The organism is Rhizobium ecuadorense (genome assembly GCF_001187535.1).
In the GTDB taxonomy this organism is placed as follows: Bacteria; Pseudomonadota; Alphaproteobacteria; order Rhizobiales; family Rhizobiaceae; genus Rhizobium; species Rhizobium ecuadorense.
This window is the reverse complement of the sequence record NZ_LFIO01000886.1, coordinates 1-41,924: the sequence shown is the minus strand read 5'-3', so window position 1 is coordinate 41,924 and position 41,924 is coordinate 1. Positions and strand designations below refer to the sequence as shown.

The window sequence follows — 41,924 nt, the reverse complement described above, 5'->3', positions numbered from 1 at the left end:
TCCTCAGCCTGGGCATTTTCGCGGTATCACCGCATCTCGCCCGCATGCCCTCGGATGACCAAATGCGGGGTATCTTCATCCACAAGAACAGTCTCGGTTGGTATGCCAGCCTCATGGTACTGCTGGCCACTGCGGTGCTGTTTGACAGCACCTTAGGCCTACGCCGAACCGCTTTCGCTTTGCTGTCAGCGGGTGTGGTCTGTCTTGTCGCTTCCGGATCGATGACCGCGATCATTGCGACGATATCGGCATATTGCTTGATCGGGTTCTATTCCATCTTGCAGAGAACCCCCGGCATGAGCCGCATCGTCATCGTCCTGCTGTTCGTTCAAATGTCGGTCGGCCTGCTTATTTTGCTCCACGAATTTCTGGTGCCCTTTCTGGAGGCGCTTGGCAAGGATGCCACTTTGACGGGCCGAGTGCCGTTGTGGGAGCTGGTCGATCGTCAGATAGCCGATCATCTGGTGCTCGGCTTCGGCTACCAGGCGTTTTGGACAGAAGCGAATCCCGAAGCGTGGGTTATCTGGTCAAAAATCCAATGGATGGCCCCCCACGCCCATAATGGATTTCGCGACACTATGTTGAGCTTCGGAATAATTGGAATGAGCCTGTTCGTCCTGATACTTCTCCGCGCAGTGCGCCAAGGCGCGGTTCTTCAATGCCGTGATCCGCAATATGGCTGGCTCTGGTTAAATGTCTTCACGATCATGATTTTGGTGATGAACCTGACCGAAAGCATATTTTTCGTCCAGAACGATGCCATCTTCATCCTGTTCACCACGGCCATCATCATGTTCTCGCTTTACGCGCCCGTGGTGTCTACCCGCCCCGGCCCTCCGTCCCGGAGGTCTTTATGCAGCACAGCAGCGGAGTTGCAGATACGATGAAGCCGCGCTTCGCACTGATCTCGAGCATTTTGCTTGCCGTGTTTTTTCCGCAGCCAGGCGCATCGGCATCCGTGGGGTTGGACGCCGATGCGCCCGACCTGATGTATCGAACGATCCGGGAAGCGACTTGCGTGGAAGCTTCGGGGGCGACGACCTTGCCCGCCAAGCTGAGTGGGACTTCCTTGAGCGACCTGGTGCCCAGCCCATCCTCGTCTCAAGCAATCTTCTACGTTTCTCCTGACGGTAAAGACAGCTGGAGCGGCCGTCTCTCCAACCCAAATCCCCGGCACACGGACGGTCCTTTTGCCAGCATCGAAAGGGCGCGTGATGCTGCGCGCGCCAAGCGTGGCCAAAGCACAATTGCGATGGGCAATGGGGACTACTATCTCGCTCACCCAATCGTCTTCGACACTCGCGATGCAGGCCTGATCATCACAGCGCGGTGTAACGAGACGCCGGTTTTGCACGGTGGCCCGCTTGTGCGGAACTGGGCGCCTCAGGCCGACGGCCGCTGGACGGCACCGCTGAGGTTGCTGCCTGAGGCGGCGGTGGGCGATCTTTTCGTCAATGGGATCCTCCAGCCTCGGGCCCGCTTTCCCAACGCACCCCTTGACGGAGATCCGCGTAAGGGATGGTTGTTCGCGGCCAAGTGCGGGCAGGACAAGGATGTTTGGCAAGGCAACACACGTTTTTGCTTCCGTGCTGGCGATCTTCCGACGCTGGGAGATCCAAAGGGGCTTGTCGTCCACATAGTCGGCGGCTTCCAGCCGGGAAGCCAATGGGGTAGTGACACGCTCCCGGTGGTTTCGGTCGATGCGGCGACCCGGACTGTTCATACCAAAGGTACCAGCTATTTTTTCACCGCGGAAGGCAGCCGCTATTTCTTGACCGGGGGAGCGGCCTTGCTCGATGCCCCTGGGGAATGGTGGTATGACGCCGTTGCGGGGCAACTCGTCTACATTCCTGCCGACCGACTGTCCCCGAATTCCGCGGTTGTCGCCGCCGTCCTGCCGACATTCTTCAAGCTGGAGGGGGCCGATGGCATGGTTGTGTCGGGACTCCAGTTTCGTGATGGAGCTCCGCTGGGGAGCAGTAAGTTTTATAACGACACCAGAGGGTTTGGCGCCATACGGCTCGAGCACGCGGACCGCGTCAGGCTGCTCGGCAACGTCGTGGAAAATGTCGGTGTCGGCATCCACGTGAGTGAAAGCGAGGATGTTGTCATTGCCGGCAATGTGATCGGAGACGTGGCTGGCAACGGGATTTACATCGGCACAACCTATGGCACCTTCGGCAAATCCAACGGTGCCAGGATCCTGTCGAACCATATCCATGACATCGGAAGGGTCTACTTTGAAACCGCCGGAATATGGTTCCAGGCGACTGACGGTATCAGGATCGCCGATAACCTGGTCGAAAATACTGCGCAGTTCGGTATCGCTGGCGGCTCGCTATGGGGCGCGCAAGACGCAGTCCACGACGCCGTCATCGAACATAACGAGATCCGCAATGCCAATCAGCAGACGGCAGATGGCGGTGCCATCAAGCTGATGGGCGAGCAGGCGGACCTGATGAACAGCAGCATCCGCTACAATCTGGTCACCGGGACAGTTCAACTGATGAACCGGGTCGATGGGACGTTTTGGCCTTCCGGATATGAAAATACCAATGAATGGCCAACACCCATCAGTTGGGCGATCTACACCGATGGCAAGGCCAGTGGTGTGCGCATCGAAGGAAATACGCTCTCGGACAACGTATCGGCGATCGGCATCAACGGTGGCTGGAGCAACCTGGTGACGGGAAACGTCATCACACACGGATCGGGCGCCGCTTTTCGCGTTGACGACGCGACCGGCAGAGGTTGGCGTCCGCCATGGGCACGCCCCAATCGTATCGAGAGCAATATCGTGTCGATCGACAGTAGCAACGGGCTCGCAGCCTACGTCTACGCTCCTGACCACGGGCCTGGATACGTGCAATTCGCCGGTAATCGCTACATCGGCAATTTGAACGGAGAGAGTTTCCGAATACATCCGAAGATCATGGGTTCGGGAGAATTTGGCAGTCTGGGGGATCTTCAGAAGGCTGGGGCGGACACCGGAAGCGTAGTCGCGCCGCCCGAGTAACTCGATCTTGTCTTCGGCGTCATCCTGGAGATCTTGTGGAGCGAGCCAGACTCCCCGATAATGGTCGGGGCGATTATTGGCCGCGAGTTGTCTCAGCACCTCTGCACTGAGCGTTCCCCGAACTTCAGGATGGCGATTGCAGCCTTCCTCGGCATAGGAATGGGTCCACGGCTCAGACGGACCAAAGGTCATGAAAACCGCGACGCGGTCGGGCCCCCTGCTGGTCCGTCGGATGATCGATCGCGTCAAAGTGAAGGCCTTTTGAGCGTCCAGGTGAAGCCGCGGCCAAGACCCGATCGAAGATCCTGCGCAGACTCCTGTCGACCAACGTCGGCATCTGCCCGGCATGTTCGATCCGCACATCGAAGATGATGGCATCGCCCGCCCGTACGCCCAGGCTCTTCTCCGGCATACTCTTTACCAGGCCTTTGAGATGAGATTTCGGTAGCACCTTCAACGCCGCCGGCGCGTCTTCATTCTGATCCTGGAGATAGTCTCTCTCCCGGCTTATTCACGGTTAAACTACCAGCTTTGGTTGCGCGACAGCGAATATCCTCTCCGGCGCTGCGAGGGTCAAACCGCTATTTCGGGACAACGGTCATCAAAAAGAGCAACGTTGCAAGTCGTGGGGGTATGTAGACTTACTTCGAATATTGTACGTCATCGCGGCATAAGACGTAAATGTGAAGGCTCTTCTACGTCCAATAGCTGGATCCGCAAGTATGGAGACAATCGGTCTGCCGGGATATTCTGATGACAGTTTCGGTCGCGAAAGCAGGTCATGAGAAAGCAACCAGCAGCCATCAGCCAAACTTCGGTCTTTCATCCCAAGGGCTCCTTAGGATGGACGAATGTCCTTGGTGTTCGTGTTTCGGCAGTCAATCTCAAGAGCGCGACTGGATATATTCAAGAAGCGATTGAAGACGGCAGGAAGGAATATGTCTGCGTTCGCGACGCACACGGCATCGTCCGATGTCAAGATGATCCCGAGCTGCGGTCGATACATAACAGGGCGTTCCTCGTGACCCCCGATGGAATGCCGTTGGTATGGGCATTGAAGCGTGCCGGTCATTCGGAGAGCGACAGGGTCTATGGACCGGATCTGATGTTATCCGTTTTCGACGCCGGCAGTTCCAAGGGCTTGCGCCACTTCCTTTATGGCGCAACGGCTGAAACGCTCGAACAACTGCAGGCGCGCCTTCTCGCAAAATTTCCGCAAGCGCGGATCGTCGGTTCCTATGCGCCGCCGTTTCGCAAGCTGTCGATGCAGGAGGAAGCGGATATTGCCGACCGGCTCAATCGGTCGGGCGCCGATATCATCTGGGTCGGGTTGAGCAGTCCCAAGCAGGAACTCTGGATGGCGCGCATGCGCGATCGTCTGGAAGCATCGATGCTCATCGGTGTCGGAGCTGCGTTCGATTTCCACGCAGGCCTCAAGCGGCAGGCTCCAAGGTTCATTCAAAGAAGCGGCTTCGAATGGGTGTTTCGTCTGCTGTGCGAGCCGCGACGGCTGTGGCGGCGCTATGCGCTCGTCGTGCCGACCTTCATCTCACTGACAGCATTCCAGAGACTGGGCCTTCGGACGTTTCCGATCGAAGACGGCGTTTCTGGATCGAGTGCATCGGGACAAATGCAGTAGAGGGGTAAAGCGTCATGTTCTCATTTGCGCCGTCAGCGACGACACCGGGTCGATCGAAGGCACCCACACCAAATGACATGACATCGCGGGCGATTCCGACAGGGTCCGTGCCGCCCATCGCAGCCAAGACCGCCGATGCCTTTGTACGGGCAGGGCTGAATATTCCCGTCGCACTGCAGCGCCGGCTTCCTCGGCTTGCAACGTCGTCCTTCCTGGTCGCCGGCGACATTGCAAGCTATTTGATTGTCTATTTCGTTCTCCTGTCCATTCTTCCCAGTGGTTCAGAGGGTACGATAGCGGAGCGTGCGTTCACGGTCGCCGCACTGGCTGCGATTGTTCTTTACGCATCGGCCGGCCTCTATCCTGGATATCGGCTGCATGACCACGAACATCTGCGGCGGCGCACGATGGCTGCCGTCAAAGTGGCTGTCCTGGCGGCATTCGGAGCAATTATCTTGCCGGAGGGGACACGACTGCTGGTTGCCATTGTTGTGTTCCTCGGTCTCGGGCTGATTGTTCAGCCATTTGTGCATTGGATTGCACGGGGCCTTTGCTGGAGACTTGGAATTTGGGGGGAGCGCGCGGTTGTCATCGGGGGATGCAACCTTGTTCCCGCGCTCGTCGCACATTTCAACGACCACTGGCAGTATGGCGTCAGGCCGGAGCCCTTTTCCCCTGATACTGCGGAGGCATTGCCGGGTGGCGGGCCATGCATTGCCGTGATTGCGGGCGACACGGACTCGCTGGTGTCCGGCTTGGCGACGCTACGTCGGAAGTTCGCCGAAGTCATATTGCTGTCCGACACGCCGAGCCTCAAGGTAAGCGGATTGCGACCTGCGGATATCGGCGGAGAGATCGGTATTCGCCTCACCACCGGGGGGCGTTCGCTCAATTCGGATCCGGTTCGTCGGTTCCTCGATCTCGCAATCGCCATCCCTGCAACGATCGTGGTCGCGCCATTCATCGCGATTGCCGCGGCCGCAGTCTATGCCATCGATCCAGGTCCTGTCTTCTTTCGGCATGCCAGGGAAGGGCGGTCCGGCAAGCCGGTGCACGTCCTGAAATTGAGGACAATGTACCAGGATGCAGAACAGCGCCTTGAAGCACTATTCCGAGACAACCCTGCCATGCGCGCCGAGTGGCTGAGCCACTTCAAGCTCAAGGACGATCCGCGGGTCCTGCCGATTGTAGGACATATGCTGCGCTCTTCGAGCATCGACGAGCTCCCGCAGTTGGCGAACATCATTGCGGGCGAGATGGCCTTTGTGGGACCACGCCCGTTCCCGGAATATCACCTTTCGGCGATGGACGGCGAATTTCGGAACAAGCGCCGTTCCGTCACGCCGGGGCTCACGGGCCTTTGGCAGATATCCGAACGAAGCGATGCGGATATCGAGCTGCAGCAGCAACTCGACGAGTTCTACATCGACAACCGGTCCCTGTGGTTCGACTGCCAAATTCTTCTCGGCACGATCCCGGCGGTCTTCAAGCGCAGGGGAGCCTGCTGACCATCCTCGCTTCCACGAGACAACCATCAACAACGGAGCACACCAATGCACGGACACAAGCGAATTATGGTTACCGGCGGCACCGGGTTTCTGGGATCGTTCCTGTGCGAAAGGCTTTTGCGAGAGGGCAACGACGTCCTTTGCGTGGACAATTACTACACCGGTTCGCGCGACAATGTGCTGCACCTTCTCGATGACCCGCGCTTTGAGATTCTTCGCCACGACATTACCTTCCCGCTTTATGTGGAGGTCGACGAGATCTACAACCTCGCCTGCCCGGCATCTCCGGTTCACTATCAGCACGACCCCGTGCAGACCGTGAAGACCAATGTGCACGGGGCCATCAACATGCTCGGCTTGGCAAAGCGCACCAAGGCGAAGATCTTCCAGGCCTCCACCAGCGAAGTTTATGGTGATCCGGCAGTCCACCCTCAACCCGAGGAGTATCGAGGCAGCGTCAATACCATAGGCCCGCGGGCATGTTATGACGAAGGCAAGCGGTGTGCCGAAACATTGTTCTTCGACTATCATCGTCAATATGGTGTGGAAATCCGGGTGGCGCGGATCTTCAATACTTATGGGCCGCGCATGCAGACCAATGACGGTCGCGTCGTCTCGAACTTCATCGTTCAGGCGCTTCAAAACGAACCGATCACCATCTTCGGCAACGGCACGCAGACGCGCTCCTTCTGCTATGTCGACGATCTGATCGAGGGCTTCATCCGCCTGATGGGGGCGCCGGCCGGCGTTACGGGTCCGATCAATCTCGGTAACCCGGGAGAATTCCAGGTTCGGGAACTGGCCGAAATGGTCATCGAGATGACGGGATCGAAATCAAGCATCGTTTACAATCCTCTGCCGATTGACGATCCGACACAGCGCAAGCCCGACATCCGCCGCGCACAGCAGGACCTGGGCTGGCAGCCGACGGTGAATCTGCGAGAAGGGCTCGAGAAAACCATCGCGTATTTCGAGTGGAAGCTTTCGGGCGGAGCCAAGAGCACGTCTGGCGCCCGGTCCTGGCGGACGGCTTACACGCATTTGCCTACCCCGGCCGTCAGCCTTCCTGTTCAGGAAACCACACGATAGAGACATGAACAGCAACGTCGATCATCGCAAGCCGAAGCTCGTCTTCTTTCAGTGGGACCACAGCCCGTATTCTCGATACGCAAAATACATGATGCAGCACACGCTGGATCATGTACGCTGCCTAGAGCAGCATTTCGAGGTCGTAGTCGTCAACGAGGATTGCGACTATGGCCGGATCTGCGACCGTCACGAGCCGGACCTCACGCTGTTCGAGCTCGGTTACCAGTTGAATGTCTCGCATCGGATCGACATTCGGAATGCATCGGCCCATCCGCAAGTTCCGAAGGCCGGCCTCCTCAACGCCGATTCTTGGTCGTGGACGCGCGCGGGCATCCTGTCGGACCTGGATCGATGGGGGATCGGCGTGTGCTTCTCTATCTGTACGACGGTCCACGACTACCTACCACCTAATCTGGACGGGCTTTACGTATGGCCGAACTTCATCGACCCGGTCGTGTTCCGCGATTATGGGGCGGAAAAGTCCGTCCCGATCATGCTGACCGGCGCACAGGTCGCGCTCTATCCCTGGCGCCGGCGCGTCTTCCCGCTGCTTTCACAAAGTTATCCCTGCCTCATCTGCCCGCCGCACACCTACGCTGATGCCAGAGCCGCGCTGGCCCTCACCGGCGAACGCTACGCTCGGACGCTGAACGCCAGCCTCTTCGTTCCCTCGTGTGGGACGATGGCAGGGGAGGTCGTGCGCAAGCATCTCGAGATCCCCGGCGCCGGATCCTGCCTGATCGCCGAACGCACACCGATGGCCGAGGCGGCCGGCTTCGTGCATATGGAGAATTGCATTTTCGCCGACAGTGGCGACGTGCTGGATCTTGTCGACAGCCTCATCCAGGATCGCGACCGGCTCCGGCGTATAACCGCCGCCGGGCACGATCTCGTCCATTCCCGCCACACGATCGCACATCGCCCGCAGATCCATCAGTGGTTTCAACTGCACAAGGCTTTGCCGCCAGGCCGCCGGATCGAGCAGGAGGGCCCGTTCGGCAATGTTGTGGCGGTCGAACGGGCCGCGGCGCGCTTTCCGGTGCGGAGCGGCCGCGGCGCCGACCGCGCACTGCTCGCGAACGGATATGCCAGCCTCCTGCGCGGAGAGCTTGAAGCCGCGCGTAAGGGGTTTTCCGACTGCCTCGCCTATGTCGGCGATCTCCCGGAAGGCCTGTTTGGCCTGGCGCTCTGCGATCTGGCGGGCGGCGACCCGGCCGAGGCCGCCATCCGGCTTGGGCGCCTGATCGAAACGATCACCGTCGTCCACGGCGCGCAGGATCCCGACCCGGCCGAATGGGCCGTTTATCTCTTTGCGCTTTCCCGTCTCGGACGGGACGGCGAGGCCCGACGCCTCGCGGACTGGTATCCGCGACTGTCCCATCCCGCGCTTGATTACATTCGTGGCCTCCTCTTTGCGCCGCCCCACACCGGGCCGAAAACCGCGAACGATCTGCCGAGGCGACCGAGCATCCACGATGGGTTCGTCGTGACGAAAGCACGAGGATGGGCGGACCTGCTGACAGAGCTCTCCCAGCCGAGGTCCTCCCGAAGCGTTCCGGCGGGCAGTGGACGGGCACCGGCGGTATCGCGCCGTGCCGCAGTGGCGACGGTAAGAAAACTCTTGGCCCACGCGACGGAGTTCACACTGACACGGGCGGGCTTGACTGCCTTGAGACCGAACGTCCCGTCAACCGGAGAGCTCGACTATCTGCGAAACGTGGTCCGGCAGGTGCGCCGCGCCATCTATAAGACCCCATTTTGGAGCCTCGCAGCCGACACGCGCCGGTTCCTGAAGGCGCGGCGCGAACGACGCGAGCTATTTCGTCGAGTCGACGCCGCGCAAAAAGAGTGAGCGAACGGCGAAAGCGCAAGGGCAAGGCATGGCAAGGAGGAAAAGGCACGGAGCACGCCATGAGGATACTTGTTTTGCGCCGAGTTAAGATATTTTCAGCCGCACCGGGGGGCAAGGCTCGGAAGATGGCGCTAGACAAACGGGATGTTGCAGGCGAGGCCGCGGTACTGGCCGGGCGATGGTCGACCATCGCCCGGCCCAAACGGCACTCGATGTCGTGATCGGCGAGCAGAGCTTCGCTCGCGGTCCCTGCCCGATACCGCGGACCATTTCTATGACAGCCGCATGTACCGCGTGGGCAATGGCGCGTTGGACAAAGGCCTGAGTGCCGTAGTTCGCTGTTGGGCGCCCAATTGCGTTTGCGCCGCCAAGGACAGCTTAAGGCAGCTGCTCTTGTGAAGTGAAGAATATTTGCCCTACCAACTAAAGATCAGCCCCAGGCCTTATTTGCGCTCATGCCGGAATGCCACTTTGGAACAAGTCGTTGAGCTTGAACACGACTTCCGTCCTGTTTGTTGCCTTGACCTTTTTCATGATGTTGCGGACATGCACCTTGACGGTGCTTTCTCGCAGGTTGAGCTCATAGGCAATGATCTTATTAGCCTTTCCACGCCGCAGTGCCGCTACGACTTCGGCCTGGCGGTCCGTGAAGATTCCGGCCAGCGGGTGCGCCGTCGGGTTGTTCGACTGCAGCAAGTGACGCATGGCGAACAGGGCGCTTGCCGGCACGAAAAGTCCTCCTGCTACCGATAGCGCAATCAGCTCCATGCAGACGCTAATGCTGACGGTGGCAGGTATGTAGCCCTTGGCGCCGTAATCGATCGCCCTCACGATCTGGGCGAAGTCGTCACTATCGGACAATATGATGACCGGTGTCGACACGAATTCCGACGAGAGACTCTTGATCTGCTCCGAAACGACAGGGTCGTCGACCGTCTTGCCGCCGACGTTCAAGAGGATTGCCGAAAGCGGAGGATATTCTTCGCGCTTTTGCTTCCACTCTTCAATCGATCCGAACGCGAGAATCACGAAATCCGCCGTGTGGGCGGCCATGCATTGCGCAAGGCAGTGCCGATCGAGTTCCCTCTTGTCAAGAATGACAAGCGAGTGCTTTGACTTTGACGGTCCGGCAAACGCTGTCGAACCATGGTCTATCTCCAACGGAAGAGATATGTTTTCCTGCCTGTGGCTTATATTTATTGTATCCAACGCCCCATCCTCCCAGCCTTTTTCTACGCGGTACTTCAAAGTCGAATATCAAACTCCTCTGTAAATATGGGAGTTTAATTACCAGAAGTGCTAATTTAATACCACAGTTCCAAGGATGTTAAACTAATTAATAGTGGTTACCCCAGCACATAAGTTCCACGGACAGATACAAATGGTTACATCGTTGAAACTGATCGATCTGTGGCTAATTCATTTGTATATCAATCCATCAGGTTGCTACATATATTCAGTTTAACTCGCTAAGCCCATGTAAACTATGCCCCTCTTCGGCGTGGGGGCTCAGGATCGCTCGGCGAGTGGCCTGTCGCTGCCGATGGTCAATGGTCATAGACGTTCGCATGCGATCGTCATCCAATTTTCGTAAGCAGATACGCCTTTAGGTGAATGAGCTTCAACGTTTTGTTTCTTTACTAAGATGAAGAAAACAATTCTTTTTGAAGGGGAAGAAATATTTGCTCTGACAAAACGAAACCTTGGATGCATTCTTGCGATGGCCGGTTTCACCCACATCAGGGCCTGTTGAAGCGTAGGGGGCGAGTTGGGATGATTGCATCGAACGTCAACCTGGGTGAGGGCTGCGTTATCCACCATCGGGATCTTGTGAATCTCTACGGCTGTACGATCGGCGCGGGAACGCGCATCGGCACCTTCGTTGAAATCCAGAAAAACGTCCTCGTCGGAAAAGACTGCAAGATCTCCAGCCATTCCTTCCTCTGTGAGGGCGTGACGCTGGAAGACGGCGTCTTTATCGGCCACGGCGTCATGTTCACCAATGATACCTACCCGCGCGCCGTCAATTCGGACGGCAGTCTGCAGACGGAGGCCGACTGGGTCGTCATCCCCACTCTGATCAAGCGGCATGCCTCGATCGGCAGCAACGCCACCATTCTGCCCGGCGTGACCATCGGAGAGGCCGCACAGGTCGGCGCCGGCGCCGTCGTAACGAAGGATGTGCCTGCCGGCGCCATTGTCGCCGGCGTTCCGGCGAGAATCACCGGTCGCGTTCATGACCGGTCAGTTGACATGCAAGCGTTGGGAGGAATGCGATGATCGGCATTGCTGTCGTTGGGTATGGGTATTGGGGTCCGAACCTGGTTCGTAACATTTCGGAAGCGGCCGGCGCGCAGCTCCTTTCAGTCTGTGATCTGAATGTCGAACGGTTGGCGGCTGTTAAAAGCCGGTATCCCGCAGTAACGATCACCGACAATTTCGAGGAAGTTCTGCGCGATCCGAGAGTGGATGCAATCGCCATCGCAACGCCGGTCTCGACCCACTTCAAGCTCGCGATGCAGGCGATGATGGCCGGAAAGCATGTCTTCGTCGAAAAGCCGATGGCATCGACGACGGAGGAAGCCGCGCGGATGGTCGAGGAAGCCGCGCGCCGGCGCCTGGTGCTGGCCGTGGATCATACCTTCGTCCACACCGGCGCCGTCCGCAAGATGCGCGAGCTGGTCGAAAGCGGCTTGGGCGACATGTATTACTACGACTCGGTTCGGGTCAATCTGGGGCTCTTCCAGCATGATGTCAGCGTCATCTGGGACCTCGCGGTGCACGACCTGTCCATCCTGGACCACGTTGTGCATGAAAGGCCGGTGGCTGTTTCTGCGACGGGCATGAGCCATGTGCTCGGCGAGCCGGAGAACATCGCCTATCTGACGCTGTTCTTCGAAAGCAAGCTTATCGCCCACATCCACGTCAACTGGCTGGCGCCGGTCAAGGTGCGCCGCACGCTGATCGGCGGCAGCAACAAGATGGTCGTCTACGACGATCTGGAGCCCAGCGAAAAGATCAAGGTTTACGACAAGGGCATCACGCTGAACCCGAATTCTCAGGCCTATGGCGAGAAGGTGCATCAGATGATGGTCGGCTACCGCAGCGGCGACATGTGGGCGCCCAAGCTCGATATGACCGAGGCGTTGAAACGCGAACTGGATCAGTTCGTCGATTGCATCGAGCAGAATTCGCGGCCCATTACCGATGGCCAGGCCGGCTTGCGTGTCGTTCGCATCCTGGAAGCCGCAAGCCGGTCGCTTGCCCAGCGCGGTCGTATCATCGAGCTCGAAGAGGCGAGGCGCATCGCATGATCCCGTTCCTGGACCTCAAAGCACAATATCAATCGATCAAGAGCGAAATCGACGCCGCCGTGCTCGGCGTGCTCGCCTCGGGGCAATACATACTGGGCGAGGAGGTCGCCCGCCTCGAGCAGGAATTCGCGGATTATTGCAACGTCAAACATGCGATATCCGTCAACACCGGGACGAGTGCCCTGCATCTGTCGCTGCTCGCGGCAGGCGTTGGCCCCGGCGATGAAGTCATCACCGTGCCATTTACCTTCGTCGCCACCGTATCGGCGATCTGCTACGCGGGTGCACGACCGGTATTCGTCGATGTCGAGCCTGTGACGTTGACGATGGATCCGGCTCAGCTCGAGGCAAAGATCACACCCCGAACCAAGGCCATTGTTCCCGTCCATCTCTACGGTCAGATGGCCGATATGGACGCGATCAAGGCGATTGCCGACCACTATCGGATTCCGGTGATCGAGGACGCCTGCCAGGCGCACGGAGCGCAATATAAGGGCACGCGCGCCGGCAGCATCGGCGCATCCGGCTGCTTCAGCTTCTATCCCGGCAAAAACCTCGGCGCCTGCGGCGAGGGCGGTATCGTCGTCACCAACAGCGACGATCAGGCCAAGACGATGCGCATGCTGCGCGACTGGGGGCAGGAACAGCGTTATCACCATCTGCTGAAGGGCTTCAATTACCGGATGGATGCCATTCAAGGCGCGATCCTGCGCATCAAGCTCCGGCATCTCGAAGCCTGGACCGAGGCGCGTCGCGTTCATGGCCGCCGCTACTCGTTGCTGCTTGGCGGTTCGGCGCATCTGACCACGCCTGTCGAGAAGGCCGACCGGCGCCACGTCTACCATGTCTATGCCATCAGAAGCCGCGATCGCGACGAGCTACAGCGCATGCTGAGTGCGGAAGGCATTCAGTCCGGGCTGCACTATCCGATCCCGGTTCACCTGCAGAAGGCCCATGCCGACCTTGGTCATCAGGCCGGCGATTTCCCAATCTCGGAAGCGGCCGCACGGGAGGTGCTCTCGCTGCCGATCTATCCCGAGATGCCCGCATGGCATGTCGATCAGGTGGCCGCAGCACTGGAATACGCCTATGTCAGTTGAGCGTGCGGGCGAGGCTAGGGTCGTGCAGGCGGTCCACGGCCGTCATGAAAGGCCGGCAGATCCATCCTACCAGGCGGGGCTCGCCGAAGAACTCAGGCAATCCTACGGGCGCGCCGGCCTGATCGAACTCTACGGTCGCTTCGCGACGGGGGATGGTGTCGTCGACACCATGATGCGCAAGGCCATTTGGCAAGCGATCACGCGGAGCTGCGGCACGGGATTGCAGGTCGCAGGCGGCGCCGGCTTCAAACACCCGGAGACGTTCGACATCGGCAACGGGGTGTTCATCGGGGCTCAGGCCTATATCCAGGGACGCTTCGACGGCCGGTGCACGATCGGCGACAACGTCTGGATCGGGCCGATGGCCTATTTCGACGCTCGCGATCTGGTGATCGAGGATTCTGTCGGGTGGGGACCTGGCGCCAGGGTGCTCGGCTCGACCCACACGGCACTGCCGGTGGATGTGCCGATCATCCGCACGGATCTTGAAATCAAACCGGTACGCATCTGTGCAGAGGCCGATATCGGAACGAATGCGACCATTCTTCCCGGCGTGACCATCGGGAAGGGGGCGATCGTTGGAGCGGGGGCAGTTGTCGTTTCCGACGTCGAGCCGTTTTCGGTCGCCGCAGGTGTACCTGCGAAATTCATACGTTGGCGTTCGGAGAATGATCCGATGACGAACATATCGCGTGAGGGAAGATCATGAGAAACAAACGGGTACTCATTACCGGCGGTGCCGGTCTGATCGGTTCGCATATTGCCGATCTTGTCGCATTGGAAAAACCTCGCGAGATCATCATCCTAGACAATTTCGTGCGCGGGCGCCGGGACAATCTCAGCTCGGCAATCGGCAGCGCCCCCCTTAACATCATCGACGGAGATATCCGCGACAGGGCGCTGCTGGCGAAAGCCTTCGACGGTGTCGATATCGTCTTCCATCAGGCGGCCATCCGCATTACGCAATGCGCCGAAGAACCACGGCTGGCTTTCGATGTGCTGGCGGAAGGCACGTTCAACGTTCTGGAAGCTGCCGTCAAGGCGGGTGTGTCGAAGCTGGTCGCTGCCTCTTCCGCGTCCGTGCTGGGGCTGGCCGAGAGTTTTCCGACGACCGAAGAGCATCACCCCTACAACAACCGCACGATCTACGGCGCGGCTAAGACGTTCAATGAGGGGCTGCTGCGCAGCTTTGCGGAAATGTATGGTCTGCGTTACGTCGCACTTCGATATTTCAACGTCTACGGCCCGCGAATGGACGTTCACGGCGCCTATACCGAGGTGTTGATCCGCTGGATGGAACGTCTGGCGGTTGGGATGCCGCCGCTTATCTACGGAGACGGCAGTCAGACCATGGACTTCGTGCATGTCCGGGACATCGCCCGGGCAAACGTGCTGGCCGCTATGAGCGATGTCACGGACGAAGTGTTCAATGTCGCCAGCGGCGAAGAGACGAGCCTCCTGGAACTCGCGCAGGCTTTGAGTGGCATCATGGGGTCGTCGCTCGAGCCTCAGCATCTTCCGGCGCGGACAGTCAACGGCGTCACCCGCCGTCTGGCCGATACACGCAAGGCCGAACGGCTCCTGGGTTTCAAGGCCGATATTTCAATCGAGGACGGGCTCCGTGACCTGGTGACATGGTGGCGGCTGAATACCGCTATAGCAGGAGGCCAAGCTGCATGAGCCCGTCGCTACCTGTCATTCCGGTCGCAAAGCCGGTTCTCGGAGAAGAAGAGGCTGAGGCCGTGCGCCGCGTCATCCTGTCAGGATGGGTGACGCAGGGGCCGGAAGTTGCCGCCTTCGAGCGTGAATTCGCGGCCTTTGTCGGCGCGGTACACGCCTGTGCCGTTTCCAACTGCACGACGGCGCTGCATTTGGCCTTGATGGCGGTCGGCATAGGCGCCGGTGATGAGGTCATTACGGTCAGCCATTCGTTTATCGCAACCGCGAACGCTATTCGATATTGCAATGCGGTGCCTGTATTTGTCGACATCGAGGCTGATGGTTACAACATCGATCCCAGCCTGATCGAAATGGCCATCACGCCCCGCACAAAGGCAATCCTGTGCGTGCATCAGCTGGGAATGCCTTGTGATCTGCGACCTATCGTGGAGATCGGCAAGCGTCACTCGATCCCGGTGATCGAAGATGCGGCCTGCGCGACGGGAAGCGAAATCCGGTGGGATGGTCGCTGGGAAAAGATCGGCAAGCCGCATGGTGACATTGCCTGCTTCTCTTTCCATCCGAGGAAGGTCGTTACCACAGGCGATGGCGGCATGTTGACCACAGCCAATCCCGAATATGACCGGAAATTCCGGCTGTGGCGCCAGCATGGCATGAGTGTCACCGACGCCGTCCGCCACGGCTCGAAGCAGGTGATTTTCGAGAATTATGATGAGCTGGGCTACAACTACCGCATGACCGACCTTCAGGCCGCCGTCGGACGTGAGCAATTGCGCCGGCTGCCGGAGCTGATTGCGCAGCGCAGGCGGCTTGCCGCTCACTATCTTGAGCGCCTGTCCACTATCCCTGGACTGGGACTGCCGGTCGAGCCTGATTGGGCTCGCAGCAACTGGCAGAGCTTTTGTGTACGATTGCCTGACGCTGTCGGCCAGCAGGCGGTCATGCAGGCGCTGCTCGATCAAGGGATTTCCACCCGACGCGGCGTGATGAACATTCATCTGGAGCGGGCTTATTCGAGCCAAGGCTCCCATCGCCTTGCCACGAGCCTGAAGCGAAGCGTAGCGGCGCAGCAGCAGACGCTGATCCTGCCGCTTTATGTCCAGATGACAGAGTTCGACATCGTCAGGATTGTCGAGTCACTTCGTCATTTTTTGGCTGAAGCAGCAACCGCCCCTGCCGCCGCACAGCCCGATCGGGATGTCGCCCTTGTGTGATTTCCTGATCGTGTGACGCAATAATTATTTGCCCCACAGCCTGATGCGCATTTTTCGCTATGCGATTTTCGTGATCCATCCCCTGATCGTTGCATTCGACATGGTCGTCTGCGGTTGCGGTCAAGCGTGGATAGAAGTCTGTTCCCATCGCCTGCAAAAAGAAGCCGGCATAAAGACCGCCAAGTCCCCAGGCCGCCTGATACAATCCCGTTGCCATGACCCCGTCCTTCAGGACGATGATGCGGATGGCATAGGCCGCGCCGAAGGTCAGAAGTCGGCTGGCCATGAATGGCCGTCAGCGGGGTGCGCCAGATCGCCGAGGCTGCCGGCATTGGCGACGCAGCAAGGATCGCGCGGTCGGCGAAAGCGCTGAGACGCATATCGCTGGTGCTCGGCTTGCTTGGTGCACTCCTTCTGGCGGCGTTGGCATTTCCGGTCTCGAATTTTACCTTCGGCGACAGCCAGCACGCCGGCGGCATCGCGTTGCTCTGCCTCGCGGTATTCCTCCGGATCGTGTCCTCCGGACAGAATGCACTGATCCAGGGACTGCGAGACATTGCGGACCTTGCGCGCATCAATGTGCTCACAGGTTTTTTCGGTACGGTGGTCAGCATCCCGCTGATCTATCTGTTCGACGCACAGGCAATCGCACCCACTGTCGTGGCGATTGCGGCCGTTACCAGCCTCTCTACCTGGTGGTACAGCAGACGGATAGGCGCACACGGGCTGCCAATGTCGGTTCGCCAGTTTGGCAGGGAAGGGATCGTCCTGCTGAGGCTCGCCTCGTCCTAACCGTCTATCCGGTGGGATGAAATCTCCAACGCGCTGCCGTGAGAGCGATTTCTTCCGGGCAGGTAGCCCGAGCGCCGTGATGGGGCTCGATCGTCCGCTTGGAGTTTGTTGGGAATGCCTGTCCTCTGCGGATCACTGGCCGGCCCGATCTGCGAGCGTCTGGGTCTCGGAAGATTCGTCGGAGGCGGTCTCAGACGAGTTATCCAGAGTGTGAGGCTGAACGACTCTCACCACGTCGCCAGGCGCCAATGTTGTCGTTTCCGAGGCTTGGAATTGATTGATTTGTCCTTCATTCCGACGGCTCACGCTAAAGGTAAGCGGGAGTTCCTCTTCGGGGCTTTTGATGCCGCCATTGCTCGCAAAATCCTCGATGAGCAGCTTCTGCGTCATTTCGCGCTTCATCTTGAGCACATCGAGATTTGCCCGTTCAGACTGCGCTTCGGTCGCCACTTCGCTCCGGCGCGTGTCGGAAAGTCCTTCGAGATTCCGCGTTGTCTCGCTGATTGCCTGCCGGCCCCGCATGATGGCAGTGACAAGGTCGAGCTTATCGGCGCGATAAGTCGTCAGCAACCGTTGCAGGTCCAGCTGCTTTGACGAGACGGTGAGCCCTTTCTCGACCAGGGACTTAACGTTTGTCAGTTGGTCCTCGACCGATTTGATATTGTCGTCTGCGCCCGTCAGCTTCTCTTCTAACGTGGAAATTTCCGTGGTCAAAAGTTCGCGTAATTCTATGAACGCCTTTGACTGCCGCGCCATCGCATTTGCACGAGCCTGAAAGATGACCCTTTCCTCGTTGTATATCCCGGCGGAAAATTGCTGATCGACGCCGGTCGTCTGATCGAAGGTAATCTCCTTCGCGCCGTCCATCTCGGCCTGGAGTCGCGACAATTTCGCAGTACTGCGCAGGATCGAGTGATCGTTTTCGCGCAATTCGCCTATGAGCTTGATATACTGTGTTGTCTGCGAGCTTTTGGCGCGCAACGGGCCGCCGCTCAGTGCCAGTGATTGCAGGACGGTCAGTCCAGGGCGGAATTTGTATTCCCCGGGCTTGGTTACGTCTCCCACGACGTAGATTGGCGGGTATTCGAGAATTTCGATGGTGACCGCAGGTGCCTGAACCAATCCGATTTTTTCCTGCAGGCGCTTGGCAATCTCGTTTGTGAGGCCGGCGTTATCGAGATTGCTGACCGAAAGGGATCCAAGAAACGGCAGAAAGACTGCGCCGTCATCGGACACCGTGTATTCGCCGCCAAGCGCATCCCAGCGTTCATATTGGCCTTTGGACTGGATCCATTGGACGATCGTCAGGCGGATTTTCGTTTGCGGAGTCAAGGGCGCGCTATCGGCGAGAGCTGGCGACACAGCTCCGGCAAGAAAGGCGAGTGCACCGATGACAAACGTCGCGCGAAAGAACACATGGGGGGCGCGGTGCGATGAATTCATATACATATCTCGCCTGCAAAACATCCTAAAGGGATGCTGGTCCAACTGCCTTGATTCTGTTCGCACGCCGGACGACAAGTCCGAAGCCGCGTCCCTAGTGTGCAGTCTGGCGACGCCTTGAGGAAGGTGGAGATCGTTTATTTTGCCTCATCACTATTGATGAGGTGGTGCGGGTACTTCAGCCTAAATCCAGCAGCAACACATATCTTCGGTGCGACACCGAGGCATCGCCCGGGAAAATCAACAGGTCATGAGATCCCAGCGGCTTATGCCATTGCACGAACGGACCAGTGCGTGGCTTCCTGCCTGGGGGGGCCAGCATTGGCACCACCATGCGGTGATGTCGAAAAAAGCCACCGCTTGCGGCTTCGAGCCTTGTACAGGATGCGGCGCATCTTGCCGACCTCGCGCATCTCAGCCATCACCTGGGCCATGCAACACGCCCGTTTGCCCAAAGGATGTCGCCTATTAGAGCGAAAGTCGTAGGATATACTCTCCCATTTTCGACTATACTTCAGAGTTGCGTATCCCCGACGGTTAACCGTCGGCGGAAAGGGAAGGCAATCGAGTGCGGCGGCTGGCGGCAATGGTGTCTATGCGTATGAGGGTTCCGCCACCGCAGGTCTCTTCCCGACCAGCACCTATGATTCAGCCAACTACTATGCCGATGTGGTCTTCCGGCCGCAGCTCGTCGCGTGACGTGTCTTCATCGGGAACCTTCTTCGGCAACAAGATTGGCCGCGATATCTGTTTTGTTGCCTGGGTTTTGGAAATGGCCTCGCGGAGGATCTCGGCCTCCTGCGTCCTGCGGCCGAGCATGCGTTCCAGCTCACGCACCCGCTCTTCGAGCTATTTGACCTCGGAATTGCCGACGACAGCTTCGTTGGAGATAAGCCTGTCCTCAAGCCTGTCCTCAAGCCTGTCCTCAAGCCTGTGCTTGAGCCATTCTGCTTATGCCGACTGTCTGGTCGAAATGGGGGCAGTTCACAGGAAGGGCAAATCAGCAGACCCCCAATTGGAGGATGAATGGCCGCGCCGATGCCATCAAACGGGCAGTGATAGCCCCCGCTACGTAGCCGAAAAGCGGTCTAAGTCGGGCCACTTGGCCGTTGAGGGAAACCTACTAAGGGTCTATAAAGTTTCTCGATAGGTCGTTGCAGAACGCTGGTTTCGTGCTGTCATCGGAAGGCTTTGAAATTATAGGCTCCAGAAACGCGGCCACGCCCAGCGAATAAATAATCACTACGCACCAATGTGGGATAACGGTCAGGGGGATCTATGGAAGGCAGTGTCGAGAGTGGCGCGCAAAAGATACCCACATCGTCGAACGAGGAACACACCTATTATGTTCTCCTTAGAGGGAGCGCCACTGTTGGAAATACGCTGACCGCAAATGTTTTCAATGAATGCGGCCAAAGTCCTGAGAAGGCGGTGGCTTACGGTTGGCAGCAAAAAGTTGACGGGGCATGGACGAATATTGCCGGAGAGACGAGTGCTCGCATCAGAATACCGTCGGGTCTTCTTGGCAGCCAAATCCGAGCTCTAGCAGTCGTATCCACGACCGAGGGCCTTAACAACTTCACCAGTAATGGCATCAGAGTGGACTCTCAAAACTCAATTGTAATCGAAAATCTAAATGCCGGCACAGCTGATTGGAAGATTACAAATTTGGCGACGAACCACGAGATCGAAGCTTATGCGGATGCAACAAGTATAAATGCAGGAGAATCCTTGAGCCTAAAGGTTTCTTTGTCTTCCGCTGGGCAATATAATCTTGAGGTCTATCGCCTTGGCTACTACAGCGGTGCAGGCGGTCGACTTATAGCCAGCGCGCTAGGTCTAGACGGGTTAACTCAATCAAGCCCCACCATGACCAATCCTGGCACGCGTTTGATCGAATGTCTATGGGACGTATCGTATGAACTGAAAACCTCAGCAGCTTGGACAACCGGACTTTATGTTATCAAGTTAACTGATTGCAGAAGCGGCAAACAGTCGCTTGTTCCGTTTGTTCTGCGCAGAGACAATCACCCCAGCGATATAGGCTTTCAGGATGCAGTAACGACTGCTCAAGCGTATAACATATTCGGCGGCTTCAGTGTATACGATGCTAATAGCACCAGTAACACAAGAGCATACCAGGTAAGCTTTGATCGCCCCTATGATTCCGCCCATCTCGGATTCAGCAATACTGATGGTTTCAATTGTAATAATATGCTCACTTGGGAGTATAACATGGTCCGCTGGTTGGAGTCGCAGGGCTATGACATATCCTATTACACCAATGTGGACGTTCACAGTAACCCTTTACAAATTCTTTCGCACAGAATATTTCTTTCGGTAGGTCATGATGAGTATTGGTCGATGGAGCAGCGTAATCGAGTTGAGTCGGCACGCGATAATGGTATTCATCTCGCCTTTTACTCTGCTAATACTGCTTATTGGCAGGTTCGGTTCGATTGCTCAAGCCGGGGGCAGTCGAACCGCGTTGTTACCATATACAAGGACTCATCGGGTATTGGCGCCGGCCTATCTCTCGATCCGGTGGCTCAACTAGATCCTCCTGCGGCAACTTCAGTGTTTCGCTCTAAGGAGGTCAATAGACCGGAGAATGCACTGATAGGGGTGGGCTATGTATCCGATCAAGGTAACATCTATGAGGGGTTCGATTTCATCGTTTCTAATGCTGCTGACCCTATCTACGCGCACACAGGTTTAAGAAACGGCGATAGGCTGAAGGGACTGGTCGGGTACGAATGGGATGCGGTTCTAGACAACGAAGAATCTCCCGACGGACTCGTCATTCTTTCGAAATCCTCTACACGTGCCAACGATATTCTACCACCACTGCCAGGTGGCACACGTCCAAATATCTCCCATGCTATCCATTACAGAGCAGTGAGTGGAGCGCGAGTATTTTCGACCGGATCAATTCAGTGGGTATGGGGCTTAGACAACAGTTGGGCTTTCCAACCGCCCCAGCTCACGAGAAGTTGGCGGAGAAGAATAAAGAACTGGATAAAGGGTTTGGTGTCTCTAGTCGTTACTGTTCCGATGAGGAATATGCCATGCGTAGATCGCCGCGCGCAGCAGATGACGGTCAATCTTTTTTCCGAAATGGATGTAAGACCGCAGACCCCCTCCTCTTGGCTTACTTTGTCCTGATGAACCGCCAAGTTATCCGTCAACGCTTTGAAGGTATGTGAGTGAGGACCGGAGATGATCGTATCATGAAAACAGATCAGCTTTGCCAACGACGAGTACGTCGATGAGAAGGGCAAGGCACGACGCTAGCGGGCTTCCCCCGCCAAGGGGAGTCGTAGGGAGTTCAGTAAGGCTTCGCCGAGGCGGACGCTGTTGCGGGGAGATGGGGCGTTATGAAAGTAGTAGATAGAGTTGCGCGTGGGGCGCGTTGGCGCCTCAACGCGCTTTTGGAACGCGCCCGTCGGACCGCCTACCCAGGGGCGGTTCGACAGGCTTGGTCAAGGGTGCGCACCGAATACCTTTCTTACACGACTGATCGTCAACTTCATCAATTGCTTGAGGTAGTTCGTCGTACCGCCCCGAGCGGAGCCTTGATCATTGAGGCAGGTTGCGCGCGCGGCGGTTCAGCAATTCTCATGTGTTCCGCCAAGTCGCCTCAGCGCGCTATGCGTGTGTACGACCTGTTCGAGATGCTCCCTCCGCCTTCGGAGCACGATGGCGACGACATGAAAGCTCGGTACGCTGAAATCGCTGCCGGCAAAGCCGTCGGCCTTGGAGGCGAGCAATACTATCTCTATAATGATGACCTGATGGCGACGGTGACGAACAACTTCGCTAGGTTTGGTTATCCTGTCGAGTCCAACAACGTCCAGCTGATAAAGGGTAAGGTGCAAGACACGCTTACAGTCGCCGAGCCGGTCGCTTTGGCCAATATCGATGTTGATTGGTACGAGCCTGTCAGCGCCTGTCTAGAGCGGGTTATGCCTCATCTCATCGTCGGCGGCGCTGTCGCACTTCGCGCCTATTCGGATTGGTCTGGGTGCCGAAAGGCGGCAGACGATTACTTCTCTCGCGCAGGACGGGAGGGACTGGACTTTGACGTCTCGGCTGGACACATGCTTGTGACCCGAACGCACTGAACCTTCTCCGTCCAAGAAGACATTTTTGGGACGGCACCTCCTGCACTGGACACAGAAAGGACTTCGAGAATCGATGCCTACCGCGGCGCCAAAGATCCAATTCGCAAGACCAGCAATCGTTGGCGTCACTTCGCTCGGGCGCCTGTAAGCGCTCCTCCAGCGCGGTGCGGATGACAGTGTCCAAGAGGGCGTGCGCCGGTTTGTCACCTGGTAGGGCGCTAAAAGAGAGGTTCCAGCATTCGCCAATCGCGGCAGTGCATAATCGAGGGTTGGCGCACATGATCGGTACAGCACTTTCGCCTAACGACGCGGCGCAAAAGGCGCAGCAGGCGCGAGCGATTCGCGAGTGTCTCGACCGATACATCCCCGAATGCCAGCCTGTAGCGCTTCTGCAGTTCCCGTTCGACTTCAATGTCGGCAACCACATGATGTGGGTGGCCGCCATGGACTACTTGAAGCAACGTAATGCGCCCATCGCCTATACGGCGCATGGGCATAACCTCGATCTTCAGCAAATGATTCGCGCTGTCGGGGACGGCACGATACTCTTCTCGGGCGGAGTCACGGTCTCGCGCCTATGGCCGCGCCACGCAGAGGTCAAGCGCATCGTCGCCGAGGCGTGCCCCAATAATCGCCTCGTGTCGCTGCCGTCGACCATGCTGTTCGCCGACGACGAGGACCGCCGCGAGGCGAGCACGATCTTCGGAAATCATCGCAATGCTGTACTTTTGGCCAGGGACCCGGTCAGCGCTGAGTCAGCGCGCAACGTATTCCCCGGCAACGTCCATGTGGAGACGGTCCACGATTCCGCGCTGCTCCTCCCGCCGCAGCCAAGGCACGCCGCGCCCGATCACGATGTCATCTGGCTCGCCCGCGACGATATGGAGGGCGTCGGATCCCTCGCACCAAGTGATGTCGAAGTGTTCGACTGGACGCACGATGATCCCGCGGCCATGCGGGTTCTGTTTCCAGGGCGCTTCTTCTCCCGCGTCCGCAAACTGGCGCCAACGCTCCGTTCGATCGCCAATAGGCAGATTGCCGGCAGCTACGATCGCTTTGCGCGCTACGTTCTCGCGAGCGGCAACCGCAGGCTGGATACCGGTAAGGTGCTGGTTACGGACCGCATGCACCCACACATTCTCTGCGCCCTGCGTTCGCAGCACAGCGTGCTGCTGCCCGACCGCTTCGGCAAGAACCGCGCTGTGTACGAGTACACAGGTCGAAACTACAGCACCGTCCACTGGGCCGACACACATGAGGAAGCCCTTGAGATTGCGCGTACCGTCGCCCGGAGCACCCCGGTCTAGCAGGCTGTTGAAGAAAGCGACTGACATGGTCTTGCGATGAATCAGATCAACATTTTTCAGCTCTTCAATGAGGCTGCGACCGATCCAGTGAGTACTTGCCTAGCCCTGGGATTTTGGCTTCGCTGTTTCTTCTGCCTCAGCCGTCAGCGTTGCGATGTACCTGACCTTTCGTTCGTCTTATACTTCCAGCAAGACATAGCTGGACATCGCGGCCCGATGAATATTTCTCCCGAGAACTGCACCGCATTAGCACTGTAGGCGTAAGAGAGGAAACAACGTTGGAAGGTGTACGCAAACAACTGAGTGTCGGGGCAATGTGGACCGCCAGCGGACGCGTCGTCTCAAATCTTCTGGGCGTGGTCAGCATGCTGGCACTGGCTCGACTGCTATCACCTGCCGATTTCGGCGTAGTGAGCCTCGCGACTATCGTCCTTTCGATCATCGCGGCCATAACCGAACTTTCGCTCAGTTCGGCCCTCATCCAGCACAAGAGCCCGCAGCGAGAGCATTACAATACGGCATGGACACTGAACATGCTGCGCGCGGCGGCGATCGCCGTCCTGCTGGTTAGCGCAGGTTATCCCGTCGCATGGGCCTATCAGGACGACCGTCTGATCGGTATATTCTTCGCGCTTGGAGGCGGCACGCTGATCAGCGGCCTCGTGAACCCCCGGCTTGTGGACTTCCGGCGGCGCCTTTCCTTTCACCAAGAGATATTCATCGACCTGATCAACAAGGTGGTTGGCGTGGTCGTCGCCGTCGTCCTCGCCCTGATTCTTCGCAGCTACTGGGCGCTCGTGATCGGCACGCTCGCCTCGCAGGTGGCCGGTGTGATCATGTCGTACGTCCTGCTTCCTTATATGCCGCGCATTTCGTTTGCTCACTGGAGAAATCTGTTCTCGTTCTCCGGGTGGGTGGCGCTCAGCTCCGGTCTCAATGAGGTCAACTGGCGCGCCGACCAGCTTGCGCTTGGCGCGATGCTGGGCGCCGGCCCTCTCGGCCAGTACACCGTAGGCGACAGGCTTGCCTCGCTGCCAGTACGTGAATCGACGGCGCCGATCGCAGGCTTGCTCTTCCCAGTCTTTGCACGGCTTCAGGACGATCCTGAACGCCTGCGGCATGCATTCCTTCGATCCCAAGGCCTGCTTGTTGCGGCGGCGCTGCCGGTAGGCATTGGGTTCGCGCTGGTTGCCGAGCCCTTCATCACCATGGTCCTTGGCCCGGCGTGGTCCTCGGCCGTGCTGGTGGCTCAGGTGTTGGGCGCGGTCTTCGCCATCGCCGCCTTTAAAATGCCGGTGACTCCCTTGGCAATGGGCCTCGGCTGCACGCGGTCGCTGTTTCAGCTTGACCTCGCTTTCATCTTCGTGCGCATTCCCCTGATTTTCGCGGGCCTGGTCTGGGGTGGGCTGGCTGGTCTTCTGTACGCGCGATGCATCAGCGCCGCGATCGGCATCCTGATGTATGTCTTCCTGGCGAGGCGTCTCACCGGCGTGTCAGTGAGGGCTCAGCTTCTCGCCTGCTGGCGTTCGATCGTCGCCGCGCTGGTTATGGCTGGATGTGTCTGGGGCGTCGGCCTCATGATCACCGACGGGTCAGAGTCCCTGCAACTGGCGATCATGATACCAATCGGCGGGATCGGCTATTTCGGGGCAAGCCTCGTACTTTGGCTGGCAAGCGGCAAGCCTGCGGGCCCCGAACGAGAAGCGTTGGATTTGCTCCAGTTCGTTCGCCGCGGGCCCCGCGTAATCCGGCTACCCAGAGTCGGCACGTAGCGGCCCAAGAGACACACCGCCGAAGCCGCGTGTACGCGCGTTGGACGGTGAAGTATTCCAAGGCGAAGCAGCCCACGGAAACTCCGACACCAGCCGCGACAGGCAGCATGACATTGCTATTCCAATGTTCGGTTACAAAAACCATCGCTCGCGCTGATGTAGCGACGACGGATCAGAGACGGGACGTCGCCAGCCAGTTAGACATGCGACGCTGAGCATCTCCACTGCGGGCCACCGCAGTTTTCGCGACACTAGCTGGTATTGTTGTCCTGAGGGGTCGCCGATGCGCTCTTCCGCGCGAATTTTTGGGGGGCGAACGCCGTCCGCCGGGGTTGCTGCTTGACGCCCCCCACACACGACCTCACACTCGCGGTGTCGAAGGCTGAGTCGGACAGACTGTACCGTTTTTCACCTCAGAAGGAATTGCCGGCAGGGGCTGATTGGTTCACGCGCCGACCGACACCGGTCGGTCGCAAACAGGATCGAGGCTGACTGGGCTCGAACTCGCATCCGCTCCGATTTTGCTTGTGAGGTCGCGCCGTGGATAAAGTGTTATCAGCAGTCGATCCGCCTCGCGACATCCGGCTTCGGCGCTGGAATTCCGTGTTGCGGAGCAACAGCCGCCGGTTGCTTTGGTCAGTGCTTTTGATATGCGTTTTGCTTCTTGCAGGCATCGTTGTTTTTTACCGTGAAATCCAACACAGCGAAGATCCGGTCGGGCTCATTGAAGATCGAGCTCTCAATAAGGCTGCCCGATCAGCGCCCATAGCCGTCGGCCCCGATATGGCGGCTCCTTTTTCTCTCCCGCCGATGTCTATACCGCTGCACCTGATCGAAGTCCCGAAGCCGGAACTGGCCGGTCAGTTTCTGCGGATGTGGCGCATCTCGGGGCCGACTATTTGCGGTGCTCTTCGAGAGGCCGGCATCGAGATGAGCGAATGGAAAGCCGCATCGATGCGCAATCGCAGTTATGAATGTTATTTTCAGCGCATCTACGAAAGGGACGAGGTGCGTCCCCTCAGTTCCACCTTCCTCAAGGTTCGTGGAAATGAAATGGGCGATGTTCTTGAGATCCGCGCCAAGGTCATTGGGCCGACGACAGATGCGCAGGGGCGTCTCGCCCCGGCCGTCCTGCGTATTTTCGAGATCATTGTGAAGCAGGCGTGCTGGCGTGATTTCGAGGATACCCTTGCGTCGATCCAAAACCTTCGAAATGTCGAAGACGAACGATTCGGCTCCTATCTCAGCTTCACGCGCGAAGCCGGCAGTGGAAATAACTTTAATTTTGTTCTTGGTCTTAAGGCGACTTCGGATTCGCAGGTGAGGACGAAGACGTATTTTTCGACAGAGCGCTGGTTAGCCACAACCCCCCACAATGTTTCCGCGAATTTCATCCTCATGGACCCCTTGGGCACGCCCATATCAGCCGATTGCGCTCGATGACGGCGGGTGGCCTTTGACGTGGGCGTCCTCGATTGGCCGCCCAAGCTGCGACTTGTAAAACCTGTTTTAGGAGCATCATTACCGAGGCGTCAAGAACAGCGGAGATGTCCAAATTCGGGATTGGTCCCGCTGCCGCGCCGTTATGAACAACGGATGTTCGCGTTCTGGATCGAGCTTCAGTTCATACAGCAATATCTCACCCGCAAGATCTCTCGGCAGCGGTCGGTCGGTAACCCTTTCCACGATCAGGCGCAACTCGACGCCTAGTAGATCGAGTGTGACCGAGCCCTTCGCGATCAGATCCTTCCCATTGACTTCCAGCCTTGCTTCGGGAGCATGCACATGCGGTGGCGGCTGCAGCGGGTCACCGATCTTGCTGTAGCCATGAAGGTTTGCGGCAATCGTGATGTGGGCATCGGTTAGGTCGGAAAGCGTGAGCTCGATCCCGTCGACATCGCCGTGTGTTGCCGTTCTAAAGCCGAGCTTGCCCAGTCCGGTACGCCATACGCTCTGTTCGGGGTGGTCAAAGCCCACTCCGCGCGCATCGAGAAGCGCTACTCCGGTCACGGCGACATCACCACTCCAATAAGCCGCCCGATAGCGATCCTTGATGCGCGCGCCGCCGAAACGGACACGCACGCTGCGTTCGCTGAAGCCAGCCTCCGCATGCAGATCGCGGCTCCACACGAGGCGATCGCCATCATAGAGTTGAACCTCTTCCCAGCCGGCATGGCCGAGCAGACGGTAGGAGAGCGGCTCGTCAAGTTCGGCATCGAATACCTCGCCCATGAAACGCTGTCCCTGGGACAGAACAGCAAAACTGCGTTCGCCGGTGGTGGCGAAGGTGCGCCGCGCCCGGAGTGCGTTCCCGACGCCGGCACGGTCGAAGCGGTCGGCGATGACGCCGGTCAGTCCGCCGCGCGAACCGAAAGTTCCGGTTGCCGGCGCGCCGCCGCCGCATCGGCCTTGGTGCTCGTCGCTCGCCGCCGAGGCGCCGACCCTGTATCCGCGTGCGAGCGCCTCGGTGTAGAGCCAGTGGAATTGTCCCCAGGCGGAACCAATTTCAATGAGCCGTTCCAGCTCCGGATGGTTCCAATCCAGAATGCAGCGCCGGCCGCCCACATGTGGGATCAGCAAATGGCCCTCTGGATCGTCCTCATAGGCGGCATGGAGCCGGTCTACAGGCCAGATGCCCGGCCGGATCGTTCCAGCCGTCGTCTCGTTCCATTCGAAAGAGCGAAGAGACCGCCCCTCTTTGTCAAACGGGAAGCGGGGTTTACCGTCGCGTAGGAAGACGACATTGCGGTCGCCGCCGGCTGCGGAGTTGCCGCACCATTCGGTGCCAGGATAGCAGACGAAGCGGCCGGGCTCGTTAAGGCCATGGATAATCTCCACGGCCTTATCCCAATTCGCTTCGGTGATGTTGAAATCGTTGACGGTGTAGCCCACCACGTCAAGCCCGGCGATGTCGCGTCCATAAGTGAGGTTATAGGTCGCGTCGTTGGTCCCGACGGTGTCGTCGGAATGGACGTGCAGATCCGCGTAGAGAGGACGCAAGGTCTCTTCCTCACTCTGTACATAGGCGACGGCCGCGGCGACGAAGGTTTCGTCGTCCAGCCGTGCTTCCAGTTTCCACTCGCCGGTTTCGGTGAAGGAAAGGCCGGAAATCCGCGCGAATGTCCAATCCTCTGCGGCTAGTGCGATCGGCTCCGTGCGTTGGGTCGCGTCCGGAGCGGTGATCACGAGCGTGCCCCGCAAATTGCGGTTACGGCAGGTGTTTCCCCATATGTCGTCGATGCGCACGATCGCGTCGGCGGTTTCGCCGAGGCCAACAAGGCGTGGCGCAATGACCTGAAAGGCGTGGGGTGGACCGGCCAGGATTTCGAGCCTGCAGTCGCCCGGCACTTCGGCAAATTTCGAGCTGCCCAGCGGATCGATGAACAGCCGGAATCGGAACGCCTTTTCCACGAAGGTCTGCACGCGCGTGCCGGCGCCTCCCTGGCGCCGGTCGCCGAGACGAATGACGATCCTGTCGCCGGGATTGATATAGCCATCGACGACATCGATGATGACGGCCTTCTGGAAGGGGCGCTCGTGTCCCTTCTGGTCGAAGCGTACCTTCAGCGCCTGCACCGTCGCCGGGCTCTGGCCAGGGACCAGCGGCCCGGCGTGATATTCGGCGGAAACGTAGTTGGCGCCCGTCGGGTCCGTCGTCTGGAACAGCGCCCAGTCGGAATAGAATTTGAAGGCGAGCTTCAGCCATGCGCCGTCCGCAAGGCCGACTGCGCCAACCTCATAGACGAGTTCCAGTTCGGTCCAATCGCCGGCAATCAGCGTCTGTCGCTGACAGGTGAGACGGCCGAGGAAGGGAAGCGTGTCGAAGAAGGTGGCAAGGCCAGCGGGGGAATGCACAGCGGCTTGGGACGCCTTTCGCTGCAAAGTCTCTGTCATGGGAGAGGTCCGTTATTGTCCGCGCCAGCTTTCGTAGCGGCGCTCTATCCGTCGAAATACGAGGCTCTCCATGAGCCACGCGGTGAGTCCGATCAGCGTGATGCCGAGAAGCACCTGCGCCGAATTGCCGACCTGTCCCCCCATCGCGACCATCCAGCCGATCCCCTGGGAGGCGCCGATCATCTCGGCCGCCACGAGCGCCCGCCACGCCTGCGCGAAGCCGATGCGCAATGCGGCGGTCAGAAAGGGGAGGGAGGCAGGAAGATACACATGGGCCAGCAGTTGAAACCGTTTGGCCCCGAGAATGCGGGCTGCGCGCACCTCCCCGCCGCCGATCGAAAGCACGCCTTCCTGGATTGTCACCGCCATCGGAAAGGCCGATGCGATGAATATGACCACGGCGATCGACAGATATCCGAGGCCGAAGAAGATCAGGGAGAGCGGCGCCCAGGCAATCGGAGGGATCGCCATGAAAAGGCCGAGCAGAGGCTGGACGAACTCACGGAACGGCCGCCAAAGTCCGGCAGACACGCCGATGAGCACGGCCGCCAGGATCGCCGCGCCGAAGCCGCCGAATTCACGCAACAAGCTGGCCAGAAACTGGCGGCCGAGTTCGCCGGATTCGATCCAGCGCAGTCCCTCCGCTGCCACCTCCCAGGGCTGTGGCAGGACGTAAGATGGGACCCTGCTGGCTGCGAGGCTCCACACGGCAAGCAGGAAGGGAAGCGCTGCCCAGCGCCAGGACGGCTGCGGAAAACGCCGCCGCGCTGTCAATTTCTTCATCGATCGGATCTCACCGCTGGGCAGCCGCTTTGGCGGCAAAACTGTCGTCAATGATGTCGTCGACATTCAATGGCTTGTTGAGGATGCCGAGATCGACGGAGTAGTTGATGAGCCGCTGGATGAAGGCGCGGTCGGACGGCTCGATTTCTGCGGACCAGCCGAGGCGTTTCCTGGCCTCGGCGACAATCGCTTCCGGCGGAACGATGGTTCCCTCCGCGGCCTTCACGGGCTCCAGCTTAAAACTCTGTGCAATGATCCGATTGGCCTCCTCGGGATGCTCCCGCAGAAAGGCGACGGCTTTGGCATTGGCCCGCAGCAGCTTGACAAGATCGTCCGGCCGCTCTTTCAGCGTCTTTGAAGGTGCTGCCACGACATACCATGGATAGCCGGGAAGAGCGCCGTTCACGTCGAAGACGACTCGGCCCGTGCCACGGAGCACCGACTGGCTGATGAAGGGCTCCCACGAGAAGGCAGCATCGACGACCCCTGTATCAAGGGCGGCGTTCATGTTGCCCACCGGCATCTGCGACAATTGGAGGTCGGCGTCGGGATTGAGGCCGGCAGTCTCCTTCAGGACGAAACCGCGCAGCAGCACGTCCATGCCGCTGCCTCTGTTGACGCCGGCGAGCTTCTTGCCTCTGAGGTCTGAGAGCGACTGAATCGAGCCGTCGGCCTTCGCGATCAAGGCTGCCTGGCCATAATTCACTTTGGCGATGATCTTCGCTTCGAGCCCGCGCGCGGCCCATTGATAGACGGGCGGGGCGCCGATATAGGCCACGTCGATTTCCCCTCCCGCCACCGCCTGCTGAATGACGGGGCCATCGCCAAAGCCCTTGAGCTCGACGTTCAATCCCTCTTCGCGAAAGTAGCCTTTCTCTTCGGCGATGAGAGCAGGCGCGTTCGCCATGGCCTGGACCCACCCGATACGAAGCGGCCGGGATTCCTGCGCACCGGCGGGCCAGGCAGCAGCAAGTGCGAAAAGGGCTGCAGGTAGAATGCGTTTCATCGGATGTCCCCTTCAGGTAGCGGGTTGATTGCTGGTCATCACCATGGCGATTTGCTCGGCGAGGCGTTCGCGCAGTTCTGCAAACAAGGGATTGGCGCGCGTGCCTCGCTGGTCGCGAGGGCGCGGCAAATCGATCTTCACTTCGGCTGTGATGCCGGTTGGAGGCAGGCCGAGAATGAGGACGCGGTCCGCCAGATAGATCGCTTCGTCGATGTCATGCGTGATGAACAGCACGGTCTTGCCCAAGCTCGACCAGATGCGGAGCAGTTCGTCGTTGAGGGCTGAGCGCGTCAGGGCGTCGAGCGCTGCGAAAGGCTCGTCCATGAGCAGAAGGCGTGGCTCAAGCGCCAGCGAGCGCGCAAGTGCTACGCGCTGACGCTGGCCGCCCGACAATCGGTGAGGCGGCTCTTCTGCCTGTTCTTCCAGTCCGACAAGCCGCAGAAAATGCAGGGCGATCGCCCTTTGCTCCTGCTGCGATCCTCTGCGATTCATACGGAGGCCGAAGCGGACATTTTCCAGCACGCTCAGCCAGGGGAAAAGGTGGGGCGACTGGAAGACATAGCCGAGTGCGGAATGTTCCGGCGCAACCGGCGCCCCGTCTATGGTGATATGTCCCGATTGAGGGCGCAGGAAGCCGGATAGCAGATTGAGCAGGGTCGACTTGCCGCAGCCGGAGGGACCGAGGATCGCGACGAATTCTCCTGGACGGGCTTCCAGCGAAAATTTTTCGAATATGCTGCGTCGGCTTTCGGGATAGGCGAAACCGATGCCGTTCACCGAGAAGGTGGCGCCGGGTGAATGCTGCCGAATTGGGGAAACAGATGCCATATTGCGTTCGAACGATCTGGAGTTTGAATTGCCCTCGGTTATAATACATTATAATACATGTTATCAACGTGGGGCCTTCCCTTGTCCGGCGGCAAAGGAGAACTTTGTTCCAAGGCTGCAAGAGTCCGTGGTCTTTTTAACCCCGATGGAAAACAGATGAGCCTGATACGCAATAACCCGGTGGCGATGTATCTGCAGATCGCCGATCGCCTTCGTCGTGAGATCGCCGAAGGAACATTCGAGCCCTCCGGGCGGTTGCCGTCGGAATCGCAGATCATGGCGCGCTTCGACGTCAGCCGCGTCACCGTCCGCCTCGCGCTCGAGCAGCTGGATAAGGACGGGCTGATCCAGCGCCGGAAAGGCAAGGGCACTTTCGTGACCGGCAAGCAGGTCCGCCATCAGATCGATACCCTGCGCAGTTTCCACGAGTCGCTGAAAGTGCAGGGCTTCGATGCCACAATGCGGATTGTCGAACTGACTACCATTGAAACGCCGCCGGCGTTTGTCTCGTTGTTCGGAGCAAAATGCGCGCTGCTGGAGCGTCTTCATATGGTGGACGACGAGCCCATTGCCTTGGGTCGAAGCCTCCTGCCCGCCGTCATGTCGGAACTGGATTTGAAAACGGCCGAACAACGGCCGACTTATGCGCTCCTCAAGGACAAAGCCGGCGCCGATATTGTCTCCGCCGAGATCGCCATCGGCGCGCGCGCGGTGCCGCCTCGCATCTCATCCTTGATCGGTGCAGCCGCGAATGCGGTTTTGCTCGTTCTCGAACGGACCTCATATTTCGATCATGGCGCCTGCGCCGAATGGTCGGAATTCTTCATCCGGCCCGAGCGATACAAATTTGTCCTCGGCAATCGAACGTCCGTCTGATCGCGCTTGTTCTTCGTTGCCAGGGAGGAAAACCGAGCCGGCAGCTTGTGATTACCATCAAGGGCGTTAAGCGTCGAATGCCCGTCGTTTGGGAATCGAGATCAACGCCTTGAAGTGAGTTTCAATCCTGCCTTCGCGGCTAGCGTCCTCCGCTTCCCAACCAAACTTCCACGCGTCGTGACGCGCAAGCCAATCCCCGAGAGCGCCGGTATCACCGGTGGGCAATCGATGGGCCGCGAGGTATGGGTTTTCGTGAGCCTTTAGTCCGAGCACCCGTGCCCTTGAGCCGGCCTCTTGCAAATCGATCAGCTCTTCAATTGTCATACGCGCCCCCACGATGTCAGCGACGGTAACATGGTGGTTCGCGCATGCAAGCGATTGCTAAATAATGGGTTAATTTGGGACAGTCGTGAGGCGAGAGCGCATGGTTTCCTGACGTGATGGCGAGGATTGCCGCGTCACCGAGAGCGCTGTAAAGCGTCAGCGCACTTAAACCCGCCCGCAGTCGCTGTTTTGCAAAAGCGTCTCGGCGGAAATCAAATTTGCAGGCTAAAGCGACCTGAACATGTACGATATCATTCTTCTTTTCCTCGCTGGCTTGTTGGCAGGCAGCATGAATGCATTGGCCGGCGGCGGGTCGTTCGTATCCCTGCCGGCGCTGATATCGGTCGGAGTGCCGTCGGTTGCCGCAAACGCGACGAGCACCTTGGCCTTGTTTCCAGGCGGTATGACGAGCTCATGGGTCTACCGTGACGGGGTCAGGAGTGTGTGCGGCATCAATGTCATGCCCATTGCTATCGTGACAGTGGTGGGTGGTGTGGCCGGAAGCGTTTTATTGCTTCTGACCCCATCCAGGATTTTCGATGGGATCCTGCCATGGCTCTTGCTGGTGGCGACATTGATGCTGGCTGCAGGTCCGAGGCTCAGCGCAAAGCTCCGGACGCAGGCACGTCCGAATTTTCTGGCCTTCGCAACGGTTCAATTCTTTCTCGGTCTCTATGGCGGCTATTTTGGCGGCGCGGTGGGCCTTATGATGCTTGCGGCATGGAGCGCGCTCGGGGGCGGGGACATCAAGAGCCTGAATCCGACAAGAATGGTGATGGTAACTGCCGCAAACGCGGTCGCCGTCGTCGTCTTCGTACTGGCCGGCGCAATCGTATGGCAAGAGTGCATTCCGATGACGATCGGAGCCGTTATCGGCGGGTGGATCGGAGCGCATGTCGGACGGAGGCTGCCGGCATCGGTCGTCCGGGTGCTAACCCTTGCGGTCGCCTTGCTGACGACGGCGGTGTTCTTTTCGCGCGCTTACCTGTAAGCGGGGATCCTTCCGGCAGTTTATACGCGTATTCGCCAGATCTCGAAATGAGGCGTACCTGACGAACGATCCATATGGTTACGAGCATCGCCGCCCAAGGCCGAGCGGCGTCAGACGAGGTAGGGTATCCGCGCCCCTGTCTTCATGAAGTAGTTCGAGGCAATGGCGCTTCAACCGCGAAAACTCGGGCGAGGCGACGATATCGGTCGAGTGCGGCCGCGGGAAGGGGACGGTGATCGTGAATGCGGCCGGGCTGCGCCTTCATCAGGATGATCCGGTCGGCGAGCAGCAGCGCCTCGTCGATGTCATGCGTTACGAACAGGACGGTCTTGCGGAACTGCTCCCATATGGCAAGCAGCAACCCCTGCATTTTCAGCCGCGTCAGGGCGTCGAGCGCGCCGAAAAGCGTCGATTTCCCGCAGCCGGAGGGGCCGAGCAGGCAGACGAATTCGCCGGGCGCGACGGTGAAGCTGACATCCGAGACCGTTTCGAAAGCGGCCTTTCCCTTGCCGAGACGGATGGGGACCTGCTCCGCAACGATTCTGCCGGTCTCGGATCGCACCAGGCGCTGATGGCTGTTCATCATTCGGAGACGAACAAATCCTTCTCAATGTCACCAATTCCGAAGGGAAACCCTACAGCGGACTCGACGACGCTGCCTTCCTGGACGGCCTGAAGCGAACCGCGGCCTCGTTTGGCGCCCCGAACCCAGAAGTCTCCGCCTCCGGCAAGGCAGTGGCACGATTTGTCGGCAATGTTGGGCGAAGTCCAAACAAGGCGAAGCTTACATAAGCCTGCTCGGCGGGGCTGATTCCGAATTGGTGAAAAAGCTGGAAGAGATAAGCGCGGACTATGCGGCTCTTGTCGCCAAGACCGGTGAAAGCAAAGGCTGGAACCGCAACGAATGAGGCGCTCCTATTGGCGTCAGCGCCTTTGGCAGCCTTTCAGATCCTGAACAGGAGCCCACTGACCGCGATCATGGTGCCATTCTCAATGCGTTGCGTGCCGGAAATGTGGATGTTGCCGCAGCGGTCCTTTCACGCGACGTACAATGGATAGGCCAGAAGCGCGGAAGCAGATCATAGTTTGTATGCACAGTCCTTTGCGCGAGAAAATTCGCTCTTCAAGGGTCACGGCGAAATGAGCGGGTTGCGGCAATCCACGCCAGGGTCCGTTGTTCAGGATCGAGATTGCGCGTGATATCGGTCACGACCGCGGCACTGTCGGCCCCGTTCTTGAAAACGCCGGCAATGCGTTCCACCGTCAGCCCGCCGATCGCGACAAGCGGTGTGCCGCCGATATGGGTTTTCCACGCCCCGATGCGTTCGAGGCCCTGCGGCGCCCAGGGGATGGCCTTGAGGATGGTCGGATAGATCGGGCCGAGGGCGATATAATCCGGATGTGCGGCAAGCGCGACCGCCAGCTCCGCCTCGTCATGCGTCGAAAGCCCGAGCTTCAAACCTGCTTCGCGGATGGCGCCAAGATCGGCGGCGGCCAGATCCTCCTGGCCGAGATGGATGAAATCGCAGCCTTCCTCGATGGCGAGTTGCCAGTAGTCGTTGACGATCAACTGGCATGCGTGGGCTTTGCAGATCGCTTTCGCCGCGCGGATATCTGCTCGCGTCTCCGTCACAGTGCGATCCTTGATGCGAAGTTGAACCAATTTGACGCCAAGCGGCACCAGCCTTCGGATCCAGTCGGCGCTGTCGACGATCAGATAAAAGGGGTCGAGCGTCATGCAAACACCGCCTTTCCGATCACCGGTGTCGAAGGCACGGCCATGTCGCGCGGCTCCAGCATGCCGGCGCCGAACGCCTGCCTACCGGCATCGATTGCCTTGGCAAAGGCCTCCGCCATCGCGGCCGGGTCGCCGGCGCCAGCGACAGCAGTGTTGAGCAGCACGGCATCGAAGCCCAGCTCCATGACGATGGCCGCATGCGAGGGCCTGCCGATGCCGGCATCCACGATCAGCGGCACGTCTGCAAAATGCGCCCGCATCGATCGAAGTGCGGCGAGGTTTTGAGGTCCCGCCGCAGATCCGATCGGCGCGCACCAGGGCATCAGCACCCGGCAGCCGGCGTCGATGAGGCGCTCGGCGACGACCAGATCGTCGGTCGTGTATGGAAAGACCTCGAAACCATCGCCGGTGAGGATGCGCGCCGCTTCCACCAGCGCGAAAACATCCGGCTGCAGCGTGTCGTGATTGCCGATCACCTCCAGCTTGATCCAGTTGGTACGAAAGACTTCCCGGGCCATCTTTGCCGTCAACACCGCCTCGGAGACGCCGTGGCAGCCGGCCGTGTTGGGGAGAACGTGAACGCCGAGCGAGCGGATCATGTCGAAGAAAGCGCCGCCATTGCGCCCGCCGGCCATTTCGCGGCGCAGCGATACGGTGACGATCTCCGTTTTAGAGCGCGTGATGGATTGGGCGAGGATCGCCGGCGAGGGGTAACGGGCGGTGCCGAGAAGCAGGCGTGATGCGATTTGGCTTCCATAAAGATCAAGCATGCTCAGCCTCCCTGCATCGGGGTCAGGATTTCGATCCGGTCATGATCGTGCAGCATATGCTCGCCGCGATCCTCGCGATGGACCAGTTCGCCATTGACGGCGGTCGCCAGCCAGTCGCCTTCGTAATCGAGCGCGGCCAGAAGCTGCAAAAGCGTCGTGGCGGCGATTGTCTGGACTTCGCCATTGATGATCAGTTGCATTGGGAGTTCCTTTGCTTCGGCTATTTGGAAAAAACGAGATCGGCGGCCTCGGCCGCCATGGTCGGCGCCAGCAGAAAACCGTGGCGATAAAGACCGTTGAAAACGACGACCTTCCCCTCCCGCACGACGCGCGGAAGATTGTCGGGCAGGGCAGGGCGGATGCCGGCGCCGGTTTCGACGACGGCGGCGTCGGCAAAAGCCGGGTGCAGCGCATAGGCCGTGTTCAGCAGTTCCATCAGCGAACGCGCGGTGATCGGGCCGTCGGAATCGGTCTCGATCATCGTCGCGCCGATCATGAAAAAGCCGTTGCCGCGGGGAACGATATAGACGGGAAAACGCGGATGCAGCAGGCGGACGGGCCGGGCCAGCGTGACCTCTTCGGTATGGAGATAGAGCATTTCGCCCCGCACGCCGCGCAGGTCGCGCTCTCGCCCGATGCGGGCAGCACCTGTGCAGTCGACGATATCGGAGAAATCGTCATCGTCCGGCGCTACGTCGGTAAAGGTGGCGCCGTTTGCCGCCAGTTGCTCTTTCAGCGCCCGCAGCGCCTGGCGCGGGTCCAGATGCGCCTCACCTGGGAAGAACAGGCCGTGCCTGAAACGGGTGGCGAGCGCGGGCTCAAGGGCGGCGATATCGTTCTCGTCAACCCATTGATAACCGGTCGTGCGGCCGGCAAATCGCTTCAGCTCGCCATGGTCGCGCGTCGAGGCGACGACGAGCGTGCCGTTGCGGACGGTGCTGCCCGGCAGGATCGCTTCCCAGCGATCGGCGGCATCGAGGCCGCCCGTCAGCACCGCCTCATCGGCGCTTTCCCGCTCGCACCAGGGCGCCAGCATGCCGCCGGCGAGCCAGGACGCCGCACGAGCGAAGTTCGGGTGCGGGTCGAAGACCGTGACATCGGCACCGCGGGCATGCAGCTCGCGGGCGACGGTGAGGCCGGCGACGCCGGCCCCTTTGACAAGCACGCGCATGTCAGTCCGCCCCGTGCGCGGAGGTCTCGATCGGCATATAGAGATCGCCGCCCTCACGGTATTTCGCCGCCATCGCGTCCAGCCCCTCCTTCTGCGCTTCGGCGCGGATGTCATGCGATATGCGCATGGAGCAAAATTTCGGGCCGCACATCGAACAGAAATGCGCCACCTTGTGGGCTTCCTTCGGAAGCGTTTCATCGTGGAAGGAGCGGGCCGTTTCGGGATCGAGCGACAGGTTGAACTGGTCTTCCCAGCGGAATTCGAAACGCGCCCGCGACAGCGCGTCGTCTCGAAGGCGCGCCGCCGGATGGCCCTTGGCGAGGTCGGCGGCATGGGCGGCGATCTTATAGGTGATGACGCCGGTCTTGACGTCGCTGCGGTCGGGCAGGCCGAGATGCTCTTTCGGGGTGACGTAGCAGAGCATAGCCGTGCCGAACCAGCCGATCATCGCCGCACCGATGCCGGAGGTGATATGGTCGTAGCCGGGCGCGATATCGGTCGTCAGCGGTCCCAGCGTGTAGAAGGGCGCCTCGCCGCAGACGGCGAGCTGCTTGTCCATGTTCTCCTTGATCTTGTGCATCGGCACGTGGCCGGGGCCCTCGATCATCACCTGGCAATCCCTCGCCCAGGCGATCTTGGTCAGTTCGCCGAGCGTTTCCAATTCTGCGAACTGTGCCGCGTCGTTGGCGTCGGCAATCGAACCCGGACGCAGGCCGTCGCCGAGCGAGAAGGAGACGTCATAGGCCCGGCAGATGTCGCAGATCTCTTCGAAATGCTCGTAAAGGAAGCTCTCGCGGTGATGATGCAGACACCACTTGGCCATAATCGAACCGCCGCGCGAGACGATGCCGGTGACGCGGTTGACGGTGAGCGGGATGTAATGCAGCCGCACGCCGGCATGGATGGTGAAATAGTCGACGCCCTGTTCCGCTTGCTCGATCAGCGTATCGCGATAAATTTCCCAGGTAAGATCCTCGGCGATGCCGCCGACCTTTTCCAGCGCCTGATACAGCGGCACCGTGCCGATCGGCAGTGGCGAATTGCGGATGATCCATTCGCGGATATTGTGGATGTTGCGGCCGGTCGAAAGATCCATGACCGTATCGGCGCCCCAGCGGGCGGCCCAGACCATCTTCTCGACTTCTTCGGCCATTGATGAGGTGACGGCGGAATTGCCGATATTGGCGTTGATCTTCACCAGAAAATTCCGGCCGATGATCATCGGTTCGCTTTCGGGATGGTTGATGTTGGCGGGGATGATCGCCCGGCCGGCGGCGACTTCCCGGCGGACGAATTCCGGCGTGACGTGATCGGGAATATCGGCGCCGAAGCTCTCGCCGTCGCGCACCAGCGCTTCGGCCTTGGCCTTGCGGCCGAGATTCTCGCGAATGGCGATGAACTCCATCTCCGGCGTGATGATGCCGGCGCGTGCATAGGCGAACTGGGTGACGGCTTTGCCGTTTTTGGCGCGCAGCGGCTGGCGCCGTCGGGGGAATTCCGGCGTCAGCCGGTCGCCGCTGACGAAGCCGTTATCCTCGGGGCGGACATGGCGGCCGTCATAGGCTTCGATATCCCCGCGGGCCAGCAGCCAGTCGCGGCGCAGTGGCGGCAGGCCCTGCTCGATGCGGATCTCCGCACCTTCGATCGTGTAGGGACCTGAGGAATCATAGACGATGACAGGCGGCTCGCCGGCGGTCGGGTGAACGCTGATTTCGCGCATCGGCACGCGGATATTACTGTGGATATCTCCCGGAATATGGATCTTCCGCGAGGCGGGCAGCGGGCCGGTGGTGACGGTCGGGGTGAGGTTTTTTGCGGCAATGGTCATGGTTTGAGGCTCCAAGTGGTGGTTGGAGACCCAGTCAATCAGCCGGAATGATGGAAAGACGCCGGCATGGATTCCACGCGTGAATCCGAAGCCTTCGAGCGCTTGCACCGTCCCTACGCCAGTATGAACTGGATCAGGTTCAACGGGTCACTGCGCCACAACCGGCAAAGCCGTATTGTCCAGCAGTATCTCAGCCCCTTGCCGGGACCCCCCTGGTGAATGCGGATAGTCGTAAAGCGCCGTCGGTGAGCGTGTCAAGCTTAAGAGCTTTGCCGTCCCGCTTATATCGTACGTTTCGGAACCCGGTTGCGTTACTGGCCGAACTGCGGCACATGTCATTTCACTCAACGTCAGGTGGATTATGTCGTTTCGGATTGAACGTCTTATGCGAGAACATCTCAGTGGCGCCGCCGGCGTGCTGGTCAGTGCCTATGCGGGACCTCCGTGGAACGAGAATTGGTCGCTTGAAGCGGCCATTGAAAATGTAAACAACGTGCTTGAAACCCCCAAATCCATTGCCCTTGCGGCCATCGACGGAGGCAAGGTGCTGGGGATTGCGCTCGGCATACGACAGAGGCGCCATGCCGGTCCGGTCATTTATCTGGATGAGCTTTCGGTCCTGCCTGAGGCGCAGGGTACTGGAATAGGGACCGCGCTGCTGTCAGCCGTTTTCGAAACGGCAAAGATCGAGGGATGCAACAGCGTCTGGTTGATCTCACAGCGGGAAGGGGCGTTGTCGCAATTTTATCAGCGCAGCGGATTCGCCATCGGCGGCAACCTTGGACTCTACTCCAAATCGAGTGCGTAGCGGTTGGCCCCGTGACCGCGATTCCACTTTGAACCTATCTCGTTGTGGGATGAAAGAGTGCATGTCTGATCGGATTTGTCTGTCCGACATATCGGAAGAAAGCTGGCGAGCGGTCATCGAAACGTTGGGGGCTGCCGGCTGGTCCGTCCGAAAGGGCGGCGGCCTCGATTTCTCCTGGGCTATCCTGGAGCGCGGCGGGATACGGATCGACATGCAATATGATGCATGGCAGGAGGGCGAAATGGCCTTTGCCAAAGCCGACGGATCGACAATAACGATCGATCTTCCAGCACAATTGATGTTGGAGCTGAAATTGAACTGACCCGCCACTAAACGTTCGGCGGCTCTTCTGAAGCGATGCCCGCTCAATCCGGTCGCAATGTCTTGCCGGATTCCGCATCGAAAAGATGAAGCTTCCCTGGCCGAGCAGCGATCGTCGCGACCTGGCCCGGCTCAAAGTCGTGACGGTCGGAAAGCACCGCGACAAGCTCGCCGGACCCGTAGCGCAGGAAGACCATCGTCTCATGGCCGGTGGGTTCGGTGACACTGACCGTCGTGTCGAGGCCGCTTTGGCTGAGCGAAAGGTGTTCAGGCCGCACGCCGAGAAGCACGGCCTGCCCGTCGGACGTCTGCGGGATAAAACCGAGCGCAATCTCGTCGCCGGTCTCCGTGACGAAGATCGCACCATCGGCCTTGTAACGGCCTTTCAGCAGATTCATCGACGGCGAGCCGATAAAGGCTGCCACGAATGTATTGCGGGGACGATCGTAGAGTTCCAGCGGCGTGCCGATCTGTTCGACCTTGCCGCCCTGCATGACCACGATCTTGTCGGCCATGGTCATCGCTTCGACCTGATCGTGGGTGACATAGATCGTCGTGGTTCTCAGTCGCTGGTGCAGTTCCTTGATCTCCTTGCGCATCTGCACGCGCAGCTTGGCGTCGAGGTTCGACAAGGGCTCGTCGAACAGGAAAACCTGCGGCGATCGGACGATGGCGCGTCCCATCGCCACGCGCTGGCGCTGGCCGCCCGAAAGCTGGCGCGGATAGCGGTCGAGAT

General features: G+C 59.3%; 36 protein-coding genes, 3 pseudogenes and 1 riboswitch. Of the genes and pseudogenes, 22 read left to right on the top strand and 17 right to left on the bottom strand.

Annotated features, from left to right (window positions below):
• Together AF337_RS15625 and AF337_RS15620 are read left to right on the top strand one after the other, a co-directional pair.
• The coding region (locus tag AF337_RS15625; protein ID WP_049732756.1) for an O-antigen ligase family protein at nt 1–887 on the top strand (887 nt) is incomplete at its 5' end.
• On the top strand, nt 884–3,016 hold the full coding sequence (locus tag AF337_RS15620) for a right-handed parallel beta-helix repeat-containing protein (protein WP_049732755.1): 2,133 nt from the start codon (nt 884–886) through the stop codon (nt 3,014–3,016). The genes AF337_RS15625 and AF337_RS15620, both read left to right, overlap by 4 nt.
• Before the next feature lie 172 nt (nt 3,017–3,188).
• Here the strand turns inward: AF337_RS15620 and AF337_RS45430 are convergent, their stop codons facing one another.
• Nucleotides 3,189–3,428 carry a hypothetical protein gene (locus AF337_RS45430; RefSeq protein WP_049732754.1) on the bottom strand — a complete coding sequence of 80 codons (240 nt, stop codon included), beginning with the start codon at nt 3,426–3,428 and terminating at the stop codon, nt 3,189–3,191.
• Between the two features lie 369 nt (nt 3,429–3,797).
• On the opposite strand from AF337_RS45430, the gene AF337_RS15610 reads away from it, so the two are divergent.
• The 4 genes from AF337_RS15610 to AF337_RS15595 are packed head-to-tail and all read left to right on the top strand — an operon-like array spanning nt 3,798 to nt 9,104.
• Entirely contained in the window at nt 3,798–4,655 is an 858-nt protein-coding gene (locus AF337_RS15610; RefSeq protein WP_049732753.1) for a WecB/TagA/CpsF family glycosyltransferase, read from the top strand.
• 14 nt (nt 4,656–4,669) lie between these two features.
• Nucleotides 4,670–6,163, top strand: coding sequence for a sugar transferase (locus AF337_RS15605; RefSeq protein WP_049732752.1), 1,494 nt, complete (start codon nt 4,670–4,672; stop codon nt 6,161–6,163).
• Nucleotides 6,164–6,208: 45 nt separating this feature from the next.
• Entirely contained in the window at nt 6,209–7,252 is a 1,044-nt protein-coding gene (locus AF337_RS15600) for a UDP-glucuronic acid decarboxylase family protein (protein WP_049732751.1), read from the top strand.
• Between the two features lie 4 nt (nt 7,253–7,256).
• A complete protein-coding gene (locus AF337_RS15595; protein ID WP_049732750.1) occupies nt 7,257–9,104 on the top strand; it encodes a glycosyltransferase in 1,848 nt (615 codons plus the stop codon).
• 453 nt (nt 9,105–9,557) lie between these two features.
• On the opposite strand, the gene AF337_RS15590 is transcribed toward AF337_RS15595, so the two are convergent.
• A complete protein-coding gene (locus AF337_RS15590) occupies nt 9,558–10,313 on the bottom strand; it encodes a response regulator transcription factor (RefSeq protein ID WP_049732757.1) in 756 nt (251 codons plus the stop codon).
• A 564-nt stretch (nt 10,314–10,877) separates the two neighbouring features.
• Here AF337_RS15590 and AF337_RS15585 point away from each other — a divergent pair.
• The 6 genes from AF337_RS15585 to AF337_RS15560 are packed head-to-tail and all read left to right on the top strand — an operon-like array spanning nt 10,878 to nt 16,412.
• Nucleotides 10,878–11,384: an acyltransferase gene (locus AF337_RS15585; RefSeq protein ID WP_049732749.1), complete on the top strand. Its 507-nt coding sequence runs from the start codon at nt 10,878–10,880 to the stop codon at nt 11,382–11,384.
• Entirely contained in the window at nt 11,381–12,418 is a 1,038-nt protein-coding gene (locus AF337_RS15580) for a Gfo/Idh/MocA family protein (RefSeq protein WP_049732748.1), read from the top strand. Before AF337_RS15585 ends, AF337_RS15580 begins: the two co-directional genes overlap by 4 nt.
• A complete protein-coding gene (locus AF337_RS15575) occupies nt 12,415–13,518 on the top strand; it encodes a DegT/DnrJ/EryC1/StrS family aminotransferase (protein ID WP_049732747.1) in 1,104 nt (367 codons plus the stop codon). The genes AF337_RS15580 and AF337_RS15575 overlap by 4 nt, the downstream gene beginning before the upstream one ends.
• Nucleotides 13,508–14,227: an acyltransferase gene (locus tag AF337_RS15570; protein WP_049732746.1), complete on the top strand. Its 720-nt coding sequence runs from the start codon at nt 13,508–13,510 to the stop codon at nt 14,225–14,227. Before AF337_RS15575 ends, AF337_RS15570 begins: the two co-directional genes overlap by 11 nt.
• Nucleotides 14,224–15,198, top strand: coding sequence for an NAD-dependent epimerase/dehydratase family protein (locus tag AF337_RS15565; protein ID WP_049732745.1), 975 nt, complete (start codon nt 14,224–14,226; stop codon nt 15,196–15,198). The genes AF337_RS15570 and AF337_RS15565 overlap by 4 nt, the downstream gene beginning before the upstream one ends.
• Nucleotides 15,195–16,412: a DegT/DnrJ/EryC1/StrS family aminotransferase gene (locus AF337_RS15560; RefSeq protein ID WP_049732744.1), complete on the top strand. Its 1,218-nt coding sequence runs from the start codon at nt 15,195–15,197 to the stop codon at nt 16,410–16,412. The genes AF337_RS15565 and AF337_RS15560 overlap by 4 nt, the downstream gene beginning before the upstream one ends.
• 88 nt (nt 16,413–16,500) lie before the next feature.
• Here AF337_RS15560 and AF337_RS40485 read toward each other — a convergent pair.
• Nucleotides 16,501–16,701 (bottom strand): annotated as a pseudogene (locus tag AF337_RS40485) (O-antigen translocase); the annotation flags it as partial.
• Nucleotides 16,702–16,709: 8 nt separating this feature from the next.
• Here AF337_RS40485 and AF337_RS15555 point away from each other — a divergent pair.
• A pseudogene (locus tag AF337_RS15555) lies at nt 16,710–17,192 on the top strand (oligosaccharide flippase family protein); the annotation flags it as partial.
• Nucleotides 17,193–17,336: 144 nt separating this feature from the next.
• Here AF337_RS15555 and AF337_RS15550 read toward each other — a convergent pair.
• On the bottom strand, nt 17,337–18,647 hold the full coding sequence (locus AF337_RS15550; RefSeq protein WP_193393626.1) for a polysaccharide biosynthesis/export family protein: 1,311 nt from the start codon (nt 18,645–18,647) through the stop codon (nt 17,337–17,339).
• 704 nt (nt 18,648–19,351) lie between these two features.
• A pseudogene (locus AF337_RS42250) lies at nt 19,352–19,496 on the bottom strand (IS3-like element IS426 family transposase); the annotation flags it as partial.
• A 429-nt stretch (nt 19,497–19,925) separates the two neighbouring features.
• Between AF337_RS42250 and AF337_RS42245 the strand changes: the two are divergent.
• The 5 genes from AF337_RS42245 (at nt 19,926) to AF337_RS15525 (ending at nt 27,293) form a co-directional block, all read left to right on the top strand.
• Nucleotides 19,926–21,812, top strand: coding sequence for a N,N-dimethylformamidase beta subunit family domain-containing protein (locus tag AF337_RS42245; RefSeq protein ID WP_152971097.1), 1,887 nt, complete (start codon nt 19,926–19,928; stop codon nt 21,810–21,812).
• A gap of 212 nt (nt 21,813–22,024) precedes the next feature.
• Complete coding sequence (locus AF337_RS40475; protein WP_049732741.1) at nt 22,025–22,771, top strand: TylF/MycF/NovP-related O-methyltransferase; 747 nt, start codon at nt 22,025–22,027, stop codon at nt 22,769–22,771.
• 278 nt (nt 22,772–23,049) lie between these two features.
• The gene (locus AF337_RS15535; protein WP_049732740.1) at nt 23,050–24,078 is read left to right on the top strand and encodes a polysaccharide pyruvyl transferase family protein; all 1,029 of its coding nucleotides are present in this window, start codon (nt 23,050–23,052) and stop codon (nt 24,076–24,078) included.
• A gap of 278 nt (nt 24,079–24,356) precedes the next feature.
• Complete coding sequence (locus AF337_RS15530) at nt 24,357–25,850, top strand: lipopolysaccharide biosynthesis protein (protein ID WP_152971096.1); 1,494 nt, start codon at nt 24,357–24,359, stop codon at nt 25,848–25,850.
• Between the two features lie 540 nt (nt 25,851–26,390).
• Nucleotides 26,391–27,293: a DUF6030 family protein gene (locus tag AF337_RS15525; RefSeq protein WP_193393625.1), complete on the top strand. Its 903-nt coding sequence runs from the start codon at nt 26,391–26,393 to the stop codon at nt 27,291–27,293.
• A gap of 78 nt (nt 27,294–27,371) precedes the next feature.
• On the opposite strand, the gene AF337_RS15520 is transcribed toward AF337_RS15525, so the two are convergent.
• The 4 genes from AF337_RS15520 to AF337_RS15505 are packed head-to-tail and all read right to left on the bottom strand — an operon-like array spanning nt 27,372 to nt 32,361.
• Nucleotides 27,372–29,744, bottom strand: a complete 2,373-nt coding sequence (locus tag AF337_RS15520; protein WP_049732737.1) for a CehA/McbA family metallohydrolase domain-containing protein — start codon at nt 29,742–29,744, stop codon at nt 27,372–27,374.
• Between the two features lie 12 nt (nt 29,745–29,756).
• Nucleotides 29,757–30,566 carry an ABC transporter permease gene (locus AF337_RS15515; protein ID WP_244471265.1) on the bottom strand — a complete coding sequence of 270 codons (810 nt, stop codon included), beginning with the start codon at nt 30,564–30,566 and terminating at the stop codon, nt 29,757–29,759.
• The gene (locus AF337_RS15510; protein ID WP_049732735.1) at nt 30,538–31,533 is read right to left on the bottom strand and encodes an ABC transporter substrate-binding protein; all 996 of its coding nucleotides are present in this window, start codon (nt 31,531–31,533) and stop codon (nt 30,538–30,540) included. Before AF337_RS15510 ends, AF337_RS15515 begins: the two co-directional genes overlap by 29 nt.
• A 12-nt stretch (nt 31,534–31,545) precedes the next feature.
• Nucleotides 31,546–32,361, bottom strand: coding sequence for an ABC transporter ATP-binding protein (locus tag AF337_RS15505; RefSeq protein ID WP_049732734.1), 816 nt, complete (start codon nt 32,359–32,361; stop codon nt 31,546–31,548).
• Nucleotides 32,362–32,517: 156 nt separating this feature from the next.
• Here AF337_RS15505 and AF337_RS15500 point away from each other — a divergent pair, with 156 nt between their 5' ends.
• Nucleotides 32,518–33,237, top strand: coding sequence for a GntR family transcriptional regulator (locus tag AF337_RS15500; protein WP_049732733.1), 720 nt, complete (start codon nt 32,518–32,520; stop codon nt 33,235–33,237).
• 66 nt (nt 33,238–33,303) lie between these two features.
• On the opposite strand, the gene AF337_RS15495 is transcribed toward AF337_RS15500, so the two are convergent.
• Nucleotides 33,304–33,561 (bottom strand): CrpP-related protein, encoded by a 258-nt coding sequence (locus tag AF337_RS15495; RefSeq protein ID WP_049732732.1) that lies wholly within the window; start codon nt 33,559–33,561, stop codon nt 33,304–33,306.
• Nucleotides 33,562–33,802: 241 nt separating this feature from the next.
• Here AF337_RS15495 and AF337_RS15490 point away from each other — a divergent pair, with 241 nt between their 5' ends.
• Complete coding sequence (locus AF337_RS15490; protein WP_049732731.1) at nt 33,803–34,552, top strand: sulfite exporter TauE/SafE family protein; 750 nt, start codon at nt 33,803–33,805, stop codon at nt 34,550–34,552.
• A gap of 142 nt (nt 34,553–34,694) precedes the next feature.
• On the opposite strand, the gene AF337_RS15485 is transcribed toward AF337_RS15490, so the two are convergent.
• The 6 genes from AF337_RS15485 to thiC all read right to left on the bottom strand — a co-directional run bounded on the left by AF337_RS15485 (nt 34,695) and on the right by thiC (nt 40,059).
• Nucleotides 34,695–35,138 carry an ATP-binding cassette domain-containing protein gene (locus tag AF337_RS15485; RefSeq protein WP_049732730.1) on the bottom strand — a complete coding sequence of 148 codons (444 nt, stop codon included), beginning with the start codon at nt 35,136–35,138 and terminating at the stop codon, nt 34,695–34,697.
• Nucleotides 35,139–35,675: 537 nt separating this feature from the next.
• The gene (locus tag AF337_RS15475; protein ID WP_049732729.1) at nt 35,676–36,290 is read right to left on the bottom strand and encodes a thiamine phosphate synthase; all 615 of its coding nucleotides are present in this window, start codon (nt 36,288–36,290) and stop codon (nt 35,676–35,678) included.
• Nucleotides 36,287–37,060: a thiazole synthase gene (locus AF337_RS15470; RefSeq protein ID WP_049732728.1), complete on the bottom strand. Its 774-nt coding sequence runs from the start codon at nt 37,058–37,060 to the stop codon at nt 36,287–36,289. The genes AF337_RS15475 and AF337_RS15470 overlap by 4 nt, the downstream gene beginning before the upstream one ends.
• Nucleotides 37,061–37,062: 2 nt before the next feature.
• Nucleotides 37,063–37,260, bottom strand: coding sequence for a sulfur carrier protein ThiS (thiS, locus tag AF337_RS15465; protein ID WP_049732727.1), 198 nt, complete (start codon nt 37,258–37,260; stop codon nt 37,063–37,065).
• 20 nt (nt 37,261–37,280) lie between these two features.
• A complete protein-coding gene (gene thiO, locus AF337_RS15460) occupies nt 37,281–38,231 on the bottom strand; it encodes a glycine oxidase ThiO (RefSeq protein ID WP_049732726.1) in 951 nt (316 codons plus the stop codon).
• A gap of 1 nt (nt 38,232) precedes the next feature.
• Entirely contained in the window at nt 38,233–40,059 is a 1,827-nt protein-coding gene (gene thiC, locus AF337_RS15455; RefSeq protein WP_049732725.1) for a phosphomethylpyrimidine synthase ThiC, read from the bottom strand.
• Nucleotides 40,060–40,151: 92 nt separating this feature from the next.
• Nucleotides 40,152–40,283, bottom strand: a riboswitch (TPP riboswitch).
• A 137-nt stretch (nt 40,284–40,420) separates the two neighbouring features.
• Here thiC and AF337_RS15450 point away from each other — a divergent pair.
• Together AF337_RS15450 and AF337_RS15445 are read left to right on the top strand one after the other, a co-directional pair.
• The gene (locus tag AF337_RS15450) at nt 40,421–40,867 is read left to right on the top strand and encodes a GNAT family N-acetyltransferase (RefSeq protein ID WP_049732724.1); all 447 of its coding nucleotides are present in this window, start codon (nt 40,421–40,423) and stop codon (nt 40,865–40,867) included.
• 61 nt (nt 40,868–40,928) lie between these two features.
• The gene (locus AF337_RS15445) at nt 40,929–41,189 is read left to right on the top strand and encodes a hypothetical protein (RefSeq protein ID WP_049732723.1); all 261 of its coding nucleotides are present in this window, start codon (nt 40,929–40,931) and stop codon (nt 41,187–41,189) included.
• 43 nt (nt 41,190–41,232) lie between these two features.
• Here the strand turns inward: AF337_RS15445 and AF337_RS15440 are convergent.
• On the bottom strand, nt 41,233–41,924 hold a 692-nt coding region (locus tag AF337_RS15440; RefSeq protein ID WP_152971095.1), incomplete at its 5' end, for an ABC transporter ATP-binding protein.

Excerpts from the sequence above, each read along its gene's own strand:
- AF337_RS15620 (WP_049732755.1), top strand. The coding sequence starts at position 884 with ATGAAGCCGCGCTTCGCACTGATCTCGAGCATTTTGCTTGCCGTGTTT.
- AF337_RS45430 (WP_049732754.1), bottom strand. The coding sequence starts at position 3,428 with ATGCCGGAGAAGAGCCTGGGCGTACGGGCGGGCGATGCCATCATCTTC.
- AF337_RS15610 (WP_049732753.1), top strand. The coding sequence starts at position 3,798 with ATGAGAAAGCAACCAGCAGCCATCAGCCAAACTTCGGTCTTTCATCCC.
- AF337_RS15605 (WP_049732752.1), top strand. The coding sequence starts at position 4,670 with ATGTTCTCATTTGCGCCGTCAGCGACGACACCGGGTCGATCGAAGGCA.
- AF337_RS15600 (WP_049732751.1), top strand. The coding sequence starts at position 6,209 with ATGCACGGACACAAGCGAATTATGGTTACCGGCGGCACCGGGTTTCTG.
- AF337_RS15595 (WP_049732750.1), top strand. The coding sequence starts at position 7,257 with ATGAACAGCAACGTCGATCATCGCAAGCCGAAGCTCGTCTTCTTTCAG.
- AF337_RS15585 (WP_049732749.1), top strand. The coding sequence starts at position 10,878 with ATGATTGCATCGAACGTCAACCTGGGTGAGGGCTGCGTTATCCACCAT.
- AF337_RS15580 (WP_049732748.1), top strand. The coding sequence starts at position 11,381 with ATGATCGGCATTGCTGTCGTTGGGTATGGGTATTGGGGTCCGAACCTG.
- AF337_RS15575 (WP_049732747.1), top strand. The coding sequence starts at position 12,415 with ATGATCCCGTTCCTGGACCTCAAAGCACAATATCAATCGATCAAGAGC.
- AF337_RS15570 (WP_049732746.1), top strand. The coding sequence starts at position 13,508 with ATGTCAGTTGAGCGTGCGGGCGAGGCTAGGGTCGTGCAGGCGGTCCAC.
- AF337_RS15565 (WP_049732745.1), top strand. The coding sequence starts at position 14,224 with ATGAGAAACAAACGGGTACTCATTACCGGCGGTGCCGGTCTGATCGGT.
- AF337_RS15560 (WP_049732744.1), top strand. The coding sequence starts at position 15,195 with ATGAGCCCGTCGCTACCTGTCATTCCGGTCGCAAAGCCGGTTCTCGGA.
- AF337_RS15550 (WP_193393626.1), bottom strand. The coding sequence starts at position 18,647 with ATGAATTCATCGCACCGCGCCCCCCATGTGTTCTTTCGCGCGACGTTT.
- AF337_RS42245 (WP_152971097.1), top strand. The coding sequence starts at position 19,926 with ATGGAAGGCAGTGTCGAGAGTGGCGCGCAAAAGATACCCACATCGTCG.
- AF337_RS40475 (WP_049732741.1), top strand. The coding sequence starts at position 22,025 with ATGAAAGTAGTAGATAGAGTTGCGCGTGGGGCGCGTTGGCGCCTCAAC.
- AF337_RS15535 (WP_049732740.1), top strand. The coding sequence starts at position 23,050 with ATGATCGGTACAGCACTTTCGCCTAACGACGCGGCGCAAAAGGCGCAG.
- AF337_RS15520 (WP_049732737.1), bottom strand. The coding sequence starts at position 29,744 with ATGACAGAGACTTTGCAGCGAAAGGCGTCCCAAGCCGCTGTGCATTCC.
- AF337_RS15510 (WP_049732735.1), bottom strand. The coding sequence starts at position 31,533 with ATGAAACGCATTCTACCTGCAGCCCTTTTCGCACTTGCTGCTGCCTGG.
- AF337_RS15505 (WP_049732734.1), bottom strand. The coding sequence starts at position 32,361 with ATGGCATCTGTTTCCCCAATTCGGCAGCATTCACCCGGCGCCACCTTC.
- AF337_RS15500 (WP_049732733.1), top strand. The coding sequence starts at position 32,518 with ATGAGCCTGATACGCAATAACCCGGTGGCGATGTATCTGCAGATCGCC.
- AF337_RS15495 (WP_049732732.1), bottom strand. The coding sequence starts at position 33,561 with ATGACAATTGAAGAGCTGATCGATTTGCAAGAGGCCGGCTCAAGGGCA.
- AF337_RS15490 (WP_049732731.1), top strand. The coding sequence starts at position 33,803 with ATGTACGATATCATTCTTCTTTTCCTCGCTGGCTTGTTGGCAGGCAGC.
- AF337_RS15485 (WP_049732730.1), bottom strand. The coding sequence starts at position 35,138 with ATGATGAACAGCCATCAGCGCCTGGTGCGATCCGAGACCGGCAGAATC.
- AF337_RS15475 (WP_049732729.1), bottom strand. The coding sequence starts at position 36,290 with ATGACGCTCGACCCCTTTTATCTGATCGTCGACAGCGCCGACTGGATC.
- AF337_RS15470 (WP_049732728.1), bottom strand. The coding sequence starts at position 37,060 with ATGCTTGATCTTTATGGAAGCCAAATCGCATCACGCCTGCTTCTCGGC.
- thiS (WP_049732727.1), bottom strand. The coding sequence starts at position 37,260 with ATGCAACTGATCATCAATGGCGAAGTCCAGACAATCGCCGCCACGACG.
- thiO (WP_049732726.1), bottom strand. The coding sequence starts at position 38,231 with ATGCGCGTGCTTGTCAAAGGGGCCGGCGTCGCCGGCCTCACCGTCGCC.
- thiC (WP_049732725.1), bottom strand. The coding sequence starts at position 40,059 with ATGACCATTGCCGCAAAAAACCTCACCCCGACCGTCACCACCGGCCCG.
- AF337_RS15450 (WP_049732724.1), top strand. The coding sequence starts at position 40,421 with ATGTCGTTTCGGATTGAACGTCTTATGCGAGAACATCTCAGTGGCGCC.
- AF337_RS15445 (WP_049732723.1), top strand. The coding sequence starts at position 40,929 with ATGTCTGATCGGATTTGTCTGTCCGACATATCGGAAGAAAGCTGGCGA.